General features: G+C 36.2%; 54 protein-coding genes, 2 tRNA genes, 2 pseudogenes and 1 other annotated feature. Of the genes and pseudogenes, 45 read left to right on the top strand and 13 right to left on the bottom strand.

Features of this window, described 5'->3' with window-relative positions; genetic code table 11:
* Window positions 1-17 precede the first annotated feature (17 nt).
* The 4 genes from KFD70_RS11445 (at window position 18) to KFD70_RS11430 (ending at window position 5,763) form a co-directional block, all read left to right on the top strand.
* Entirely contained in the window at window positions 18-707 is a 690-nt protein-coding gene (locus KFD70_RS11445) for a 23S rRNA pseudouridine(2604) synthase RluF (RefSeq protein WP_336450310.1), read from the top strand.
* Between the two features lie 121 nt (window positions 708-828).
* Window positions 829-1,080 (top strand) — a binding site (T-box leader).
* Window positions 1,081-1,201: 121 nt separating this feature from the next.
* Window positions 1,202-2,527 carry a branched-chain amino acid transport system II carrier protein BrnQ6 gene (gene brnQ6 / locus KFD70_RS11440; RefSeq protein ID WP_336450309.1) on the top strand — a complete coding sequence of 442 codons (1,326 nt, stop codon included), beginning with the start codon at window positions 1,202-1,204 and terminating at the stop codon, window positions 2,525-2,527.
* Window positions 2,528-2,679: 152 nt separating this feature from the next.
* Window positions 2,680-4,470 carry a cation:proton antiporter gene (locus tag KFD70_RS11435; RefSeq protein WP_336450308.1) on the top strand — a complete coding sequence of 597 codons (1,791 nt, stop codon included), beginning with the start codon at window positions 2,680-2,682 and terminating at the stop codon, window positions 4,468-4,470.
* A 93-nt stretch (window positions 4,471-4,563) separates the two neighbouring features.
* Complete coding sequence (locus KFD70_RS11430; protein WP_336450307.1) at window positions 4,564-5,763, top strand: class I SAM-dependent rRNA methyltransferase; 1,200 nt, start codon at window positions 4,564-4,566, stop codon at window positions 5,761-5,763.
* Window positions 5,764-5,833: 70 nt separating this feature from the next.
* On the opposite strand, the gene KFD70_RS11425 is transcribed toward KFD70_RS11430, so the two are convergent.
* Window positions 5,834-6,028 (bottom strand): YwbE family protein, encoded by a 195-nt coding sequence (locus tag KFD70_RS11425; protein WP_336450306.1) that lies wholly within the window; start codon window positions 6,026-6,028, stop codon window positions 5,834-5,836.
* Window positions 6,029-6,202: a hypothetical protein gene (locus KFD70_RS11420; protein WP_336450305.1), complete on the bottom strand. Its 174-nt coding sequence runs from the start codon at window positions 6,200-6,202 to the stop codon at window positions 6,029-6,031.
* A gap of 170 nt (window positions 6,203-6,372) precedes the next feature.
* Here KFD70_RS11420 and KFD70_RS11415 point away from each other — a divergent pair, with 170 nt between their 5' ends.
* From KFD70_RS11415 to KFD70_RS11380, 8 genes are all read left to right on the top strand, one after another.
* Window positions 6,373-7,065, top strand: coding sequence for a response regulator transcription factor (locus KFD70_RS11415; protein ID WP_336450304.1), 693 nt, complete (start codon window positions 6,373-6,375; stop codon window positions 7,063-7,065).
* A 1-nt stretch (window position 7,066) separates the two neighbouring features.
* Entirely contained in the window at window positions 7,067-8,002 is a 936-nt protein-coding gene (locus tag KFD70_RS11410) for an ATP-binding protein (RefSeq protein WP_336450303.1), read from the top strand.
* A gap of 122 nt (window positions 8,003-8,124) precedes the next feature.
* Window positions 8,125-9,048, top strand: a complete 924-nt coding sequence (locus tag KFD70_RS11405) for an ABC transporter ATP-binding protein (protein ID WP_336450302.1) — start codon at window positions 8,125-8,127, stop codon at window positions 9,046-9,048.
* Complete coding sequence (locus KFD70_RS11400; RefSeq protein WP_336450301.1) at window positions 9,041-9,721, top strand: ABC transporter permease; 681 nt, start codon at window positions 9,041-9,043, stop codon at window positions 9,719-9,721. Before KFD70_RS11405 ends, KFD70_RS11400 begins: the two co-directional genes overlap by 8 nt.
* Before the next feature lie 47 nt (window positions 9,722-9,768).
* On the top strand, window positions 9,769-10,473 hold the full coding sequence (locus KFD70_RS11395) for an ABC transporter permease (RefSeq protein WP_336450300.1): 705 nt from the start codon (window positions 9,769-9,771) through the stop codon (window positions 10,471-10,473).
* Between the two features lie 55 nt (window positions 10,474-10,528).
* The gene (locus tag KFD70_RS11390; protein WP_336450299.1) at window positions 10,529-11,398 is read left to right on the top strand and encodes a DUF4097 family beta strand repeat-containing protein; all 870 of its coding nucleotides are present in this window, start codon (window positions 10,529-10,531) and stop codon (window positions 11,396-11,398) included.
* Window positions 11,399-11,421: 23 nt separating this feature from the next.
* The gene (locus KFD70_RS11385) at window positions 11,422-11,778 is read left to right on the top strand and encodes a hypothetical protein (protein WP_336450298.1); all 357 of its coding nucleotides are present in this window, start codon (window positions 11,422-11,424) and stop codon (window positions 11,776-11,778) included.
* A gap of 52 nt (window positions 11,779-11,830) precedes the next feature.
* Window positions 11,831-12,523, top strand: a complete 693-nt coding sequence (locus KFD70_RS11380; RefSeq protein ID WP_336450297.1) for an ABC transporter permease — start codon at window positions 11,831-11,833, stop codon at window positions 12,521-12,523.
* A gap of 61 nt (window positions 12,524-12,584) precedes the next feature.
* On the opposite strand, the gene KFD70_RS11375 is transcribed toward KFD70_RS11380, so the two are convergent.
* The gene (locus tag KFD70_RS11375; protein ID WP_336450296.1) at window positions 12,585-13,088 is read right to left on the bottom strand and encodes a DinB family protein; all 504 of its coding nucleotides are present in this window, start codon (window positions 13,086-13,088) and stop codon (window positions 12,585-12,587) included.
* 124 nt (window positions 13,089-13,212) lie between these two features.
* Between KFD70_RS11375 and KFD70_RS11370 the strand changes: the two are divergent.
* Window positions 13,213-13,362 (top strand): annotated as a pseudogene (locus KFD70_RS11370) (sigma factor); the annotation flags it as partial.
* Window positions 13,363-13,624: 262 nt separating this feature from the next.
* Here the strand turns inward: KFD70_RS11370 and fhuB are convergent.
* Both fhuB and KFD70_RS11360 read right to left on the bottom strand, forming a co-directional pair.
* Window positions 13,625-15,661 carry a Fe(3+)-hydroxamate ABC transporter permease FhuB gene (gene fhuB, locus KFD70_RS11365; protein WP_336450295.1) on the bottom strand — a complete coding sequence of 679 codons (2,037 nt, stop codon included), beginning with the start codon at window positions 15,659-15,661 and terminating at the stop codon, window positions 13,625-13,627.
* A gap of 7 nt (window positions 15,662-15,668) precedes the next feature.
* A complete protein-coding gene (locus tag KFD70_RS11360) occupies window positions 15,669-16,643 on the bottom strand; it encodes an ABC transporter substrate-binding protein (protein WP_336450294.1) in 975 nt (324 codons plus the stop codon).
* Window positions 16,644-17,186: 543 nt separating this feature from the next.
* Between KFD70_RS11360 and KFD70_RS11355 the strand changes: the two genes are divergently transcribed.
* From KFD70_RS11355 to trxA, 6 genes are all read left to right on the top strand, one after another.
* Window positions 17,187-18,878 (top strand): long-chain-fatty-acid--CoA ligase, encoded by a 1,692-nt coding sequence (locus KFD70_RS11355; RefSeq protein ID WP_336450293.1) that lies wholly within the window; start codon window positions 17,187-17,189, stop codon window positions 18,876-18,878.
* Between the two features lie 114 nt (window positions 18,879-18,992).
* The gene (gene fadR, locus KFD70_RS11350) at window positions 18,993-19,580 is read left to right on the top strand and encodes a fatty acid metabolism transcriptional regulator FadR (protein ID WP_431613198.1); all 588 of its coding nucleotides are present in this window, start codon (window positions 18,993-18,995) and stop codon (window positions 19,578-19,580) included.
* Between the two features lie 11 nt (window positions 19,581-19,591).
* Window positions 19,592-20,368, top strand: coding sequence for an enoyl-CoA hydratase (locus KFD70_RS11345; protein ID WP_336450291.1), 777 nt, complete (start codon window positions 19,592-19,594; stop codon window positions 20,366-20,368).
* A 78-nt stretch (window positions 20,369-20,446) separates the two neighbouring features.
* On the top strand, window positions 20,447-21,220 hold the full coding sequence (gene etfB, locus KFD70_RS11340; RefSeq protein ID WP_174098805.1) for an electron transfer flavoprotein subunit beta: 774 nt from the start codon (window positions 20,447-20,449) through the stop codon (window positions 21,218-21,220).
* A gap of 36 nt (window positions 21,221-21,256) precedes the next feature.
* Window positions 21,257-22,234 (top strand): electron transfer flavoprotein subunit alpha, encoded by a 978-nt coding sequence (etfA, locus tag KFD70_RS11335; protein WP_336450290.1) that lies wholly within the window; start codon window positions 21,257-21,259, stop codon window positions 22,232-22,234.
* Window positions 22,235-22,626: 392 nt separating this feature from the next.
* Entirely contained in the window at window positions 22,627-22,941 is a 315-nt protein-coding gene (gene trxA / locus KFD70_RS11330; RefSeq protein WP_097898333.1) for a thioredoxin, read from the top strand.
* 45 nt (window positions 22,942-22,986) lie between these two features.
* Here trxA and KFD70_RS11325 read toward each other — a convergent pair whose 3' ends face one another.
* On the bottom strand, window positions 22,987-23,232 hold the full coding sequence (locus tag KFD70_RS11325) for a cytoplasmic protein (protein WP_336450627.1): 246 nt from the start codon (window positions 23,230-23,232) through the stop codon (window positions 22,987-22,989).
* 304 nt (window positions 23,233-23,536) lie between these two features.
* On the opposite strand from KFD70_RS11325, the gene uvrC reads away from it, so the two are divergent.
* Window positions 23,537-25,321: an excinuclease ABC subunit UvrC gene (gene uvrC / locus KFD70_RS11320; protein WP_336450289.1), complete on the top strand. Its 1,785-nt coding sequence runs from the start codon at window positions 23,537-23,539 to the stop codon at window positions 25,319-25,321.
* 306 nt (window positions 25,322-25,627) lie between these two features.
* Here the strand turns inward: uvrC and KFD70_RS11315 are convergent, their stop codons facing one another.
* The gene (locus tag KFD70_RS11315) at window positions 25,628-26,077 is read right to left on the bottom strand and encodes a YslB family protein (protein WP_017150595.1); all 450 of its coding nucleotides are present in this window, start codon (window positions 26,075-26,077) and stop codon (window positions 25,628-25,630) included.
* Between the two features lie 311 nt (window positions 26,078-26,388).
* Between KFD70_RS11315 and sdhC the strand changes: the two genes are divergently transcribed.
* The 5 genes from sdhC (at window position 26,389) to KFD70_RS11290 (ending at window position 30,722) form a co-directional block, all read left to right on the top strand.
* Window positions 26,389-27,015, top strand: a complete 627-nt coding sequence (gene sdhC / locus KFD70_RS11310; RefSeq protein ID WP_336450288.1) for a succinate dehydrogenase cytochrome B558 — start codon at window positions 26,389-26,391, stop codon at window positions 27,013-27,015.
* A gap of 13 nt (window positions 27,016-27,028) precedes the next feature.
* A complete protein-coding gene (gene sdhA, locus KFD70_RS11305; protein WP_336450287.1) occupies window positions 27,029-28,822 on the top strand; it encodes a succinate dehydrogenase flavoprotein subunit in 1,794 nt (597 codons plus the stop codon).
* Entirely contained in the window at window positions 28,815-29,576 is a 762-nt protein-coding gene (gene sdhB / locus KFD70_RS11300; RefSeq protein WP_016116528.1) for a succinate dehydrogenase iron-sulfur subunit, read from the top strand. The genes sdhA and sdhB overlap by 8 nt, the downstream gene beginning before the upstream one ends.
* Window positions 29,577-29,918: 342 nt before the next feature.
* Complete coding sequence (locus KFD70_RS11295) at window positions 29,919-30,365, top strand: acyl-CoA thioesterase (protein WP_336450286.1); 447 nt, start codon at window positions 29,919-29,921, stop codon at window positions 30,363-30,365.
* 57 nt (window positions 30,366-30,422) lie between these two features.
* On the top strand, window positions 30,423-30,722 hold the full coding sequence (locus KFD70_RS11290) for a hypothetical protein (RefSeq protein WP_336450285.1): 300 nt from the start codon (window positions 30,423-30,425) through the stop codon (window positions 30,720-30,722).
* 106 nt (window positions 30,723-30,828) lie between these two features.
* Here KFD70_RS11290 and KFD70_RS11285 read toward each other — a convergent pair whose 3' ends face one another.
* Both KFD70_RS11285 and KFD70_RS11280 read right to left on the bottom strand, forming a co-directional pair.
* Window positions 30,829-31,608, bottom strand: a complete 780-nt coding sequence (locus KFD70_RS11285; protein WP_336450284.1) for a M15 family metallopeptidase — start codon at window positions 31,606-31,608, stop codon at window positions 30,829-30,831.
* A 231-nt stretch (window positions 31,609-31,839) separates the two neighbouring features.
* Window positions 31,840-32,667: a 5'-nucleotidase, lipoprotein e(P4) family gene (locus tag KFD70_RS11280; RefSeq protein ID WP_336450283.1), complete on the bottom strand. Its 828-nt coding sequence runs from the start codon at window positions 32,665-32,667 to the stop codon at window positions 31,840-31,842.
* 371 nt (window positions 32,668-33,038) lie between these two features.
* Between KFD70_RS11280 and KFD70_RS11275 the strand changes: the two genes are divergently transcribed.
* The 3 genes from KFD70_RS11275 (at window position 33,039) to KFD70_RS11265 (ending at window position 35,694) form a co-directional block, all read left to right on the top strand.
* Window positions 33,039-33,923 (top strand): ABC transporter ATP-binding protein, encoded by an 885-nt coding sequence (locus KFD70_RS11275; protein ID WP_336450282.1) that lies wholly within the window; start codon window positions 33,039-33,041, stop codon window positions 33,921-33,923.
* A gap of 2 nt (window positions 33,924-33,925) precedes the next feature.
* Window positions 33,926-35,146 carry an ABC transporter permease gene (locus tag KFD70_RS11270; RefSeq protein WP_336450281.1) on the top strand — a complete coding sequence of 407 codons (1,221 nt, stop codon included), beginning with the start codon at window positions 33,926-33,928 and terminating at the stop codon, window positions 35,144-35,146.
* 116 nt (window positions 35,147-35,262) lie between these two features.
* Window positions 35,263-35,694: an Rrf2 family transcriptional regulator gene (locus KFD70_RS11265; RefSeq protein WP_000512994.1), complete on the top strand. Its 432-nt coding sequence runs from the start codon at window positions 35,263-35,265 to the stop codon at window positions 35,692-35,694.
* A 56-nt stretch (window positions 35,695-35,750) separates the two neighbouring features.
* On the opposite strand, the gene KFD70_RS11260 is transcribed toward KFD70_RS11265, so the two are convergent.
* Together KFD70_RS11260 and KFD70_RS11255 are read right to left on the bottom strand one after the other, a co-directional pair.
* Window positions 35,751-36,416: an aquaporin gene (locus KFD70_RS11260; protein ID WP_336450280.1), complete on the bottom strand. Its 666-nt coding sequence runs from the start codon at window positions 36,414-36,416 to the stop codon at window positions 35,751-35,753.
* A 177-nt stretch (window positions 36,417-36,593) separates the two neighbouring features.
* Window positions 36,594-37,559, bottom strand: coding sequence for a DMT family transporter (locus tag KFD70_RS11255; protein WP_336450279.1), 966 nt, complete (start codon window positions 37,557-37,559; stop codon window positions 36,594-36,596).
* 105 nt (window positions 37,560-37,664) lie between these two features.
* On the opposite strand from KFD70_RS11255, the gene KFD70_RS11250 reads away from it, so the two are divergent.
* From KFD70_RS11250 to KFD70_RS11215, 8 genes are all read left to right on the top strand, one after another.
* Window positions 37,665-38,237 (top strand): helix-turn-helix domain-containing protein, encoded by a 573-nt coding sequence (locus tag KFD70_RS11250; RefSeq protein WP_336450278.1) that lies wholly within the window; start codon window positions 37,665-37,667, stop codon window positions 38,235-38,237.
* A gap of 119 nt (window positions 38,238-38,356) precedes the next feature.
* Complete coding sequence (locus KFD70_RS11245) at window positions 38,357-40,075, top strand: sensor histidine kinase (RefSeq protein WP_336450277.1); 1,719 nt, start codon at window positions 38,357-38,359, stop codon at window positions 40,073-40,075.
* Window positions 40,062-41,228, top strand: coding sequence for a response regulator transcription factor (locus tag KFD70_RS11240; RefSeq protein WP_336450276.1), 1,167 nt, complete (start codon window positions 40,062-40,064; stop codon window positions 41,226-41,228). Before KFD70_RS11245 ends, KFD70_RS11240 begins: the two co-directional genes overlap by 14 nt.
* A gap of 187 nt (window positions 41,229-41,415) precedes the next feature.
* Entirely contained in the window at window positions 41,416-42,666 is a 1,251-nt protein-coding gene (locus KFD70_RS11235) for an ABC transporter substrate-binding protein (protein WP_336450626.1), read from the top strand.
* A gap of 22 nt (window positions 42,667-42,688) precedes the next feature.
* A complete protein-coding gene (locus KFD70_RS11230) occupies window positions 42,689-43,633 on the top strand; it encodes a carbohydrate ABC transporter permease (RefSeq protein ID WP_336450275.1) in 945 nt (314 codons plus the stop codon).
* Window positions 43,634-43,656: 23 nt separating this feature from the next.
* Complete coding sequence (locus tag KFD70_RS11225; protein ID WP_336450274.1) at window positions 43,657-44,484, top strand: carbohydrate ABC transporter permease; 828 nt, start codon at window positions 43,657-43,659, stop codon at window positions 44,482-44,484.
* Window positions 44,485-44,533: 49 nt separating this feature from the next.
* Window positions 44,534-47,620 carry a beta-galactosidase, LacZ type gene (gene lacZ, locus KFD70_RS11220; protein WP_336450273.1) on the top strand — a complete coding sequence of 1,029 codons (3,087 nt, stop codon included), beginning with the start codon at window positions 44,534-44,536 and terminating at the stop codon, window positions 47,618-47,620.
* A gap of 50 nt (window positions 47,621-47,670) precedes the next feature.
* Complete coding sequence (locus tag KFD70_RS11215) at window positions 47,671-49,392, top strand: amylo-alpha-1,6-glucosidase (protein ID WP_336450272.1); 1,722 nt, start codon at window positions 47,671-47,673, stop codon at window positions 49,390-49,392.
* Window positions 49,393-49,423: 31 nt separating this feature from the next.
* Here the strand turns inward: KFD70_RS11215 and KFD70_RS11210 are convergent, their stop codons facing one another.
* Window positions 49,424-49,609 carry a PspC domain-containing protein gene (locus KFD70_RS11210; RefSeq protein ID WP_026593550.1) on the bottom strand — a complete coding sequence of 62 codons (186 nt, stop codon included), beginning with the start codon at window positions 49,607-49,609 and terminating at the stop codon, window positions 49,424-49,426.
* Window positions 49,610-49,816: 207 nt separating this feature from the next.
* Window positions 49,817-51,640 carry an APC family permease gene (locus tag KFD70_RS11205; RefSeq protein WP_336450271.1) on the bottom strand — a complete coding sequence of 608 codons (1,824 nt, stop codon included), beginning with the start codon at window positions 51,638-51,640 and terminating at the stop codon, window positions 49,817-49,819.
* 459 nt (window positions 51,641-52,099) lie between these two features.
* Between KFD70_RS11205 and gerE the strand changes: the two genes are divergently transcribed.
* The 9 genes and pseudogenes from gerE to KFD70_RS11160 form a co-directional block, all read left to right on the top strand.
* Complete coding sequence (gene gerE / locus KFD70_RS11200) at window positions 52,100-52,324, top strand: spore germination transcription factor GerE (RefSeq protein ID WP_000659494.1); 225 nt, start codon at window positions 52,100-52,102, stop codon at window positions 52,322-52,324.
* Window positions 52,325-52,514: 190 nt separating this feature from the next.
* Window positions 52,515-53,330, top strand: coding sequence for a glutamate racemase (racE, locus tag KFD70_RS11195; protein WP_420792321.1), 816 nt, complete (start codon window positions 52,515-52,517; stop codon window positions 53,328-53,330).
* A 146-nt stretch (window positions 53,331-53,476) separates the two neighbouring features.
* The gene (locus KFD70_RS11190) at window positions 53,477-54,523 is read left to right on the top strand and encodes a GerMN domain-containing protein (protein ID WP_336450270.1); all 1,047 of its coding nucleotides are present in this window, start codon (window positions 53,477-53,479) and stop codon (window positions 54,521-54,523) included.
* A 129-nt stretch (window positions 54,524-54,652) separates the two neighbouring features.
* Window positions 54,653-55,390 carry a ribonuclease PH gene (rph, locus tag KFD70_RS11185; protein WP_336450269.1) on the top strand — a complete coding sequence of 246 codons (738 nt, stop codon included), beginning with the start codon at window positions 54,653-54,655 and terminating at the stop codon, window positions 55,388-55,390.
* 11 nt (window positions 55,391-55,401) lie between these two features.
* The gene (locus tag KFD70_RS11180; protein ID WP_336450268.1) at window positions 55,402-56,013 is read left to right on the top strand and encodes an XTP/dITP diphosphatase; all 612 of its coding nucleotides are present in this window, start codon (window positions 55,402-55,404) and stop codon (window positions 56,011-56,013) included.
* Between the two features lie 13 nt (window positions 56,014-56,026).
* A complete protein-coding gene (locus tag KFD70_RS11175) occupies window positions 56,027-56,533 on the top strand; it encodes a metallophosphoesterase (protein ID WP_336450267.1) in 507 nt (168 codons plus the stop codon).
* A 102-nt stretch (window positions 56,534-56,635) separates the two neighbouring features.
* Window positions 56,636-56,709, top strand: a tRNA-Gly gene (locus tag KFD70_RS11170).
* A gap of 1 nt (window position 56,710) precedes the next feature.
* A tRNA-Arg gene (locus KFD70_RS11165) sits at window positions 56,711-56,784 on the top strand.
* 122 nt (window positions 56,785-56,906) lie between these two features.
* Window positions 56,907-57,671 (top strand): annotated as a pseudogene (locus tag KFD70_RS11160) (IS200/IS605 family accessory protein TnpB-related protein); the annotation flags it as partial.

Genomic DNA, 57,671 nt, shown 5'->3' with positions numbered 1-57,671 from the left:
GAAAAAAGGAACAAACAATGAAAATTAACCAATTTATAAGCGAAGCACGTTCCTGCTCAAGGCGAGAAACAGATCGTCTCATTAAAGCAGGACGCGTGGCAATTAACGGTGAAATTTGTACGCATGGTGCGATTGTTACGACGGATGATATTGTATCGATTGATGGTAAAGCGATTGAAAAAGAGGATAAAGAAAAAATCTATATTGCCTTCCATAAACCTGTTGGGATTACTTGTACGGCTGCGGAACATATTGAAGGAAACATCATTGATTATATTAATCACCCGGAGAGAATCTTTCCAGTTGGTCGCTTAGATAAAGCGTCAGAGGGGCTAATTTTACTGACAAATGACGGGGCAATTGCCAATCAAATCTTACACGGTGACCATGAGCATGAAAAAGAATATATTGTAACAGTTGATAAGCCGTTTACAGATTGGTTTATTGATGGAATGAGCCGCGGTGTGAAGATTAAAGATGGGATGACAAAACCATGTGAAGTGACAAGAGTAGATCACTCGATATTTCGAATTGTTTTAACGCAAGGGATGAATAGACAGATTCGCCGAATGAGCCGTGCATTTGGATATACAGTAACGAAGCTACAACGGGTACGCATTATGAATATTAAGCTTGACAGGTTAGAGGTTGGAAAGTGGCGAAACCTCACAGAGAGGGAATTGCAAGAACTACTGAAGCAACTATGAAATCCTGGAGAAAGAGTATACTCTTTCTCTTTTTTTATTTTTTTGTCAGAAAAAATAAAACTGTTGATTTTTTTAAAAATAGCCCATATAATAAAAAACAACAAGATTCGACAATATATTTTGAAAAGTAATGATGAGGACACGAGTTATTTTTTACGATTCTCAGAGAGGGAAGCCTTAGGCTGTGAGCTTCCTAATACGAAAAGATACACTTACCACCTCTAAACTTCAAGAGTGAACTGCATGATGCATTGTAATTCTTGGCGGATAAAACCGTTATCAATTTACACGAGCTATAAAATGAGTTTATTTTGTTATAGATTCATTTTATTAGAATAAGGGTGGAACCACGATTTCAACACTCGTCCCTTTGTTAGGGACGGGTGTTTTTTGCGTTCTTTTATAGGGGAAGTAGGATTGAAAGAGGAAATGTAACGAGTTTATATTTCTGAATATTTCGTCTGTTTAATGATTTTTTAGGAGGTAGAGAAAAAATGAAATCATCTTTAAAATTATCTGAGATATTTGCGATAAGCTTAATGTTATTTGCGTTATTCTTCGGTGCAGGTAATATGATTTTCCCGCCAGCATTAGGACAAGGTGCTGGAACAGATGTATGGATTGCATTGTTTGGTTTTGTGATTACAGGTGTAGGGCTTCCTTTACTGGGAGTAATCGCCATTGCTTTAAAAGGAGATATCAACTCACTCGCAGGTCGCGTACATCCGTTATTTTCACTTGTTTTTATCGTAGCGATTTATTTATGCTTAGGTGTATTTGTTAGTGTACCCCGTACAGGAACTGTTGCTTATGAAATGGCAGTTGCTCCATTTTTACCAAATTCAGTCGCTGGTGCGGGTTATCCACTTGTTATGTTTACATTTATTTTCTTTGCAGTGACTTTTTATTTGGCACTAAATCCTTCGAAACTAGTAGGACGTATTGGAAAAGTATTAACACCAATTTTATTAGCTATAATTGCAGTTATTGTAGTAAAAGCACTTATTTCACCGATGGGTGAGTTTGGAGCACCAACAGAAACATATAAAGACCCACTTTTCAAAGGGTTTATTGATGGATATTTAACTTTAGATGGATTAGCAGCACTTGTTTTCGGAAATGTGGTGATCAATACTTTAAAAGGAAAAGGAATTACAAACAAGAAAAGTATTGCAAAAGTAACAATTGTTGCAGGGATTATTGCAGCGCTTGGTTTACTGATTATTTACTTAGCACTTGCTTATCTCGGAGCTTCTAGTGTATCCCTTGGTATGGGAGAAAACGGTGGCGTTATTTTAACAAACGTTGTTCATCATTTATTCGGAAGTTACGGGACACTACTACTTGGATTAGCAATTGCAGCTGCATGTTTAACAACTTCTGTTGGGATTGTCGCAGCTTGTGGAGAATATTTCTCAGCATTACTATCAAAGCTTTCTTATCAAAAAGTTGTGTTCATCTTCTGCGTATTAGCATTTATGGTAGCAAATCTAGGTTTAACACAATTAAATGCATTAGCGTTACCAATTTTAATTGCAATCTATCCAATTGGAATCGTGTTAATCGTATTATCGCTAATTGAAAATTACATTCGTATTCCGCTAGCGATGTTTGTGGGTGGTATTGTAGGAGCGTTTGTTATTAGCTTCTTTGATGGTTTAAATAATGCGCATATTCAAATTGCAGCATTAGCGCCGATTTTAGAAAAAGTTCCGCTTTATAGTGTAGGAATCGGGTGGCTCATTCCAGGAATGATTGGTATGTTTGTTGGATATGTCGTTTCTGTTTTTCAAAAGGGAGACATCGTTGTAGAGAAGTAAGTGAGAGGAGTTTTCCTGAAAGAGGAAAGCTCCTTTTTCATTTGACTAAATAGTTAATAAGGTTATATATTATTAAAACAAAACAAAAATGAACTATATGCAAAGTATGGATTAGGCTATGCTTTCGCAATACTATGAATAAGGAGGGCATTATGGTTGAATCATTGTTACTTAGTATCGTTATTATTGTTACATTAGGAATTGCATCACAGTGGACAGCGTGGCGTTATCAGCTTCCTGCTATTGTTGTAATGGCAATTGCAGGGTTATTAATTGGTCCTGTGTTTGGTATTATCAACCCAAAAGAGGTACTCGGTGATATTTTTAGCCCGCTCGTATCACTTTCAGTAGCAATTATATTATTTGAAGGAAGTTTAAGTTTAGATATTCGTGAACTTAGAGGATTATCGAAACCGGTGTTTCGCATTGTTACACTTGGAGCGTTTATCGCTTGGATTGCAGGGTCATTAGCCGCGCATTATGTTGCGGGGTTAGACTGGGCAGTTGCTTTTATTATTGGAGGACTGTTTATCGTAACAGGACCAACAGTAATTATTCCATTATTAAGGCAAGCAAAGTTAAAATCAAGAACCGCAGCCATTTTAAAATGGGAAGGTATTATTGTAGACCCATTTGGTGCATTGCTTGCTGTATTTGCTTTTCAAATTGTCAATTTCTTAACGAAAGAAAGTGTACATTTACAGACATTGCTGTACTTCTTTGCGGGTTCTATCTTTGCAACGGTATTAGGGTATATCTTTGGAATATTTATGAGTTATATGATTTTAAAAGGGAAAATACCAGAATATTTAAAGGCACCGATTCTGCTTGTGACAGTACTACTATGCTTTGGTATTACAGATGAAGTGATGCATGAAACGGGTATGTTAGCAGTAACAGTAATGGGAATTACGCTTGCCCGTATGAAAAAATATATTTCATCCATTGGTGATATTCGTCATTTCAATGAAAATATTTCAGTACTACTAACATCGACAGTCTTTATCATCTTAACGGCGTCACTTCCAAGAACGACAATTATGGAGATCTTTAGTTGGCCAATTATTAGTTTTGTACTCATGATGTTATTCGTTGTTCGTCCGTTATCCATTTGGGTATCGACGATTGGAACAGAATTAACAAAACCAGAACGTGCATTAGTTGGCTGGATTGCACCGAGAGGAATTGTAGCATTAACAGTATCAAGTTACTTTGCAACGGAGTTATTACAAGAAGGCTATCAAGATGCTTCTATATTAACAGCACTTACATTTGCACTAGTTATTACGACTGTTTGTGCTCATGGATTTTCTATCGGATTTCTAGCAAAAAAATTGGGGCTTGCTAATACACAGCCACCAGGAATCTTAATTTCAGGGGCTAGTAAATTTTCTGCGGCATTTGGTGTTCATTGTAAGGAGATGGGGATTCCAACGCTAATCGTTGATGTATCAGAAGAACATTTGCAATGTGCAAGGGAAAAAGGGCTTAAGACATATAATGGTCAAGTGCTCTCAGAACAACTGCAATTTGAAGTAGACATGAATCAGTATGAATACTTAATTGCCGTTACAGATACGGATTCGTATAACGTTTTAGTAGCAAACACGTATGTACCACAGTTTGGCCATCATAATACATTTTTGTTACCGATTCATGATGTGGAAAAGATTGCACAGGAACGTATTTCACTTTCGAAAAAGGCGCATTTATTATTTGGAGAAGATGAAATTTATGAAGAACTAAATAGAAAAATGGAATCAGGTTATAAGTTTAAAACGATTCAAGTAGAGCAAGAACAAAAAATTAACAAGGAAGAGAGGGAATCCGAAGACGTACTACTATTTATTCGTCATAGTGATGGTAGTCTTACTTTCTCAACATTATTTAAATATATAACAGTTATGCCGGGTGACGAGCTAGTTGTACTCGCAAAGCAATAATATGGTATAGTGAAACGAGGCTGTTTTTTCGGTCTCGTTTTTTAAATGCTTCCTACTTGATAGAAAGCATTCAAATGGAAAGGAAGACATTACATGCGATCAGAAGTAACTGTAAAGATAAAACCGAAATTTATAAAAGAAATCAAAAGTGGTTATCCACTTATTTTAAAAGATGCAATTCAAAACTTACATGATATACGTGAAGAGGGACAAATCATCAAAATTGTCGATGAGAAGAACCAATTTCTTGGAAAAGGATACTATGGAAAGCAAAATAAAGGATACGGTTGGATTTTAACGCGAAAAGAAAAAGAGAGCATTGACCAATCTTTTTTTGAAAGCAAAATAAAATCAGCGTTACATAAGAGAAAAAGCTTTTATAAATCAAATGATACAACAGCATTCCGTGTTGTAAATGGTGAAGGCGATGGTCTCGGTGGTTTAATCATTGATTATTATGATGGCTATTACGTAATAAGCTGGTATAGTGAAGGGATTTACACTTTTAGAAATGAAATTGTCGGTGCACTTCAAAAAGTAACAAACTTTAAAGGGATTTATGAGAAGAAGCGTTTTGATACAAAAGGAAAATATATTGAAGATGACGACTTTGTAGCTGGAGAGCGCGGTGAGTTCCCAATCATTGTGAAAGAGAACGGTGTAAACTTTGCGGTGTATTTAAATGACGGAGCAATGGTTGGCGTATTCTTAGATCAGCGTAACGTGCGAAAACAAATTCGTGATACATATGCGAAGGGAAAAACAGTATTAAATATGTTCTCTTATACAGGTGCATTCTCTGTATTTGCAGCGCTTGGCGGAGCAACAAAAACAACAAGTGTTGACCTTGCAAATCGTAGCTTAAGTAAAACAATTGAACAATTTAGCGTAAATGGCATCGATTACGAAGCACAAGATATTATCGTAGAAGATGTATTTCATTATTTTAAATACGCAGCGAAGAAACAAATGAAATTTGATATGGTCGTATTAGATCCTCCGAGCTTTGCACGTTCTAAAAAATATACATTTAGTGCAGCGAAAGATTATAAGAATTTATTAAAAGAAACAATCGCTATTACAGAAAATAACGGTATTATTGTTGCTTCTACAAACTGTAGTACGTTCGATATGAAAAAGTTTAAAGGTTTTATCGACACCGCTTTTAAAGAAATGAACGGGAAATACAAAATATTAGAAGAACATTCACTGCCAGAAGATTTCCGTACGATTGATCAATTTAAAGAAGGTAACTACTTAAAAGTAGTCTTTATCGAAAAAATGAAAGGCTAATGAAAATAGAATAGCGTCATATCGGTTCGAACAGAAAAAAGGAGCTCAATTTCAAAGTGAGCTCCTTTTCTTATTGAACAATATGCTGTACTCTGCCAACTTGTCCATCTTGCAATCGCACTTTAATGCCGTGCGGGTGAGATGGCGAGTTTGTCAAAATGTCTTTTACAATCCCTCGAGTGAGTGTACCAGTACGTTGATCTTTCTTTAAGACAATGTCAACTTCAAGGCCTGGTGAAATATTAGATCGTTTTTGTCCGTTCATTTACACACCTGTGCGTCTGCGTTGGTTATTTGGCTTTTTTGTTTGCTGGTTTTGTAGTTTTTTCGTTGCTTGACTTTTGTTTTTCGCATTTGCGCCATTTCCATTCCCTTGCTTTTTCTTTGCAAGTTGTTCACGCATTAAATCAGCTAAGCTTACTTTTTTATTTTCTGACATGGTAAGTCTCCTTTATATAAAGTGAAATTGTGCATATTAGTAGTGAATTTTATCATATCATTGTTGAGGAAGGAAGGAAAGTTGGATTGAATTTTCGAATAATTCTTTTCAGTTTTAGTTCCTTCAGTTACAATTAAATTGTTAATGTTTGTAAAAAAGGAGATAGAAACATGCCACATCATATTTTACTAGTAGAAGACGATCTATCCATTCGTGAGATGGTAGAAAACTATTTAACCAAAGAAGGATTTGTTATCATAACAGCTTGTGACGGAGAAGAAGCTGTTATTAAGTTTGCAAAAGAAAGGTTTGATTTAATCATTCTCGATATCATGATGCCAAAGCTAGATGGTTTAGAGGTTGTAAGAATCATTCGCGAAAAAAGCGCTGTGCCGATCTTAATGATGTCTGCAAAAGATACAGATGTGGATAAAGCAATCGGTTTAGGCCTCGGGGCAGACGATTACATCTGTAAACCATTCTCTATGATTGAACTGGCAGCACGGGTTAAGGCAAGCATTCGAAGATCGACAAAGTATTCAGCTGCAGAGCAGAAAGAAGAAATAATTAAGATTGGTGATTTGAAAATTGATCCGATCAACTTTATCGTGCAAAAAAGAGAAAAACAGTTAAAACTTACTTTGAAAGAGTTTGAGATTTTAAAATTATTTGTGAAGAATCAAAATCGTGTATTTACAAAAGCGCAAATCTATAATCTTATTTGGAATGAAGAATATTATGGTGATGATAATGTAATTAATGTTCATATGAGAAGATTGCGTGAAAAGATTGAAGATGATCCATCTAATCCAAAGTATATTAAAACACTATGGGGCATTGGCTACAAGCTGGAAGTGATATAGTATGGTCACTCTTTTGACAATCGTTATTTGCATTTTAGTAGGTGTGATTTACCTTCAATATAGAATGCAGAAAAGTAAAAGCGCAAATTTACGTTATACATATGAAAAGTTGCAAGAGATTGTAGCAAAACAAACAGGTGAGAAATTATTAGTGATGACGGATGAGAAAGAACTACAAAAATTATTAGTAGCGATTAATCATTTATTAGATGCAAAACAAAAAACGAATGCCGATCATGCGAAAGTAGAGATCTCCATGCGAAAAATGCTTTCTAATATCTCACATGATTTAAAAACACCACTCACTGTTATTCTTGGGTATATAGAAATGTTAAATACAGATAAAACGATGAACAAAGAAGAACAACAAGTATTATTAGAAAAGGTACATATAAAAACGTTAGAAGTTATGGAACTCATTCATAAGTTCTTTGATTTGACAAAATTAGAATCTGGAGATAAAGCAATTGAAATGACAAAGGTGAATATGAATGAAGTGTGCCGAGAGCGAATTTTATCGTTTTATGATTTATTGACGACGAAAGGATTTGAGGTGCATATCGATATACCGGAGAAAAATGTATACGCACTTGGAAATGCTGAAGTATTGGGACGGGTGCTAAATAATTTAATCTCCAATGCGATTGCGTACGGATATGATGGTAAAACACTTGGCATGGCATTAAGAGATGATGATAGGTATGTGTATGTTGATGTATGGGACCGCGGGAAGGGAATTGATGAATCTCATATTGATAAAGTATTTGAACGGATGTACACGTTAGAAGATTCGAGAAATAGGTTGTATCAAGGAAGCGGCCTTGGACTTACGATTACGAAAAGACTTGTGGAAGCGTTAGGTGGAGAAATTCATCTTTTTAGTAAGCCATATGAGAAAACAGTATTTACAATTGTGCTGAAGAAAATGAAATTTTAGCTTGTAGAAAAGAGGGTTCTACAAGCTTTTTTGAATTAAGGAATTTGTAAGGAATGGGTAAGAGAAAAGAGACATTCATTGACTATAATAGGAATATAAGATGATGCGAAAGGGGAAACAGTATGACATATATATTAAAAACAAACCAATTAACAAAAGTGTTTTACGGAAAAGAAGTAATTTCCGGGGTCAACATGCATGTGAAAAAAGGAGAAATTTACGGGTTTTTAGGACCAAATGGTGCTGGTAAAACAACGATTATGAAGATGATTACTAATTTAATAAAACCGACGAGTGGGGATATTGAAATCTTTGGTGAGAAGTTAACAGATACATCTTATGAAGTGTTAAAACGCATGGGAACGATTATAGAGTATCCTATTTTTTATGAAAAATTAACAGCTCAGGAAAATTTACATCTCCATTGCGAATATATGGGTTACTACGATAAGAAAGGAATTGAGCATGCATTAGATCTTGTCAATTTACACAACGTGGAGAATAAAAAGGTGAAAGACTTTTCACTAGGGATGAAACAAAGATTAGGAATTGCCAGAGCGATTTTGACGAAACCTGAGTTATTAATTTTAGATGAACCAATCAACGGTTTAGATCCAATCGGGATTAGAGAATTACGTGATTTATTTAAAATGCTTTGTAAAGAATATGGAATTACTCTATTAGTCTCTAGTCACATTTTAGGAGAAATGGAGCAAATGGCAGATACGATTGGTGTGATTCAAAATGGAAAATTGATAAAAGAAGTTTCGATGAAAAGTATTAATGGTAAGCAAACGGAGTATATTGAAATTCACGTTCAAGATGTAAAACGAGCAGCTTATATTTTAGAAAATAAACTTAGCATAACAAACTATAAAATTATGAGTGAGAGTATCATTCGCGTGTATGAAATGACAGAGACGCAACAAGCAATTTCTAAAACGCTGATCATGAATGATATAGAAATTGAAAGTATAAATAAAAAGCATAGCTCATTAGAAGAGTATTTCTTAAATCTTGTAAATGGAGAGGGAATCCATGCTTAATTTAATGAGGCTTGAGCTTATGAAATTTAAGTTGTGGCCGACTATTAGAGGGGCACTCATCGCAATATGTATTGTTTCTATATTTATTCCAGTAATTATTTTTGATGGGGAACTTGATACCTATGAAAGTGCCTTTCAATTTATTGATCGTTTTTCTCGAGCGGTATTTATGATTTTTGGAGCAAGTTTGATTGCAAAATTTATTATTCAAGAGTTTCAAAATAAAACGATGACAGTTATGTTTATGTATCCGATTAATCGAAAAAAAATGATGGCAGCAAAAATTCTTATCATTATTCTGTTTACGCTATGCGCAATGATAATTTCGGAAATTATTCTGTTTAGTTTCGTTTATGTTTTAAATGTATATCATCCAGTAATCATGGAACCGTTAACGGTGGCGATTCTAACTCAGAACGCAGCTACATTATTTTTGAATGCTTTAGCATCAACAGGAATCAGTTTAATCCCACTTTACTTTGGAATGAAAAAGTACTCAGTCCGGACAACATTTGTATCTGCAATTATTATTACGTGTTTATTTGCTTCTAGCTTGAATGGTGAAATTTCGTTATTCAGTTTTATTGTGATACCTATCATGATAGCGTGTATTGGTCTATTTATTGCTTACATGGCCATAAGAAAAATCGAACAAGTGGATTTGTTTAAATAAGGGTAAATAAGTATAGCAAAAAATGTAGTAGATGGGGGAGCAGCGCCATGCTTAAATTGATGAAATTAGAATGGAAAAAACATTGTTTATCTCGCTATTTTAAAGGAGTAACCATTTACAGTATAGCAATTTTTGTTGCGGTCGGTCTCATGGCATGGGGTTCTAATGCTGAGAGTGAGAGGATGTTTCCAGATTATATAGGGTTCATGTCTTTAACAAATATTTTTATTAGAACAACATTTATGATTTTTTCAGCTGTTATTTTATCACGTTTAGTTATTGATGAATACAAAAATAAAACGATGCAATTATTATTTTGCTATCCATTACAACGAAAAAAATTAATGCAAGCTAAGTTAGCGATTGTCTTTGGATTTTGTTTTGGGAGTATCGTTATCTCTACTTTTATTATTAGCATGTTAACATTCTTCTTAAATCCAATGATAGGATTCTTTGAAGCACGTGTTGCTATGGATGAAATGATTGCTACAATTCCAGCTACCTTTATTAGTGCATTTATGATGTCTGGAGTAAGTCTGATTCCTTTATATTTTGGTATGAGAAAAAAGTCAACTCCTACAACGATTACCTCGTCTATAATAATTGGATTATTGATTAACTCAACTGTTTCTAATGGGGAAGGACAGATTAGTTTGTTTGATTTCATTGTAGTGCCGATTGCGTTTTGTCTATTAGGTCTTGCAATTGGCTATCTCTCTTATCACAAAGTGGATAAAATGGATGTGGCTTAAATACAGATACAATCTTGAATAAGATGTGGATTTAAAATGAACTGGGGAGTAAAAAATGAAGAAAATAATGTTAGGTTCTATTTTAATAGTTCTAGTTGCAGGAGTAGTTTTTAGTCTCAAGGAAGTAGGGGCAAAGAGTTTTGAAACAGAAACTTCTTTTATGGTAGATAGCGTAGAAGAAATAGAAATAAATAACGAAAATTGGGATGTTGCGATCAAAAGTGCACAATCAAACAAAGTAGCAATCGCAGTTGAGGGAAAGCAGGAAGATAAGAAGAATGATCCTGTAACAATGAAAAAGGATGGAAAGAAAATTGTTGTGGATCAGAAAGGGCAAAAGGAAGGTTTTGCGGGAGGATTCAGTTTTGGAAAGAAAGGTATTATTTATATTTCCATCCCCAAAAATGGAGTAGATACGATTACATTGAATAATAGTTCTGGTGATATAAAAATGAATGATGTAACAACTAAGAATATTGTATTTTCAAACGAATCTGGTGCTGAAAAGATTGAGGGACTATTAGCAAAAAAAGGTAATTTTACATCAAAAGGTGGGGAACTAAGTTTGAAAAATAGTTCGTTACAGGAACTATCTGTAGCTTCTACTACCGGTGATAACTACCTTACAAATGTAAGGAGCCCTAAGATCAAGGTTACTTCAACAGATGGTGAAGTATTGATTAAAGAGACAATAGAAGGGAAGTCATTACTTATAGAAACAAAATCAGGAGATATTAGTGTGTCTTATAAAGAAGCTCCAACTTCATTACAGCTTGCTGCTAACAGCGACTCATCCGATATAGCAGTGAGTTTAAATGGGTTTAAGAAAAGAACGAATACGGAAAAAACAAAAGAAGGTGTAATTGGTGATGCATCAAATAAGGTGGAGATTTTAAGTAAAAAAGGCACTATATGTATCAAATAATATTCAGAAGAGGTGAATATATCATGCAGAAAAAATCAATTCGTTCCGTCAGTGGCATATTTGCTATGCTGTTTTTTTACTGTACGACGGGACTATTAAGCGTTATTGTTGTTCCAGTTTTGGCAACGATTGCGTACGGTTTCGGTTTTTGTACTGTACTTATATTAATTGCAGGTATTATTCGTTCCTTTGGAGTTACATGGGTACAAATGGATATGGGTCCTGGTTTATCAATTCCTCAGGAGTGGAGCATGGTTTATGCTCTGATCATAGGTGGAATCGTGGGAAGCATCGCCTATTTTAGTTGGAAGTATCTTCGTATTTATTTGAATTTTTTATCGAGAAATTATCGTAAAGTATTACCAATGAATAAACAATAAAATCAAACCGGTGGATTTTTAAAAATAAAATAGATGAACTAAGGGGGATAAAATGCTGCAACTTATAAAGCTAGAAATGAAGAAATCTAAGCTTGGATGGTATATAAAAGGTGCGATTATCGCAAATATAGTGATGATTGCGATGCTATTTTTTGTAAGCTATATGTCACAGATTGAAGGGGATGTAGAACTAGGAAATCCTCAAGGAATTCTTTTAATGGCAAGTGCAATGGTGCGAGGAACATTTATTGTCTTTGCGGGAGTATTAATTGCAAAATTAGTAATTGAAGAATATAAAAACAAAACAATATTACTCATGTTTTCGTATCCAATTAGTCGAAAAAAAATCATTGCTAGTAAGTTATTAATCATAGCAATGCTAACGTTTGTAACAGTTTTATTATCTAATATTTTTGTAATAGGTATCTTCTTTACATTGAATAGTTATATGTTAGTTATTCCGAATACAATAACGGTAGCTGAGTTGATTCAAGAAGGTATAAAAGTGATTCCTTTTGCTATGGCAGCTGCAGGATCAGGGGTAATTCCCTTATATTTTGGTATGCGTAAATACTCTGTTCCAACAACGATTGTTTCTTCCTTACTTGTTGTGATGATTGCATGTCAAAGTCAGCCAGAATTCTCATTAGCAACTTTTCTACCACTTCAATTAGCACTTGCGGCTATTGGTATTATGATTGCTTATTATGGAATTAGAAATATTGAGAAGGAAGATGCGTTATAAAGTTTCACATGAAACAAGTTACAGAAAAAGACAAGGTGCAGTTACCTTGTCTTTTTCGTTATTACATTTTCGGAGCTTCCATCCCGGCAGCTGCCCACTCTTCCTTAGCAGGTCCATAAATACCTGGAACCTGTAACCCAGCTTGACGCATTAAGACAGTCATTTGCCCACGGTGATGATTTTGATGATTAATGAGAGTCATCAAAAAGATAGAGTTTGGCATGGGGCGCCCAAAGAAATCATTAATTGTTGCTAAATCTTTATCAGTCCACTCTGTTTGAAGTGCTTCCACAAAATCCATATTTACTTTGCGATAGCCTTCCGCAATCGTCTTTGCGGAAGTGGGAACAGGATAATCTTTTGTTTCCCCTTCAAACTGTAAACCGGTTCCTGATAGTATCACAGGAATTGCAGTAACGATATGCCAAGCAACTCTGCCTAAAGTCCAATGACCAGGAGCAATCTCTTGTGCCAAAGATTCATCAGTTAATGCATCCAATACCTTTTGTGTAGATTCAGACTCGTATTTCCATGTTGTTAGAAAGCCCTCAATTGTTTGATACATGTTATCCCCCCAATGGTTATATTCATAGAGTAAATTCGTGAAGAGAGGGGTTTTTCCTGCTCTTTTTATCATTTTAACTGAGAAGACGCCTTCCTCTAAACGAAGTGAAGGTGGGGGTAGTTCAATAATTATTTGGTACAACATTGAGAGTTATGATCAAAAGCGAGGGAAATTTAGAAGTTGGCTTATATCTGTTGCGAAGTTTAAAGCGATTGATTTCAAAAGAAAGAGTAATCAAACGTATCGATTACAAGAGTTTCAGCAAGATATATATAGTAATGTATTCATGGGTAATATATTTTTTTTATAAAGCTTATATTAATTTTATCCCGCATTAACGGGCAGTAATACTCCCACCTCAAAATTTGGCGGGAGCAAAGAAGTTAGGTGGGAGATAAACTGCCCGTAAAAGCCCGATTGGTGAGGGCTAATAATCAGTGGGGGATGAAGAAAACCCCCCACTGATTAAAGTTTCACTTTATGCCACACTAATAAAAAACGAAGGCTTCTAAAATAACAGAGGCCTTCGTTTTTTATTAACTAACTTTCTTCCCACTCTTCCTCATTAACCAAAGAAAGTATGGTGCCCCAAGTACAGCAACAACAAGCCCCGAAGGAATTTCTTTCGGGTATGCAATCGTCCGTCCAAGTAAGTCAGCGATGCAGAGCAAAATCGCTCCAAATAGTGCTGAACAAACAAACAATCTTTGGTGATTCATCCCAACAACAATACGTGCTAGGTGTGGTGCAACGAGCCCTAAGAAAGCGATTGTGCCAACAGCGGCAATGTTCACTGAGGCGAGTAATGTTGCTAGGATAATAAGTGCAAAACGTGTTTTGTTTACGCGTTGCCCTAGTCCTGTTGCTAAGTCATCTCCAAGTACGAGAACATCAAGTTGTTTCATTAAGAAGAATATGATTGGTACGAGAATAAGAGATGGATATAAAAGTATATTTTCTAAGTGATTCCATCCTCTTGCGTAAGTACTACCTGATAACCAAGTTAAGGCAGCAGCTACGTTTAAGTTTGCCCTAACGATAAAGATTTGAATAATTGCTGAGCCTAGAGCTGATACACCAATTCCGATTAATGCCAGTGCTGTTGGGCTAAAGCCTGACTTCCATGAAAAGAAGAGGACAATTCCAACTGCAAGTAGTCCGCCAATGAATGCACCGATTGGTAAGAAGACTCCTGGAAGCGCCGGGAAGACATACATAATTGTTAAAGCACCGACACCTGCACCAGATGAAATACCAATGATAGATGGATCGGCAAGCGGATTGCGTAATATTCCTTGAAAGACCAGCCCACTTATTGCAAGACATGCCCCAGCGACAGCCGCAACGAGCATTCTTGGCAAGCGAAGGTTCATCATCATATTTTGATCAAATTGTGTAAGTTGTCCTGTTATTACATTTGTTATGCTTTCTATGTAAGCATTGCTACCGATTACAACGCCAAGAGCAATTGTTACAACGCCAAGTATCATAGATATGATGAGTACTTTTCTATAAGAGAAATAGCGTGAGCTAGCACCAGCTGTATTTGCTCCATTATCATTCATATATTGTTTTGATTTCATCATGCGATAAACTAAGTAAATGAGCCATGGCGAACCAATCATTGCAGTAACAGCACCAACCGGAAGTTCAGCGCCAGTTGGGTCTATTAATCTACCAACAACATCTGCTCCAAGTAACAAAATAGCCCCCCATAAGAAAGAGGAGAGAAGTAGTGGGAAATGTTGGCGATAGCCGATCAGGCGCATTAAATGTGGTGCAACTAAGCCAACAAAACCGATTGGTCCAACAACTGTTACAACGACTGCTGTTAAAAAAATCGCAGCAATAAAAGCAATAAAACGTGTTACTTCTGTTTTTTCTCCAAGTGAAACAGCAACATCATCACCTAAAAGAAGCACATTTAATTTACGTGACATAAACAATGCAGCAAGAAAGGCACAGACAACAAATGGAACCGCAAATTGAACACCATCCCAGTTATTTTGTACAAGTGACCCTGCGCCCCAAAGGAATAGTCCTGCGGTTTCGTTTTCATAAAAAAGTTGCATCGTTCCGGTAAAAGCAGAGAGCATTAAAGTGACAACCATACCTGCTAATGCCATACGTAGTGGTGTTCCCTTTCTGCCGCCGGAAATACGATATACGAACAAAGCGGTTACTGCTCCTCCAATAAATGTGAATAGAAGCGATTGGCCTTGTAAGTATTCCGGTAAAAAGATAGTAGCAGCAATTAAAAAGAAATATGCTCCTGAATGAATTCCCATTGTACTTGCCTCAGCAAGTGGATTTTTCGTTAAGGTTTGTAAAATAACGCCTGATGCAGCGAGCGCGCCACCAGCTAAAATAGCAATAGCGGCCCGTGGCAAACGCAGCATAATTAAGGTTTGATGTTCAAGAGATTGATTTGGCGAAAAGAGAGCATCCATAATCATGCTGTAAGAAATATTTGCTTGTCCTTGTCCGATATGAATAAAGAAAAGGAGAAGCAAGAGAGATGCTCCTCCTCCGAATACAAGACTTGCTCGAAGTGTATGTTGTAAGTTATTCATTATGCCATCACTTCTTCGCTGTCATTACATCTGCAACTTGTTTTGCTAATGATTTTGCAGATTCAGGGCCACCGAAGATCCAAGTGTCGCCTTTTAGTTTATACATTTTGTTTTCTTTTTTGAATTTTAATTCTTCCCATGCTGGGTTACCTTTTAGTTGGTTATCAAAGATGTTATCATCATCAGCTACGATGTATAAGAAGTTTGCATCTTGTACATTTTGCAATGCTTCTACAGTTGTTTGCTTGAAGCCGTCTGGCTCAGATTTACCAGGTTCAAATGCATTTGTTAAACCTAATTTTTTCGTAATTTGTATCGCTGTAGAGTTGTCCGTTAGCAGACGGAATGTTGGAACATTTTTTGCTGTAAATGATTGTGTTAAGACAATATTTTTATCTTTTAAGTTAGCTTTTTCAATTTTTGCTTTTGCATCAGCAAATGTCTTGTCCATATCTGCTAATACTTTTTTACCTTGCTCTTCTTTTCCAACTGCTTTTGCAATTTGTTTAAATGTTTCTGTCATTTCAGCGAAGTGGTCGTTATTGCTTGTTGATGGATCGAACATAATTGTTGGTGCAATTTGTTCTAATTCATTTTTAATTGCTTTACTACGGAATGAAGCTGTAATAATTAAGTCTGGTTTTAAGCGGTTAATTTCTTCTAAGTTTGGTTGTTGGCGTGTACCGACATCCACAACATCTTTATTTGGTTTTGTTTCTGTATTCACCCATTTATTATAATTTTTAATATCAGCCATCCCGACAGGTTGAACGCCAAGTGCTAATAAATCTTCTGCATATACCCACTCAAGTACAACAACTTTTTTCGCTGGTTTATCTAACTTTGTTTCACCTTCAGCGTGTTTAATTGTTATAGCTTGTTTTTTATCATCTGTTTTTACTTCTTTCTTCTCTTCTTTTTGTTGTCCACATCCCACAACGAATAGAAGGATGACCATAAAAATACTAAGAACCTTTTTCATCTTTTTCCCCCAAATGAATTATTTTGAAATGATATATAATCTTCCTTCAATTGAAAAAGATTATCAGTTTCAACACGGAAATCATACTATGAAGGCTTTTATAGTGTCAATCCTTTTCTTTCTATTCAGATAAAAAAATCTCTTTAGAATATGGAGGGATTTGTTTGCTACTATAACGCTTTCAAAATGGGATTTGTAAATGAGCCTTTAAGAAGAGTAGGAGAAGGGCGGAAAGTATAAAATAATTAGGATGTTATTATGTATAAATATAAATTTTAAAATGCACATCCTTTTTTCTATGTATCCGTGATTTGTATGTTGAACAACCGAAACGGAAGGAGAAACAAAAAATATAGAATAAGGAAATAAACCAAAATATTTTCATTTGACAATAATATAAACAGTTATAGAGTTACAATGGAATAGTTATATAAAAGTCAGAATATTATGATTGTAACGTGATTGTGACTATAATATAATGAAAACAATCATCATGAATGGACATTCATTTTATTCTTGTAAGAGCAGGAAGGGGGAATGGGGATGGAAAAACCTTGGTTACAAAGTTATCCTGAGGAAATTCCACATACAATTTCTTATGATATTCAGCCGCTTCACGTATATTTACAGCAGATGTCTACGCGGTATCCAGAAAAGAAAGCGCTTCACTTTTTAGGTAAGGATATTACATTTTCAGAGCTAAATAGTAAGGTGAAACAATTTGCCAATTATCTGCGTAAGCTTGGTGTGAGAAAAGGTGATCGAGTTGCAATTATGTTACCAAATTGTCCGCAAGCTGTAATTGGATATTATGGTACATTGCTCGCAGGTGGTATTGTTGTACAAACAAATCCTCTTTATACAGAGAGAGAACTACAATATCAGCTCCATGATTCTGGAGCGAAAGTTATTCTTTGTCTCGATTTAGTCTTTCCGAAAGTTATCGATGTCCAGTCTGCTACAAAGGTTGAGCACGTTATCGTAACCCGCATTGCAGATTTTTTACCATTTCCAAAAAACTTAATTTATCCATTTGTACAAAAAAAGCAAACAAACCTCGTTGTAAAAGTAACTGAAAGTGAAACGATTCATGTTTGGAAATCAGTAGAAAGAGAAAGTGATGCAAGTGTAGAAGTACCCTGTGATCCTGAAAATGATTTAGCACTCCTGCAATATACAGGAGGTACAACAGGATTTCCGAAAGGAGTCATGTTAACGCACAAAAATCTTGTATCGAATACATTGATGGGTGTGCATTGGCTATATAACTGTGAAGAAGGAGAAGAAGTAATTCTCGGTGTCCTTCCATTTTTCCATGTGTACGGGATGACAGCTGTGATGAATTTAACTGTTATGCAAGGATACAAAATGGTAATTGTTCCGAAGTTTGATATGAAAATGGTGTTTGAAGCGATTAAAAAGCATAAAGTGACACTATTTCCAGGAGCTCCAACGATTTATATTGCCCTTTTAAATAGTCCTTTGCTTCAGGAATATGATATTTCATCGATTCGTGCTTGTATTAGTGGTTCTGCTCCGCTTCCAGTAGAGGTACAAGAGAAGTTTGAAAAGATTACAGGCGGTAAGCTCGTAGAAGGATATGGACTGACAGAATCATCTCCAGTCACACATAGCAATTTCTTATGGGAAAAACGTGTGCCGGGAAGCATTGGCGTCCCGTGGCCAGATACAGATGCTCGCATTATGTCACTTGAAACTGGAGAATCGTTACCACCAGGAGAAATTGGTGAAATTGTTGTGAGAGGTCCGCAAATAATGAAGGGATACTGGAATAAGCCTGAGGAAACAGCGGCCGTATTACAGGATGGTTGGTTACACACGGGTGATGTCGGCTATATGGATGAAGATGGATTTTTCTATATAAAAGATCGTAAGAAAGACATGATTGTTGCTAGTGGATTCAATGTTTATCCGCGTGAAGTAGAAGAAGTATTATATGAGCATGAAAAGGTGCAGGAAGTGGTTGCGATTGGTGTCCCAGATCCATATCGTGGTGAGACTGTGAAAGTATTTGTTGTATTAAAAGAAGATGAAGTTTGTTCTGAAGAAGAGTTAGATCAGTTTGCTCGCAAATATTTGGCCGCTTATAAAGTGCCAAAAGTATATGAGTTTCGGAGCGAGTTGCCCAAAACAACAGTTGGGAAAATTTTACGACGTGTCCTTATAGATGAAGAGAAGAAAAAGAAAGAGAACGAGGATGAGCAAACGGGCTAAAGGCCCTTTCTTTTTGAAAATATAGGATATAGGATTGACAATTTTTAAAATAGTCAGTATTATTGGATTATGAATGATTATTCATTCAGTCATCTTCTTGAAGGGGACAGTAAAGTGAAAAAAAATCGACCAAAATATAACCAAATTATTGATGCGGCGGTTATTGTGATTGCAGAAAATGGATACCATCAAGCGCAGGTTTCTAAAATTGCGAAGCAAGCTGGCGTTGCTGATGGAACTATTTATTTATATTTTAAAAATAAAGAAGATATACTTATATCCTTATTCCAAGAGAAGATGGGAGAATTTATCGAAACAATTCGTCAAAAAACAGCAGGAATTGAAAGCGCTGTAGCGAAGTTATTTATGTTGGTAGAAACGCACTTCTTGCTGTTGTCGCAAAATGATCCTCTTGCTATCGTTACTCAACTAGAGCTTCGGCAATCCAACCAAGACCTGCGCTTCAAAATAAATGAAGTGTTAAAAGGATATTTACAAGTCATTGATGAAATTTTGGAAACAGGTGTAAGACAAGGAGAATTCAGGGCGGATTTAAATGTTCGCGTAGCAAGACAAATGATCTTCGGAACAGTAGATGAAGTTGTGACCAATTGGGTAATGAGCGATCATAAATATGATTTGGTCGCACTTTCAAAAACGGTACATGGGCTGCTTGTTTCAGCTTGTGGTTATCGTCAATAATGGGAGGGATCATGTTGAAATTCCTATCTGTAACAGTAGAAGACCATATCGCGGTGGCGACATTAAATCATCCGCCAGCTAATGCTATGTCTTCACAAGTTATGCATGACGTTACTGAGTTAATTGATCAAGTCGAAAAGGATGAAAATGTCCGCGTTGTTGTTCTTCATGGCGAAGGACGCTTCTTCTCAGCAGGAGCAGATATTAAAGAGTTTACTTCTGTTGAGGAAGCGAAACAAGCGACAGAGTTAGCACAGCTTGGACAAGTTACGTTTGAGCGTGTAGAAAAGTGTTCAAAACCAGTTATTGCGGCAATTCATGGAGCGGCACTTGGTGGTGGCCTTGAATTCGCTATGTCTTGCCACATGCGCTTTGTAACTGAAAGTGCAAAGCTTGGTTTACCAGAGTTAACGCTTGGATTGATTCCTGGCTTTGCAGGTACACAGCGTTTGCCACGCTACGTTGGTAAAGCGAAGGCTTGTGAAATGATGTTAACAAGTGCACCGATTACAGGGGCACAAGCGTTAGAATGGGGACTTGTTAATGATGTATTCCCTGAAGAGTCGCTTTTAGAGGATACTCTTCAAATTGCAAAACAAATTGCTAGTAAAAGCCCAGCGACAACTCGTGCTGTATTAGAGTTATTACAAACAACAAAATCATCTCATTATTATGAAGGTGTGCAGCGTGAGGCGCAAATATTTGGGGAAGTGTTTACGAGTGAAGATGGAAGAGAAGGTGTAGCGGCATTTTTAGAAAAACGCAAACCTTCATTTAGTGGTAGGTAGTTCGAATTATTTTTTAATATAAATTAACAGAATATTAAAATTGATGGAATCTTTCTGAAAAACAAGGGGGTAAATGGAATGAACATCTACGTACTCATGAAACGAACATTTGATACAGAAGAGAAAATCGCAATTAAAAACGGTGCAATTTATGATGGCGAAGCGGAATTCATCATCAACCCTTACGATGAATATGCGATTGAAGAAGCAATTCAAGTAAGAGACGCACAAGGCGGTGAAATTACAGTTGTAACAGTCGGCGGTGTAGACAGTGAAAAAGAACTTCGCACTGCGCTAGCGATGGGCTGTGATAAAGCGGTATTAATTAATATTGAAGATGATGTTGAGAATGGTGACCAATTTACAACAGCGAAAGTGCTTGTTGAGTACTTAAAAGATAAAGAAGCAGACTTAATTTTAGCTGGAAACGTAGCGATTGATGGCGCGTCTGGACAAGTTGGACCTCGTGTAGCTGAAGCGCTAAATATTCCATATGTAACAACAATTACGAAGCTTGAAATTAACGGTACAAGCGTGAAAATTGAGCGCGATGTTGAAGGTGATACTGAAGTCATTGAAACATCATTACCGCTTTTAGTAACAGCACAACAAGGGTTAAATGAACCTCGTTATCCATCGCTTCCAGGTATTATGAAAGCGAAGAAAAAACCACTTGAAGAACTAGAATTAGATGATTTAGATTTAGAGGAAGTTGATGTGGAAGCAAAGACAAAAACAATTGAAATCTATTTGCCTCCTAAGAAAGATGCAGGAAAAGTGTTACAAGGCGAGCTGCAAGATCAAGTAAAAGAACTTGTATCGTTGCTCCATACAGAAGCGAAAGTAATCTAATAAAATACGAAATTATATATGCAGGAGGGAAAATCTATGGCTCGTAAAGTATTAGTAATGGGTGAAGTTCGTGACGGATCACTACGCAACGTTTCATTTGAGGCAGTAGCAGCAGCAAAAACAATTGCAGAAGGCGGTGAAGTAGTTGGTCTTCTAGTTGGAGAGAGCGTTGCATCTTTTGCAAATGAATTGATTCATTACGGTGCAGATCGCGTTGTGACAGTTGAAAATGATAAATTAAAATCATATACATCCGATGGCTATGCACAAGCGTTTCTTGGTGTGTATGCTGAGGAAAAGCCTGAAGGAATCGTATTTGGGCACACGGCGCTTGGTAAAGATTTATCGCCAAAGCTAGCTGCAAAACTTGAAGCTGGCCTTGTTTCCGACGTCACTGCATTAGAAGTAGCGGGTGGTAATGTTGTATTTACACGCCCAATTTACTCTGGTAAAGCGTTTGAGAAGAAGATTGTCACAGATGGCATTTTATTTGCGACAGTACGTCCAAATAACATTACGCCACTAGAAAAGGATGAAGCGCGTACAGGTGATGTGTCTTCTATTACAGTTGATGTAAAAGATTTACGTACAATCATTCAAGACGTTGTGCGTAAAACGGCAGAAGGTGTAGATCTTTCAGAAGCGAAAGTTATTATTGCTGGTGGACGCGGCGTGAAAAGTGAAGATGGTTTTAAACCGTTAAAAGAATTAGCAGATGTATTAGGCGGTGCTGTTGGAGCATCACGTGGTGCGTGTGACGCAGAGTATTGCGATTACTCATTACAAATTGGACAAACAGGTAAAGTTGTTACGCCAGACTTATATATTGCATGCGGTATTTCCGGCGCAATTCAACATTTAGCAGGTATGTCTAACTCGAAAGTAATCGTTGCAATTAATAAAGATCCAGAAGCAAGTATCTTCAAAGTAGCTGACTATGGTATTGTGGGCGACTTATTTGAAGTGGTTCCTTTATTAACAGAAGAGTTTAAAAAGTTAAAAGTGCATTCTTAATTTGAGTAACCCTTGAGTTCCAAGTGAAATACCCCTATATATAGAAAAAACGAGAGGTCCCCTGCCTCTCGTTTTTTTACATGTATTTCTATCTGATATATAATTCGCGGCTATGAAAACAAAAGAAGATTTGTACTCATTTTCTCTTGTTGTTTTTACTTGGCGTGGGGCTAAAAAAGGATCTGACCGCTTCTATGCATGGTTGGATACTCTCTTCCATCTAAAAAAGAAAGGTTTTATGTCGTTTTTTTATTTGATATCTATATAGCTTGTATTTTTATATAGTATAAAGGAACCCTTTTTTGTTACAATACATAACGATACATAATATTCGCCACGTATATAACTTAATGATATACTTTTGGTAGAATACACTTGAAGGAGGAAATAAAATGGCAATTGTAAACGCAACTGACCAAAACTTCGCAGCTGAAACTAGCGAAGGTATTGTATTATTAGATTTCTGGGCACCATGGTGTGGACCTTGTAAAATGATCGCTCCTGTATTAGAGGAAATCGATGCAGAATTAGGCGAAAAAGTAAAAGTAGTAAAAGTAGACGTTGATGAAAACCAAGAAACTGCTCGCCAATTTGAAGTAATGAGCATTCCATCTCTTTTCGTATTAAAAGATGGTAAAGTGGTTGACCAAGCGTTAGGCTATAAACCAAAAGAAGCGTTAGTAGAATTAGTTTCTAAACACTTCTAATCGGAAAAGCTGCCGTAGGGCAGCTTTTTATTTTAATTTATCTAATTAAAACCATCTTTGATGCATTTCTTTTAGAAAGCTTTCTGTGACTTTATATCCAGAATTTTCTCCGATAACAGAGTCAATACCACAGTAGGGACAAACTGCTGTATTATCATCATCCCACCATTCATTAATCCTACTTGGGTGAAAAATTTTTAAACAATAAAAACAACCACATATAGTATCCTTCTCCAAGTAAGTTCTATTATGAGAACAGAAACGGTGTGCGTCTTCAAAATATTTTTCTATTTTTATCCTCCTGTTTACGCTGTTCTTTGATTTTCATATTTGAATGAATTTTTTTGTATTTTATGACCCAATCATTTGCATTGTGTATTAGGAAAGTTTAAAAGGAAAAATTCCAAATTCTATCTTGTTAGTTTAACATGAAAATCAATAGTAAAATACGATATGAAAAGATAAAAATATGTATAATATTTTCATTTTTTTGCGCTTTCCGTTACAATTAAAGAACATATGTTGGGGATTTAACGATTGTATGTTTTTGCTTGGAAACAACAATGATAACCATGTAAGAAACGGAGGTTTACGAGTGCACGAGCATTTAAAAGAAAAATTAGCGATTTTACCAGATCAACCAGGTTGTTATTTAATGAAAGACAAACAAGGAACAGTTATATATGTCGGGAAGGCCAAGGTGTTAAAAAATCGTGTGCGCTCGTATTTTACTGGTTCACATGATGGGAAGACACTCCGTCTTGTTGGAGAAATTGTTGATTTTGAATACATTGTTACCTCCTCAAATCTAGAGGCACTTATTTTAGAATTAAATTTAATTAAAAAGTATGACCCTCGATATAACATTAAATTAAAAGATGATAAAACATATCCATTTATTAAAATTACGGCAGAAAAGCAGCCACGGTTACTTATTACAAGAAATGTAAAAAAAGATAAAGGTAAATATTTTGGGCCTTATCCGAATTCACAGTCAGCGCATGAAACGAAAAAGCTACTGGATCGTATGTATCCGCTGCGTAAGTGCACAAACATGCCAGATAAAGTGTGCTTGTATTATCATATGGGGCAATGTCTAGCGCCTTGTGTTAAAGAGGTAACCGATGAACAAAATAAAGAAATCGTTGATGGAATTACAAAATTTTTAAATGGTGGACATAAGGAGATCCGTTCGGAACTTGAAAAGAAAATGTATGAAGCATCCGAGAAATTAGAATTTGAGCGAGCGAAAGAGTTGCGCGATCAAATCGCCCATATGGATGCAATTATGGAAAAACAGAAGATGATTATGAATGATATTGTTGACCGTGATGTATTTGGGTATGCGGTTGATAAAGGCTGGATGTGCGTGCAAGTTTTCTTTGTTCGGAAAGGTAAGTTAATTGAGCGCGATGTCTCTTTGTTTCCAATTTATGATGAGCCTGAAGAAGGATTTTTAACATTTATCGGTCAATTTTATGAACAAAACAACCATTTTAAACCAAAGGAAATTGTAGTGCCAGGAAGTATTGATCCTGAGTTAGTAGAGCGCTTCTTAGAAGTCGATGTAACGCAGCCGAAACGAGGAAAGAAAAAAGACCTCGTTGAATTGGCAAATAAAAATGCGAAAATCGCTTTAGAAGAGAAGTTTTATTTAATTGAACGTGATGAAGAGCGTACAGTTAAAGCTGTTGAAAATTTAGGTAAGCAGCTTGACATTGAAACACCATATCGTATTGAAGCATTTGATAACTCAAATATCCAAGGTACGAATCCAGTTTCCGCCATGATTGTTTTTATTGATGGAAAGCCAGCGAAAAAAGAGTATCGAAAATATAAGATAAAAACGGTTCAAGGGCCGGACGATTATGAATCGATGCGAGAGGTTGTACGTAGGCGTTATACGCGCGCTTTAAAAGAAAACTTGCCACTACCTGATTTAATTGTGATTGATGGAGGGAAAGGACATCTTGCAGCTGCTAGTGATGTGCTTGAAAATGAACTTGGGCTATATATTCCGATGGCTGGACTTGTTAAAGATGATAAGCACCGTACATCGCATTTAATGATCGGTGATCCTCCTGAGCCTGTTATGCTTGAAAGAAATAGCCAAGAGTTTTATTTACTACAGCGTATCCAAGATGAAGTACATCGATTTGCGATTACGTTCCATCGTCAGCTTCACGGGAAATCAATTATTCAATCTGCTTTAGATGGGATTCCTGGAGTTGGAGAGAAGCGAAAAAAAGTATTGTTAAAACACTTTGGATCACTAAAAAAGATGAAAGAAGCCTCGGTGACAGAATTTGTCGAAGCGGGGATGCCGCAAAATGTTGCAGAAACTATTTATTCCTATTTAACAGATAAGAAGACGTTGTAGTTTACAATGTCTTCTATTTTTTGATATAATTTCAGAAGATTAAAAATCATTAGAAGTGAATGAATATACAATATAAATCCATTTTGATTTTTCGACATATAATCTGTGGCTATGAAAACAAAAATAGTTTTCCATTCATTTCTTCTTTTTGTTTTCACACGGCATGGGGAAAAAGGAGCTGACCCCTTCTATGCATGGTCAAATGCTCTCTCCCACTTAAAAAGAAAAGGTTTATGTCGTTTTTAATTGGATTTATATAGAAAAGTCAACTAAACCTATATGTCTAGTTGACTGTTAATGTGGATTCTACACTTCGACAGGATCTTTTACGTCCCATTTTACAAGAAATGTGATAGAATCCGAACGTTTTTTTTGCTCTTCATATGACTCTGCAACAACATTTCGCTGCTTTTGAATTTGCTCTGCAACAAATCCAGTTTCTAATTGGTAAGAAGAATGTCTATTTTGCTTTTGGCGCTCTGTAATGAGCGGGCTTGTTAGCTGAAAATGCATTTCACGGCGTTTATGCTCGATGATGTTCAAACGGCCCCAACCAGCTTTTTCAAAAAAATGAATGACTTCTTCAATCGTCTCTAGCGGATATTTTCGTGCTAAGTTTCTGCCAGCCCAGTATAAGATGTCATCTAGTTCTTTTCCAATTAGGTCAGGTAATACTTCTTCACGCAGCAGTTCATAAGCGAAGGCGTTCAATGAAACATCTTCAAAAGATGCGATATCAATTGTATTTTTGCTCACAATATTCCCCTCTTTCTATAGGAATTATTATATAACATTTCCCATTTATAAAAACAGAACTTTCTTTGGGAAAATCTGAATATAGGGGAAGAAAAAAGGAATTGGCAAATTATATGCAAATTATGTACAAATTATGTATACGTTTTCTTGACGCTTCGACAAAAATAGGAGTAAAATGAACTTGGTATCAAATTATGCTGAAATATTTCGAATAATTTTTTCAGTTTTTCTTATAGCAATAGTGAAAAAACATTATTGTTATAAACTAATCTGAAAGCAGCAGTCAAACATTCAAGGGGGGTAATGGGGACATGAAAGGCCGCGAGTATACGTTTCGCAAGTGGCACTCATTAATGGGAGTCATCCCGGTTGGTGTCTTTTTGACGCAACATTTAGTAGTAAACAATTTTGCAACAAGAGGGGCAGAGGCTTTTAACAAAGCTGCACATTTTATGGAGCTCCTTCCATTCCGGTATGCGCTAGAAATTTTCGTTATCTTTTTACCGATACTGTACCATGCTATATATGGATTATATATTGCATTTACAGCTAAGAACAATGCGACATCTTATAGTTATTTCCGTAACTGGATGTTTGTCTTCCAACGAATCTCAGGTATCGTTACGTTGATTTTCATAGCTTGGCATGTTTGGGAAACTCGTATTCAAGCATTGTTAGGTAAACAGGTAAATTATGACATGATGGCAGATATTTTAAGCAATCCAGCTATGTTTGGCTTCTACTTAGTTGGGGTTGTATCAACAATTTTCCACTTTGCAAATGGACTATGGACATTCTGCATTAGCTGGGGAATTACAGTATCGCCACGTTCACAACGTATCTCTACTTATGTAACATTAGCTATTTTCTTAGGTTTATCTTATGTAGGTGTGAGTGCATTATTAGCGTTCATCGATCCACAGCTAGCAAATCAGTAAGGAGTGGGAGAGCATGAAAGGGAAACTTATAGTAGTCGGCGGTGGCTTAGCCGGCTTAATGGCAACGATTAAGGCAGCAGAAGCAGGAGTAAATGTGGAACTGTTCTCTTTAGTACCAGTAAAACGTTCGCATTCTGTATGTGCACAAGGTGGTATTAACGGTGCCGTAAATACGAAAGGTGAAGGGGATTCTCCATGGATTCACTTTGACGATACAATTTATGGTGGGGACTTCTTAGCGAACCAACCGCCAGTTAAAGCAATGTGTGAAGCAGCACCTGGTATTATTCATTTAATGGACCGCATGGGTGTTATGTTCAATCGTACGGAAGAAGGACTTCTTGACTTCCGACGTTTTGGTGGAACACAACATCACCGTACAGCATTTGCTGGTGCAACAACAGGACAACAGCTATTGTACGCTTTAGATGAGCAAGTGCGTCGTCATGAAGTAGCAGGGCTTGTAACGAAATATGAAGGTTGGGATTTCTTACGCGCTGTTGTGGATGACGAAGGTGTATGCCGCGGAATCGTTGCACAAGACTTACAATCTATGGAGATTAAGAGTTTCCGAGCTGATGCCGTGATTATGGCAACAGGGGGCCCTGGTATCATCTTCGGAAAATCAACAAACTCTATTATCAATACAGGTACGGCAGCATCTGCTGTATATCAACAAGGCGCATATTATGCAAATGGTGAATTCATTCAAATTCATCCAACTGCAATTCCAGGGGACGATAAATTACGTCTAATGAGTGAATCTGCACGTGGTGAAGGTGGACGCGTTTGGACATATAAAGATGGTAAACCATGGTACTTCTTAGAAGAGAAATACCCTGCATACGGAAACCTTGTACCTCGTGATATTGCAACGCGTGAAATCTTTGACGTGTGTGTAGAACAAAAACTAGGTATTAATGGTGAAAACATGGTGTATCTAGATCTTTCTCATAAAGATCCGAAAGAGTTAGATATTAAACTTGGTGGAATCATTGAAATCTATGAAAAATTCACAGGTGATGATCCTCGTAAACTACCGATGAAAATCTTCCCAGCTGTTCACTACTCAATGGGCGGACTATGGGTTGATTATAAGCAAATGACAAGTATTCCAGGATTATTTGCAGCAGGTGAGTGTGATTACTCTATGCACGGTGGTAACCGATTAGGGGCGAACTCATTATTATCAGCGATTTACGGTGGTATGGTAGCGGGACCAAATGCGATTGAATATATGAAAGGTCTTTCAAAATCATCTGATGCTGTTTCATCTGCTTTATATGAGCAAAATGAATTAATCGAAACAGAGAAATTTAACAATATTTTAACGTTAGATGGTAATGAAAATGCATATGTTCTTCATAAAGAGCTTGGAGAATGGATGACAGATAATGTAACAGTAGTTCGTGAAAATAAAAAGTTATTAGAAACAGATGCAAAAATTCAAGAGTTAATGGAGCGTTATAAACGCATTAACATTAACGATACAGCAAAATGGAGTAACCAAGGTGCTTCATTTACACGTCAACTGGCAAATATGTTTGAATTGGCACGTGTTATTACAATTGGTGCATATAACCGTAATGAAAGCCGCGGTGCGCACTATAAACCAGAATTCCCAAATCGTGATGATGCGAACTTCTTAAAAACGACAATGGCGAAGTTTGAGGGAGAAGGAAATGCACCAGCATTCCATTACGAAGACGTTGATATTTCATTAATCAAGCCACGTAAACGTGATTATTCTTCAAAACATGATGTAGCTGCTAAGGGTGAAGAGAAGGGGGATAAACAACATGTCTGAGAAAACAATCCGCCTCATCATTACGAGACAAGATGGACCAGATGCACAATCGTTTGATCAGGAATTTGAAATTCCGTATCGCCCAAATATGAATATTATTTCGGCTCTTATGGAAATTCGTCGTAATCCTGTTGATGCAAAAGGAAACCATACAACTCCTGTTGCATGGGATATGAACTGTTTAGAAGAAGTATGTGGTGCTTGTTCTATGGTGATTAATGGTAAACCACGTCAATCATGTACAGCACTTATCGATAAATTAGAACAACCAGTTCGTATAAAACCGATGAAGACATTCCCGGTTGTACGTGATTTACAAGTTGACCGTAGTCGTATGTTTGATGCGTTAAAACGTGTTAAAGCTTGGGTTCCAATTGATGGTACGTATGATCTAGGACCAGGACCAAGAATGCCAGAGAAAAAACGCCAATGGGCATATGAACTTTCAAAATGTATGACATGTGGTGTTTGCTTAGAGTCATGTCCGAACGTAAATAGTAAATCTGACTTTATCGGACCAGCACCGCTTTCACAAGCTCGTTTGTTTAACTCACATCCAACTGGTGAAATGCATAAAGCAGAGCGCTTACGTGCAATTATGGGTGATGGTGGACTTGCAAACTGTGGTAACTCACAAAACTGCGTGCAATCATGTCCAAAAGGTATTCCATTAACAACATCAATTGCAGCATTAAACCGTGATACAACAATTCAGTCGTTTAAAGATTTCTTTGGTAGCGACAATAACTATTAATAAATATTGCCTCTTCGATTTGAAGAGGCAATATTTATATAGGTTTCTATCATTTGAATTTTTGCTCTATTCTGAAATAAATTGTGTTACTTATTATATAAATACAGATTGAAAAACTGATATAAAATCATTCCTTTTAGGTGGAAGAGGGGATCCATTCATGGCTAGAAGCGGTCAGTGCCTATTTTATAGTCCCATGCCAAGTGAGGACAAAAGGAGAAAGCGAGTGGAGATCTTCTTTTGTTTTCATAGCCGTGACTTAGGTGCTTGAAGATCAAAATGGATATATATGTCGGAAAATTAAAATAAATATATAGGATAAAAGAAAAAGGAGAGAAGAACATGAAGAAGATTTCCTACATTGAAGACTTTGAGAGATGGGAAAAAGGTTTTTCCTTTTATATTCCTGTGAAAGTTCGTTTTTGTGAAACGGATATGTTTGGACACATGAATAATGGTGTTGCTTTTACATATTTTGAAGAGGCACGTATTGAATTTTTTAAAGAGCTTGGTTTTATGCAAGAATGGACACATGAAGCATCCGAAACAATGATCGTTGTTGCTGACTTACAGTGTAACTTTTTGAAGCAGATTTTCTTTGATGAAAACTTAAAAGTTTATGTGAAAGCGGAATCAATTGGAAATTCTTCTTTAGATTTACACTACATGGTGAAGAATGAAGCTGGAGAGATTTGCTTAGTCGGGCGCGGGGCAATGGTGCAAGCGTCCAAGAAAACGGGAAAAGGAGAACCGTGGCTGGAAGAATGGAAGCAAAAGTTACTGCAATAAAGTGAGATATGAATAGGGTAGACGCATATAAAAATAATAATGTTGACGGAGGATCCAATGACCATCTATTATTTTTGTTTTGAGGCTATACCGTGTTCCGATAATCCAGAAAAGAATGACTGTACAGGAGCGTTTATTAATTTTTGGATAGGTTCAAGTGATACGAACGTAGCATTGACTGAAGCAAATCACTACATTGAGAATGAAGGATGGAAAGTAATAAATGTTAAGGAGCAATTTATCGCAGATCGAAAGCAGTACGAGACGGATTATGAATTAAAGGAAGAACTTGAGTGTTTTGATCGAGCCAAAAAGGATGGGATTGCCGCTATCTTTTACACGTGGTCTGAAGAATGATGAAATATAGTATGTTAAGTGGAAAAAAATAAAAGTAGAAAACATATTATATATGGTTAATATGTTTTCTACTTTATTTTTTATATCTGGATAAGAGAGGAGCCTCTTATTTTTTTGCACCCATTGCTTCTTCCAATGTTAAGTGATGTTTATGTAAGTATGTAGCATATGGATTACCGACGTATCTAAGGTGCCATGGTTCATATGAGTATTCTGTTGTATCTGTTTTATCTTCTAAATAGCGAATAACAAAGCCGAATTCATGAGCATGTTTGGCTACCCATTTTCCTTCGTTTGTTTCGCCAAAAATAGGTTCTAACTGATATTTTGCAGATTTAGAGCTAATATCCATTGCAAGGCCTGTTTGATGTTCACTTGTTCCAGGGATTGCGCTTACCGAATCTGCTTCAGTTTGTCCTTGTCTTTTTATGTACATATTATGCAACGATTGTTGTCGTTTATAAGAGCGGTATCCTGATACTGCAGTAAGTTCTAGCCCTTGCTCTTTTGCTGCATGGAACATCTTTTCAAGCGCTGCCGCAGCATCTTTACGAAGTAATGTTTTTTCTTTATCTTTTGGATATGCAAATGGAACGTCTGGTTTTATAAGGCCATCTGGTGTATAGCCATCTGGTAGTTTACGATGTTTATTTACTAATACAAGAGGTGAATCCGGATTTGTAACAAGGGAGAAGTTCTCATCTATTTTTTTTGCTGTATGAGCTGCTTTTGGAAATACAGGAATCTCTTCTTTTGGGTGTTCAATATGTTTCTTTGTTTCGACAGCTTTCGCTTCATTTTGTAGTGGAGATTTAGAGCCGAAGTAAGCGAAGGATGTGATACCGATTACAATCGCAGTGGCAGAAATAATAATTACTTTTTTCATAACGCTGTGTAATCTCAGTCCTTTCATATAGTTTGTCTAACAGTCTTTATTATAAGTCTAGTTATTATAAAAAGAAATATAAGAGTCATAACGTAATAGAATTGCAAAGAAAATGTCAAAAAATGTGTGATTTTGTTGAATTATATATAACGTTCGGATATATATATAATTGGATTTATGGAATTGGGAGAGAAAATAGCAAAAAAGGATGGCCTAGGCCATCCTTTTTTGCTATTTTACTTCAAATGATTTTAAGTTATCACGACGAATTTTATCTTTTTCTGCATCAGATTTTTTGAAGTTGTAATCATATAGTGCACCTTCCCAATCACCATACATTGGGTTAGGGAAAATGATAAATTTTTCGCCAAACTGTTCTTTTGTTTCTTCAACTGTTTGATTGCGATCTTTTACAGATTTTCCATCGAATCCAGTGAAGTCAGATAAGTTGTCACCAAAGAATAGGACAATATCATGCGATTGTGAAACAAGTTCACGGCGCTTTTCTTTCCCTTTTTCTTTCGGATCTTGTAGTAAAATGTGTTCTTTCGTTGCTTGCGGAGCACCAACGCGCTCAAGGTTTTTAATTGTTGCATCTAGTTGGTTTGTTTTGCGATTTGAAATGTAATAAATGTCTACACCTTTAGATTCCGTATATTTTAAGAAGTCAATTGCACCAGGAAGAGCCTCAGCTTCTGCTTTATTGATCCACTCATCCCATTTATAAGGATAGCCCTTTCCTTCTTTCACAGTCATTGCTTGGTGAGGACTGTTATCTAAAACAGTCTCATCTAAATCTAGTACAATTGCTGGCTTTTTGCTTGTACCTTTTGCAAGAGCTGCATCAAGTTTCAATTGTCCAATGTTATACCCTTGATAATACAATGCTTTCGTTTCACCAGCTGTTTGGAACCATAAATCAGCCATGAGTTGCTGGTCTGTTAATTTTACTTTTTCTTCTTTTGCCACAGTTTTCTCTGCTGTTCCTGAACATCCTACAAGTGATGTAGAGAGAACGGCTACAGATAATAATGTGGTAATTCCCCTTTTCATCTTCATATGTATCCTCCTTGATGTAAATAAATCATTTAATATTATATATTAAAATATAATATTTTACGTAATCTTTTTTATGAACTTTTGCATATTGTCCTTTGTATATACAGTAGTATGTCCTATTTAAGTATAATAAGTAAGGAATTAGATGATGATAAATGACAATGTTTTTTGTCATAATGACAATTATAATTGACAAATGCTAGATTTTTATTTACAATTTTAACTAAATGAAACAAATGGTGGATGGATATATGAGGGATCTTAAATTTGATTATAAAAATTAAAAGATTTATATATGTTACAATATTTCTCCTGTATTCAACATACCATTTAGAAGATTGGAAGAATGCTGAAAAAGGGGAGGGCTATATTTGAGCTTACAAATAAAAAACTTAACGAAAATATTTGGAGAATCAAAAGCGGTCAATCAATTGAAAATTTCATTACCAAAAGGTGAAGTGTTAGGACTACTTGGAAGAAATGGTGCAGGAAAAACGACAACGATTAAAATGCTTCTTGGTTTATTAACTCCTAATGAAGGATCCATTACATGGAATGGGAAAGCAATTTCTCAAAGTGGTGTAACAATTGGTTATCTTCCGGAAGAAAGAGGATTATATACGAAAAGTAGAGTGATAGACCAGCTTCGCTATTTTGGTAGATTAGAAGGAATGACAAAAAAAGAAGTAGACCGTGCGATTGATCGATGGTTAGAAAAATTGGCAATCCCGGAATATAAATACAAAACGGCAGGGGAGCTTTCAAAAGGAAATCAGCAAAAAATCCAATTAATTGCTGCGCTTATTCACGATCCAGAGCTCCTTATTTTAGATGAGCCGTTTAGCGGACTAGATCCAGTGAATGCTGGTATGTTAGCAAACATTATTGAAGAACAAGTGCAAAGTGGAAAAACAATTATCTTATCTAGCCATCGTATGGAACAAGTAGAAGCGTTTTGCCAACATGTGTGTATTTTGAAAAAAGGGGAAGCGGTTGTAGAAGGAAAACTAAGCGATATTAAGCAAGAATACGGTTTTCGAAATTTAACAATTGAAGATGCGGTGGAAAATGAACAAGCATTACAAGCCTTGCATATTTCGTATGAAAAACAACAAGGACTGCTATATGTGAAAGTCCACGATGATGCAGAAGCTTTAATGATTTTAAAGAAATTGCAGGAACAAGGTATAAGCTTAAGACAATTTAAAATGTTAGAGCCGACGCTAAACGAAATATTTGTAGAAAGGGCGAAATAACAATGCGTAAATTTTCTCATGTATTTTCATTTTATTTTAGAGAATCATTTTTATCTAAAAAATCTTTGATTACGAGTGCTATTTTATTTTTAATTGTGTTTGGGATTGTAGCATTTACCCACTTTACTTCTGATACAGATAAAGGGAAAGATAAAATTGCGGTGGTAACAGAAAGTGCTACATATAAAGTAAAAGAAAGTGATTTAAATAAATTACTTCCTTCAGCAAAAGTAACTGTAGCCTCAAAGGAAGAGTTTGATAAACTGCATAAGAGAGTGGAAGAAGGAGATTTAGACGGTTTATTTCATATCACAGAAAAAAATGGTATTCCAGAAGTTACGTATATGTATAGTGGATTTCCAAGTCAGTCAACTTCTACGCTCATGGCAAGTTATTTGAAGGAGCAATACACAGCTGTAATGATTAAGAAGAATAATGTTTCACCAGAAGTAGCGAAACAATTACAAATAGAAATTCCCATGAAGCAAGAGGCAATAAAAGATCGCGCATCTTCTTTTGGTATCGGTTATGCATTTTCGTTTGCGCTGTATATGTTTATTATCTCATTTGGAAATGCAATTGGGACAACAATTGCATCTGAAAAAGCATCACGTGTTATGGAACTTATGCTTCCAAAAGTAAAACCGCTTACGATGATGTATGCGAAAATTTTAGCTGTTGTAGCTACAGCTTTATTACAAATTGCTGTACTTGCTTGTGGATTTATCATTCCGTATTTATTAGGATGGATTGATTTAGATAATGCTTCAATATTTGGACTTTCTTTAGATTTTTCAACTTTAGATACATTAGTGGTCAGTATGTTTATTATCTACTTTATTACAGGATATTTACTATATGCAATGTTATATGCAGCGGCTGGAGCAGTTGTATCTAAGTTAGAAGATTTACAATCAGTTGCATTGCCGATTACATTTTTAGGTATGGGAGCATTCTTCATTAGTATGAAGTCGCTATTTGATCCAAATAGTACACTTGTTTTAATTAGTTCATATATTCCGTTCTTTACACCGATGGTTACGTTCTCACGCGTTGTAGCTGGGGAAGCAGGAGTGTTAGAGATTAGCGTTACATTAGCAATTTTAGTTGTAACAATTTTAATTATTAATTGGATTGCCAGCCGCATTTTCGTCAATGGTGTGATGAATTACTCTGATAAAGTGAAATTCAAAGATTTAGCTAAATTTATTAAGCGTCAATAATCATGAAAGCATGATTTTCTAAGGGAATCATGCTTTTTCTTTATGTATAAATGAAATATAGTATATAATAATAGGTATCAGCTTTTGATAGAATGAACGTAAAGGAGGGTGTGCAGATGGGAATTAGTAGCCGTTTTACAGTAGGTGTTCATATGTTAACGTTACTTGCGATAGATCGAAACTCTCGCTGTACCTCTGAATGGATTGCCGGTAGTGTGAATACAAATCCAGTTGTGATTCGCCGCATTACAGGAATGTTGAAGAGAGCGGGGCTTGTTGATGTTCAGGCCGGAAAAGGTGGTACATCACTTGCTCGTGATTTAGATGAGATTACATTACTTGATGTATATAAAGCAGTAGAAGTAGTGGAAGAAGGGCATCTATTTTCTTTCCATGAGAATCCTAACATTGAATGTCCAGTAGGAGCGAATATTCAATCGGTATTGGAGATTATATTAATGCAAGCACAAGAAGCGATGGAAAATGTACTTGCAAATGTAACTGTTCAGCAGCTTGTGACAAACTTACAATCGAAAATTCGGAATTAAGAAGCGAGCCTCATATAAAAGGCTCGCTTCTTTCAATCTTAAAAAGATTGAAAATTCTATCTTTCAGTATTTAATACAAATTTCCCTATAATGGCAGCAACAACACCACCAAGAATCGGAGCGACAATAAATACCCATAATTGAGATACAGCTTCTCCTCCAGCAAATAAAGCTGGTGCTAGGCTACGGGCAGGGTTAACTGAAGTTCCTGTTAATGGGATGCCTAGTAAGTGAACTAATACTAACGTGAAACCAATTACTAATCCAGCGAATTGTGCATTACCCCTTTTACCTGTTACAGCAATAATAACTAAAATAAAGACGAATGTTAAAATAAATTCAACTAAGAAAGAGCCTGATAATTCAAGTTTCCCAAAACCATTTTGTCCTAAGTTATCTAAAGACATATTAGCAGATTTTAAAATTGTTACTAATGTTGTAGTTCCTAATAAACCACCTAAAACTTGAGCTAATAAGTAACACCCAAGCTCTTTAGCATTCATTCGTTCGTTTATGAACATGGCAATTGATACTGCTGGGTTTATGTGACATCCAGAAATTGTTCCAATGCTATATGCCATAGCAACAATTGATAAACCAAAAGCCATGGCGATTCCTAAAATACCAATTCCTTCAATTCCGCCGCCTAAAACAGCAGTTCCAGTTCCGAATAATACAAGTACAAAAGTTCCAATAAATTCAGAAATTCCTTTTTTTAGCATAATTTCCCTCCTTAAAATACGCATGAGAACGTATTATAACATAGAATGATGCTGTTCTAATTATAAACAAGGAATGAAAAAATATTCCGATTAAATAAATGATTAAGATTTATACAATTTTAATTACATAAAAAAACATGGTTCTCCAAAGAAGAATCATGTTTTTTTAACGCCCTGTTATGCTGTTTTCTTTTGCCCAGCGACTGGAACAGAACGATTCAAAATACTATTTGTGACCATTCCAGCCATAATGATAATCATCCCAATAAGTGAGAGTCCGATAGGGAATGAACCATTTAAGAAAATGATTTCACCAAGAACAGTAAATATCATCGTTCCGGCTTGTGTTGCTTCTACAGCACCTAGTAAGGAAAGGTTATCTTTTGCTAAATCTGTGGCAAAGAAAAATGTCATTGTCGCAATAACACCTGAACATAGTGCTAATAAAAATCCTTGAAGCATTTGTCCTGATGTTGGTATACCCGTTTCCCAAAAACCATATATTCCAAGAATCACTGCTATAGGAAGACTACCAATCGCCATTCCTAATACACGCTGGAATGTATCAAGGCGTCCCCCTACAACTTCCATCATTTTTCGATTACCAAATGGATATAGGAAAGCTGCAAGAACAACAGGAAGAAAACCAGATATAAATTGAGTTGCTGTAATATGCCCAGCTTCTGTTGCTTGCATGCAAATGACACCGATTAAAATGAAAAGTGATACGTATAAACTACGAAGTGGGATTTTGCCTCGTACACGTTTTGTCCCTGTTTTTGTTTCAGTCGTAATAAAAAATAATGGCGATAGTAGCAAGCCAGCTAGTATTGTAACTTGCCAAGTTCCCGCAACAAGCCAAGCTGGAGAAAAGACAGCTGCAAAGCTTAATAAAGAATAGAAACCGATACCTGCTAAAGACCCCCAGCCTAGCCATGCAAAAGGATGTTTTCGCATTTCTGACCAGAGTCCCCCGAGGTTTTTGCGAAATAAAACGATAAGGAATAAAATAGGAAGAGCGAATAAAAAGCGGAAAGAAGCAGTCCAAGCCCAGCTTGTTCCGGATACATTCATCGCTCTATTAATAATAAATGTTGCAGAGAAAAAAGCTGATGATAAAATACCTAATAATATTGCACGCATGATGCGTAAGCACTCCTTTCGAGATTTGAAACATTTATGTATAGTATAATATACTAAAATTATACAAAAGTAAACTATTTTATACTTCGAGGTGATTTTGTTATTATGAAAGAAAAAGAGGATATGCAAACAAAAGAAGTTATTCAGCAAGTTGGTCAGTTATTACGACAAATTCGTAATGAACAAAAATTAAGTTTAGAAGAATTGGCACAAAAAACGGGAGTTAGTAAATTAACATTAGGAAAAATTGAAAGAGGTGAAACGAATCCAACATTAGCCGTCATCTGGAAAATTACGAAGGGGTTGTCAATCCCGTTGTCGAGATTAATGGTAGTTGGAGAACCAGTAGCTATTTCACGATCAGGGGAAGGGTTTGCGGTAGATGCAGGACAAGCATGGCGATTAGAAACTATATTTCGATATACGAAAGAAACCGGCATGGAGATGCATCGTGCTTGTTTAAGGCCCCGGAGTATATACGAGCCAGAGTCTCACCATGAAGGGGCAATTGAACTCGTTACAGTTATGAAGGGACAAGTTGCGATTCAAGTTGAAAATGATGTGTATGAATTAAATGAATTTGATTCGATTCAGTTTGAAGCGAATAAGAAGCATAGTTATAAAAATGCTGGAGATGAAATAGCTGTTTTGCATTTAACGATGAAGTATTCTTCTTAGCTAAAAAAAGAGCGCTTGTAATAAAGCGCTTTTTTTTTATAGATTTTAACGTTATTTTTGATAAAATATATTTAAGTTGGAATATTCTGAAAAAATAAGATGGATAAGTAGGATAAGGGATGGAGCTAATGAAGAAATTTAGATTATGGAGAATGGTGCAACAAATTCGAAAAAGCCTTCGTTTAAAGTTATTAACATGTTTTTTAGTTGTCGCACTTATTCCGCTTATACTGTTTAGCTGGATGTCATATGAAAAGTCATCCAATCTTGTAAATGAACAGTTTGGGGATTATGGAAAGTTTGCTATATCGCAGCTTCAAACTCAGATTGAATTAACATTAAGCCATATGCATTTAATTGCTAGTGATATTCAAGAGTATTTATCAGACCCGACATTAATTGTTTTGAAAAAAGAAGCACCGAAATCGTATTCGGAATTTATTACTGAGAAAAATTTTGAAAGGTTTTTAGAAGCGCATAAAACAGCACAAACGAAGGGAATCTTTTTAATTACACCTAGCGGTTATTATTATGGAGATCGGTATTTAGATGTGCAGAAACTAAAACAAGAAAAATTTTGGGAAGAACAAGGAGATTTATCACAAGGGTATTGGAATGGGATCTATGTTCCGAACCATTACTCTGTAACTGATAAAAACAAAGTAATTGGATTACTTGTTCCAGTCAAAACATCATTTGGTAGCTTGAAAGATAGCCGGATATTAGTAGAAACAGATGCGACGGATTTATTTAAGTTTGTTGATTCATTAGAAACAGATTTGCATGCGCTGATTACGATTCGGGATGAAAAAAAACAGGTGATTTATACGACGGATGAAAATTATAAAAAAAACAAGGGTGATATCATTTGGGAAAAGCCAATTCCATCAAATAAATGGAGTCTAGAAATTATTATCCCAGAAAAAGAATTTTATCAATCTTCTACAATCATTTTGTTTGTTACATTGATTGGAATTGTTGTATCGCTATGCTTAGCTTTTATGTTGGCATTTTTAATCTCGGCTAAGTTAACGGAAAATGTAACGAATTTGGATTATGCAATATCTCAAGTAAGTAAAGGAGATTTTTATACAAATATACCAGTAAATTCACAAGATGAAGTAGGGAGTTTAACTGTGAATTTTAATAAAATGGTTGTCAAAATTAAATCATTAGTAGAGGAAATATATGAGAAGGAAAAGTTGAAAAAAGAAGCTGAGCTCAAAGCAATTCATTATCAAATTAATCCGCACTTGCTATTTAATACGTTAAATTCGATTCAATGGAAAGCAAAGCTTCAGGGGGCAAATGATGTAAGTGAAATGATTTATCATCTTGTTGCTGTGCTAGAAGGAAATTTAAACTTTGCGAATGACCTTGTTACACTCCAAAGTGAATTAACGATTATTGAGCATTATTTAAAAGTACAGGAAATTCGATTTGGGAATCATTTTTCTTATACACAAAATGTCTCGGTTTCTATGAAAGGGGAGCAAATTCCAAGAATGTCGCTTCAGCCTATATTTGAAAATATATTTTTTCATGCTTTCGATGATGGACACGGAATCATTACATTATCGGCATTTGAAAAGGATAATGGTGACTTATGCATACAGATTACCGATGATGGTCGTGGTATTTTTGATAGGCGGAAACAAAATTTATTACAAGAGCCGTCTGCAGAACAAAGAGGTGGACTTGGATTATATAACATCGATCAAAAATTTAAATTGCATTTTGGGATAGAGTATGGATTAACGATTCAATCAGAAGAAAAGAAAGGGACTATAGTTCAGATTCTTTGGCCAAAGGGGGGAGACAGAAATGAAACGCATTAAAGTGCTCATTGCGGATGACGAGACGATTGTTCGAAGGGGCTTGAAAATGGCGGTAGACTGGTCAGCGTATAATATGGAAGTAGTAGCGGATGTGCCAAATGGTGAGAGAGGATGGGAGGAGTTTGTACAGCATGAGCCAGAAGTAGTTATTACGGATATTGTTATGCCTGTTGTAAATGGAATTGAGTTTGTGAAAATGATTAAACAATATGCGCCGAAAACAAAGGTATTATTATTAAGTTGTCATCGTGATTTTGAATATGCGCAAGAAGGAATTAAACTAGGGGTTTCAGGTTATTTATTGAAAACATCGTTTCATGATGAGGAGCTGGATCAATATTTACGAGCATTTCAAAAAGAGTTAATGATTCATAGGGAAGTAGAAGGGATTGAACAGCAAAAATCTCTCTTTTACGAAGATTTTTTTCAATGGTTATGTGGTTTTCAAAATCAGTTTCAAGAAGTACTTGTGGATTTATTTCGTAATGAATGGAAATGGATGAACGATGGGTATTATGCTTGTTTTATAAGATCGGAATCGAGATTACATCTCATATTACAAGAGGTTGATCAAAAGATACCAAATCCACATGTGAAGATATTATGTGGAAAGGAGCAATGTTTCTTATTTCTTAATGAAAACTATAAGGAAATGATGGAGCAAATGTTTATGGATGTAAAGAGTAACTACGAAGAGCTATATTGGATTACATCAGGGGAGCTGTTCAGCACCGAGCAATGGATGGATTCGGTTAAATCGATGAAGCAATTTGCAGAACTTGAGATTAAGTATAAAGTAACGATTAACAATTGGCCAAAAACAATTAAAGAGGCTATTTTGTATACAATGAATCATTTATCAGAGCCAATTGTTGTTTCAGAAGTGGCAGAGATGGTGGGGCTAAGCAGGAGTCATTTTAGTATGCTTTTTAAAAAGATAATAGGTGAAAGTTTCCATTCTTTTACAGAACGAAGAAAACTTGAACTTGCCATGCAAATGCTTCAAACAACCGCACTTACGATTCAAGAGGTAGCGGAACATATTGGTATTTCAAATAGTAAATATTTTAGTAAATGGTTTAAAAAGTGTACAGGAACAACGCCATCAGAATATCGAGAAAAACAATGTGAAACTTTATTTAAAACAAATTGACACCTTACTTTTGTTAAACGAACAATTTGATAACAAAAATCGAACAAAACGATGTTTTTAACCGCTTTCATAAAAGGTAAAATGAAAGCGGTTAAATTATTTATTCTGAAAAATCAGAAATAATAAAGCTTTTTGGAGAAGGGGAGTGTGTGTAGTGAGAAAAATGGTACATGTATGTCTTAGTTTTATGCTCGTACTTATTGTTTTTTTAGCTGGTTGTAGCTCAAATGAGACTGCAAGTAAAAAATCATCAAAGGATGATGAAAAGGAACAAACATCAAATGATGGAAAAGTATTGCGATTTGCAACTTGGGATGCTGGGAAAAATTTAAAGATCCAGCAGCAAATTGCAAAGAAGTTTGAAGAGAAGAATCCGGGAGTAAAAGTACAGGTGGAGGCTTATGGTGATGGTTTTGATCAAAAGCTCGCAGCATCTTTCGGAGCGAAAAACCCACCGGATGTTATGTATATGTGGAATTTCCCAGCTTACTATAAATCTCTTGAGCCTTTAGATGAACTAGCAAAGAAGGATCCAGATATGAAATTAGATGACTTTTATCAAGGGTTATTTAACTACTCTAGTATTGAAGGGAAATTATATGGTATGCCAGCAGGTTTTACAACGCGGGTTATATATTACAATAAAAAGTTATTTGATAAAGCAAATATTCCATACCCGAAAGATGGATGGACTTGGGATGAGTTTGTAGACACTGCGAAAAAGTTAACAGATGCAAGTAATAAACAATATGGCTTTGCTTTACGACCTGAGCCAGATACGTATGATTTACAAGGGTTTATTTGGAGTAACGGTAGTAGTTTTGTAAGTGAAGATGGGAAACAAATAAAAGGACATATGAATAGTCCAGAAACAATTGAGGTTATGAAATCTTTTCAAAGTATGCTAAAGGATAAAACGGCTGTATTAGTAGGTGGAAAGAATCAACAGAGTGGTGACGATATTTTTAAAGCGAATAAGCTAGCGATGTGGGAGAGTGGAATTTGGCCATTAGAAGGATTTAAAGATGCAAAAATTGATTTTGGTACAGTAGAACCTCCTACATTTAAAGGGAAACCGGTAAAGGGACTTGTTGGTACATCAGCTGTTTCAATTGCAAAGGATGCAAAACAGAAAGAGTTAGCTTGGGAATTTGTTAAATTTTACTCTTCATCAGAAGCGATTAAAATGCGAACTTCTGATTTACCAGTTCGAATCAGTGTTGTGAAAGAACTGAAGAAAGAAGAAGATGCGAATATTAAACCGTTTTACACAATGCTAGAACGTTCAACAAATACACCAGCATTTTTACTTAACCCAAAATGGGATGAAGTAAATCGGAATTTATCAGCGGCAATTAATGCAATTATGCTTGGACAAGATCCAGAGAAATTATTAAATAAAGCGGTTCAAGATTCAGAGAAGTATATGGATAAATAATTGTAAAAGCAAAGAGGTGTGGATGTTGAAATATGGAGTGTCTATAGAGGGTGAAACGAATATAGCCGTCAGAAAAAAGAAAATGAAATGGGAGAAACTCGTTCCTTACGCATTTATATTTCCATGGGTATTTGGCTTTGTAGCCTTTACCCTTGGTCCCCTTTTATTCTCATTGTTTATTAGTTTTTTTGACTGGCCGCTTATTGGAGAAGTTCAATTTATTGGATTAAAAAACTACCAAGATATGTTTCTGAATGATCCGATGTTTTGGGATTCTCTATGGATTACGGTGAAATTTGCAGCATTATTTGTTCCGTTTAATTTAATTATTGCTCTATTTTTAGCGATTTTGCTAAATCAAAAAGTAAAAGGACATGCGTTTTTTCGAACATTTTTCTATTTGCCAAGCGTTATTTCTGGTGTGGCTTTAGCAATGATTTGGGCATGGGTGTATAACGGAGAGTATGGCATTTTGAATTATTTTCTATCGCTTGTTGGTATACAAGGACCCAATTGGTTAAGTGATCCGAACTGGTCGCTCATTGCGATGGTAATTGCAAGTTTATGGGGACAAGGTACGCTTATGCTCATTTTTTTAGCAGGATTAAAAAATATTCCGCAAAACTTGTATGAAGCAGCTTCCATTGATGGAGCTAGCAAAGTACAACAATTTTTCAAAATCACATTGCCAATGTTAACGCCGACAATTTTATTTAATTTAATTACAACAATTATCGGTGCGTTTCAACAATTAACATTAGCGCTTGTATTAACGGGTGGAGGACCATTAAAGTCTACCTATTTTTACGCGATGTATGTATATGAAAATGCATTTAAGTATTTTAAAATGGGCTATTCATCAGCGAATGCTTGGTTTATGTTTTTAATCATTTTAGGGTTAACATTACTTGTTTTTAAATCATCAGCAGCGTGGGTTTATTACGAAAATGAGATGAAGTCGAAGTAGAAAATGAATAAGGAGGATGCGGTGTGAAAACGAAGAAGCGCATACATCGAATTGTAGTGTACGCACTATTAATAGGTTTTTCCATTTTATTTTTATTGCCCTTCTTTTGGATGATTACAACATCTGTGAAATCACCAGAAGAATTATATGTATATCCACCAAAGTGGATTCCATCGGAGTTTAAATTTAGTAATTTTGCAAAGGCGTGGACGAGTCAACCATTTAATACTTTTTTATGGAATTCAATTGTTGTAACAGTATTTTCAACAATCGGACAGTTAATCTCATCATCTTTAGTAGCGTATGGTTTTGCACGCTTTAAATTTAAAGGACGCGATATTTTGTTCATGATTGTGCTAGCGACGATGATGATTCCGTGGGAAGTAACAATGATTCCGCTGTATATGGAATTTAATGCTCTTGGCTGGATTAATACGTTAAAACCGTTAATTATTCCATCTTGGTTTGGCGGTGCGTTTTTTATCTTTTTAATGAGACAATTTATTATGTCTGTTCCAAAGGAGCTTGATGAGGCTGCAAGGATGGATGGTGCGAACGCTTTTCAAGTTTACTACCGTATTTATTTACCGATTATGAAACCGATTTTAATTCTTGTTGCTGTTTTTAATATTTTAGGTTGTTGGAACGATTACCTAGGACCGCTTATTTTCTTAAATGACCAAAGTAAATATACATTAACGCTAGGCTTAGCACAGTTTAAAGGTATGTTTGGCGTTGATATGGAAGGGATTATGGCGGTGACATTGTTAATTAGTATTGTACCTCTTGCCCTCTTCTTTTTCGCACAACGCTATATTGTGGAAGAGTCGGGACATACGGGCCTTAAATAATAGAGTGTAGAAATGATGTGACAAAGTGAATGCAAAAAGGAGGATCGATATGGGACGTAACATGTTAGAAGACTTAGAAAATGTTCAAGTAACAGGGCGGAATCGCATGGAAGGAAGAGCGCATTTTATTCCATTTCAAACTGAACAAGCGGCTCTATCTTTTACGCGTGAAAGCTCTTCTTATTACAAATTGCTGAATGGAATGTGGAAGTTTTTGTACTTAGAATCCCCAAAGCAACTTCCGGAGAAGTTTTTCTTAAGTGAATTTGATTGTAGTGAATGGGATACGATTCATGTACCTGGGCATTGGCAATTGCAAGGATACGGAAAGCCACATTATACCGATTTATATTATCCGTTTCCAGTTCAGCCACCTCATGTTCCATTTGAAAATCAAGTGGGTTGTTATAAGAATGAATTTTATATACCAGAAGGTTGGAACGGTGGATGTATTCGAATTCGATTTGAAGGTGTGGATAGTGCCTTTCATTTATGGATAAATGGAGAAGAAGTGGGATATAGTCAAGGAAGTCGTTTGACGGCAGAGTATGATATTACATCGTTTGTTCATGCCGGAAAGAATACGATGACAGTATGTGTATATAGATGGTGTGATGGATCGTATATAGAAGATCAAGATATGTGGTGGTTAAGTGGTATTTTTCGTGATGTGTACATTGTGCATGAACCTGCTGTACATATTTATGATATGACTTTCTGTACAACACTTGATGAAAATTATGAAAATGGTGTGTTACAACTAAGTACAAAGATTTGTAACGAACAATTACTGCAAACAAATTATGTAATAGAGTATAAGTTTTGTAATAAGAATGGGGAAGTATTGGATAAACATATATCCTATCTGGACTTACAAGGGGAGAAGGTTATAGAGGACACACATTCATTTTTTGTTAAAAGGCCACAGAAATGGTCTGCAGAAGAACCATATTTGTATATTGTATTGTGTACGATTCGAAATGAAAATGGTGAAGTTGTAGAAGTGATTTCACAGAAAATTGGTTTCCGTATGATTGAGATGAAAGATAGGAATCTTCTTGTCAATGGTATTCCTATTATATTTAAAGGGGTGAATCGTCACGATCACGACCCGGATACAGGGAGATATGTCACATATGAAACGATGAAGCAAGATGTAATGCTTATGAAACAGCATAATATTAATGCGGTGCGAACAGCACATTATCCAAATGATCCACGTTTTTATGATCTATGTGATGAGTATGGTTTATATGTAATTGATGAGGCTGATCTAGAATGTCATGGATTTGAGTTAATTGGTAATGCAAACATATTAAGTGATGATCCTGAATGGGAAAATGCTTATGTAGATCGTGTAGAACGTATGGTGCGTCGGGATCGTAATCATCCTTCTATTATTATGTGGTCACTCGGAAATGAATCTGGGTTCGGTTGTAATTTTATTGCAATGGCGAATAAGTGTAGGGAATTGGACCAATCAAGAATCATTCATTACGAAGGGGATCGAGAAACGAAAGTTGCTGATATTTTTAGTACAATGTATTCTTCAGTCGAAAAGATTATTGGTTATGCAGAAGAAGAAAAGTGGGAAAAACCTCATATTTTATGTGAGTATGCTCATGCGATGGGGAATGGACCAGGTGGATTAAAAGAATATTGGGAAGCGATTTATAGTCATAAAAGATTACAAGGTGGCTTTGTTTGGGAATGGATTGATCATGGATTACGTCAAGTGAATGAAAAGGGAGAAGAGTACTTTGCATATGGAGGTAACTTTGGGGATACTCCGCATAATGGTAATTTCTGCATTGATGGACTACTCTTGCCAGATCGAACGCCATCGCCAGCGTTGTTGCAATATAAGAAAATAATCGAACCTATTAAAGTAGGAGAGATAGAGATACGAAGTGGTAGGATTTCGATACAAAATATATACGATTTTCGCTCATTGAAAGGCTATCGTGTGCAGTGGACTGTCAAAAAAGAAGGCAAAGTGATTGTGAGTGATTCTATAGATGCCCCGCCTTTGTTACCGAAAGAGAGTTGTGAAATTCAGCTGCCTTTTATAGATGATATAGCCCTTCATACAGAAGAGGATTGCTATGTAACAGTATCTATTGTATTAGGAGCAGATACAAATTGGGGCGTAGCAGGACATGAAGTAGCTTGGGAACAATTTTGTATTCCAGCTCTGAAAAAGATAAGAAGAAAAAGAGATTCGAAGTTATATGAGCCAGTAACTTTACAAGAAACAACGGAAGAAATTCGAGTTACTGGTGAGAATTTTGCTATTTCTTTTCATCCTGTAACAGGGCGTATGAAAAATTGGACCTTTAAAGGACAAACGCTTATGGAGGAAGGGCCTGAATTAAATATTTGGCGGGCGACAATTGATAATGATATGTATGTAGTTGAAAAATGGAAAGAACAATATGTACATCTCGTAAAGCATGACGTAGCGAGTGTAGAAGCTATGCAACTTGAAAATGGGAGTATAGAAGTTGTTGTAAAAGGAAATCTTTCTCCGCTTGTTGTGAACTGGAAAATTGCCTTTACTTACACGTATGAAATTGAAAGAAGCGGGGCGATGAAAATAGAGATAAAGCTTAATCCAAGCGGTACTTTACCAGAGATGCTTCCGCGAATTGGGCTTGAGATGCGTCTGCCAAAACAATATCAAAATGTAAGTTGGTTTGGACGTGGACCAGGAGAATCATATGTGGATAGTAAAGAAGCTAACAAAATAGATTTGTATGAAATGACTGTAAAAGATTTATTTTTCCCATATGTTTTTCCGCAAGAGACGGGAAATCGAACAGATGTAAAGTGGGTTTCGTTATATGATCAATATCAGGTTGGATTTGTTGCCTATAGTACGCAAGATTTTAATTTTAGTGCCTTGCCTTACACGACAGAAGATTTAGAGAAAGCAGAGCATTTATATGAATTACAAGAAAAAGAGTTTGTTACATTCCATCTAGATTATAAGCAAAATGGTTTAGGAAGCGCAAGTTGTGGGCCGGCTCAGCTTCTGGAGTATCAGTTGAAGCCGGAGTCATGCCAGTTTGAAGTGTACATTGTCCCTTTTAATGGGGATCATAAGCGAGCTTTTGAGATCGTAAAAGAATCTTAAATTACAAGAGAGCCCTTCTATTGCTAGGGCTCTTTCCTAGGGGGATATAAATGTTAGATTTACAACAAGTTCCATTTAGTCGATACGGTTCTTTTTTAGTTATTTCTTTAAACTATGATAACGGATTACTGATTCGAAACATTCGTGGTGGTGACGATGATTTTGGTGAAGTGTTTAAAATAGAGGTATTAAATCGGAAAGGAGAGGTTTTACCATGTGAAGCAAAGATGTCGCCATCTTTACTAACGCTCCAAACTGTAGAAGGAGATGTGAAGATTTGTTTTTCTCATTCTGATACAATTCGTTTTTATTCGGATCAATTGCATCTACGTTTTATTGGGATTACTAGTTCGTATGATTACTGTATTCCAAATGCACAAGGTGGATGGGAAATTAATAGCTTTTCAAAAGAAATGAGATTTCATTTGTCTGCTATAGAAGGGGTTATGCATATGGATGCCCCGTTTGAAGAACTTCGTTGTAAACATATTATTGTTGATATTTATGCGCAAGATGAAGAATCAGGGATTGATGTAGAACTAACGGAATACAAAACAGTATTGCAAAAGCCGAAGGAGGCAAAGACATTCGTGGAGGCGGTGGATGCTGCTGAAGCGGATTTTGTAAATTGGTTACATCATACATTGGCTGTCCCGAAAGATTTATGGAAAGGAAAAGAGTTGGCAGCTTATATTACATGGTCTTGTATGGTGGAAGCGGAAGGGTATTTGCCGCGAAAAGCGATGTATATGTCAAAAAACTGGATGACGAATATATGGAGTTGGGATCATTGTTTTAATGCGATGGCACTAGCGATGCATCAGCCGACAGTGGCGTGGGATCAATTTATGATTTTCTTTGATAAGCAAGATGAGTGTGGTGTATTACCGGATTATATTAACGATAAAAGTGGGCTATGGAATTGCTGTAAACCACCTATTCATGGGTGGACGCTGAAATGGATGATGGAACATACAAACTTTATAACAGAAGAGCATTTACAAGAAGTGTATGAACCATTATGCAAATGGACGGATTGGTGGTTTACATATCGAGATGATGATGGGGATGGGGTTCCTCAATATAATCATGGGAATGATAGTGGTTGGGATAATAGTACGATTTTTCGCCGTGGTGCTCCTATTGAGAGCCCAGACTTAAGTTCATTTCTCATTTTGCAAATGGAAGTATTAGCGGAAGTCGCAGAAAAACTTGGGTTTGAAGAGGAGGCGAAAAGATGGGAAGAGCGAGCAAATACAACGCTTACTCGTATGATTCAACATTGTTGGAGAGAAAACCGTTTTATTGCCCCGCAATCTGGGAATCATTCATATGAAGTATCAGATAGTCTTGTGTTATATATTCCCCTCATTTTAGGGAAAAGGTTGCCGAAAGAAATCATTGAAAACTTACTTACGGAATTGAAAAAAGAAAATCACTTTCTGACAAAACATGGATTTGCTACAGAGAGTGTAAGAAGCCCCTACTATCGAGACGATGGATATTGGCGCGGACCAATTTGGGCACCGACAACATTTATTATGACTGAGGCTTTACAAGCAGTGGATCAAAATGAGTTCGCGAAGGATATTGCCTCTCGTTTTTGCGCGATGGCAAATAAAAGTGGGATGGCTGAAAATTTTCATGCGCAAACTGGGCAAGGATTGCGTGATTTAGCATTTACATGGACTTCTAGTGTATTTCTTATTTTAGCGAATAAGTATTTGTTAACACAAAAAGAAAGTATGCTCCATCAAAAAGTGACAAGATGAAAGAAAGGCACCGATTGGGCACCGGTGCCTTTTAGTAAGAACGCGGCATAAGCAATAAACAAACGAGGTAAGCTAAAAAACCTGTTCCGAAGCATAGAATCGCAATAACCCAAAGGATACGAATCATACTAGCGCTTATATCGAAATATTCTCCTAAACCACCGCATACACCAAATAACATTTTATCAGTTTCGGATCTACGTAACTTTTTTTCCATTATAAAATCCTCTCCTTTTTAATATCACCATGTTTTTTATTTTATGTATTGATGATACCTTATACTTTTATCTTACATGGAAAAGAATATGGAAACTATCGAATTATATTACATTTTTCTGAAAAAAGATTGCAGTTGTGTAAGGGGTTTTTAGGAATATGCACCTAAATAGAAATGAAAAATGTTCTTTTTAAGTGCATATTGTTGTTATTTTCGAAAGCGATAGGGCGCAGTCGTAACAATAACGTTTTGTTTATATAAAAGATATACGCGTAATAATACACTCGATTGATTGTGTAAAACGTTATGCCAGCTCTTTTTAGTGATGAACTGTGGAATAAGAACTGTAACAAAATGATTCTTTTCCTCTGCCTTATGCTGAATCATTGTAATTAATTTTGCAATAGGTCCCATTAAGCTTCGATAAGATGAGACAAATGTAACAAGGCGAATATTTGGCTGCCACTCTTTCCATTTTTCCTGCATACGTATTTCGCTTTCTCTATCAAAAGCTACATATACAGCGATAACGTGATCACCAATTGTTTCCGCGTAATTGATAGATTGTGCGACTACTTTTGTAATACCGGCGATGGGTACGATGACGACATTACCAGTCATTTTTTTAGGGAGTTTCGTGCAATCAATACGTAACTGTTCCCCCACCGCAACGTAATGATTATGAATACGATGAAAGATGAAAACAATGATAGGTAGGAAAATAAGAACGGACCATACGTGTGTAAATTTAGTAATGAAAAAAATGAGAAGTACAGTTAACGAGATGAGGGCACCTAGTAAGTTTGTTAATAATTTGGGCACCCAGCCTTGTGGTTTTTCGCGTATCCACTTTATAATCATCCCTGTTTGTGACAATGTAAAAGGAATAAAAACTCCCACTGCATATAGTGGAATTAATTGTTCGGTTTTGCCTTGAAAGGCCATAATTAAAAAGATGGAACCGATGCCTAGCGTAATAATTCCGTTTGAATATCCTAAGCGATCTCCACGCATTAAATACATACGCGGCATATATTTATCGGATGCTAAATTAAATGCTAAAAGTGGAAATGCTGAAAAACCTGTGTTGGCAGCTAGCACTAAAATAAGAGCAGTTGTTCCTTGAATAAAGTAATATACAAAATTTCTTCCAAATATATTTGAAGCAATTTGGGACACGACAGTTTCATTATGTTTAGGTGCGATTCCATACCAATATGCTAAAAACGTAATACCGGTAAATAAAACGGCAAGAATCATGCCCATGATAACTAGTGTTTTTGCTGCATTTTTTGCAGCCGGTTCTTTAAAGTTTGGAATTGCATTTGAAATGGCCTCTACTCCTGTTAAAGCGGAACAACCAGATGAAAATGCCTTTAACAAAAGGAAGAGTGTAATTCCAGGCACGACAGTTCCCATTGGTGCATGTAAATTGGCGGGAGCTTGTCCGGAAGAAATCTTAAAAATACCTACAATTATTAAAATAACAAGTGCTAATACAAAGAGATAGACCGGATATGCCAATATCGAAGCGGATTCAGTTACGCCTCGTAGGTTTAAAATTGTAATGAACATTACAAGGATGACTGCGATAGGAACAGTATAGGTGTGCAGTGTTGGAAAGGCTGACGTAATAGCATCAGTTCCAGCAGAAACACTTACGGCTACAGTAAGTATGTAATCAACAAGTAGGGATCCTCCCGCAATGAGCCCGGCATTTGTGCCTAAATTTTCTTTTGAAACAACATAAGCACCGCCTCCGTGTGGATAAGAAAAAATGATTTGCCTATATGATAAAAGGAGTGCTGTTAATAAAATAAGAACCCCAATTGCGATGGGAATGGAATACCAAAAAGCAATTGCTCCAAATGCAGCCAGTACAATTAAAATTTGTTCTGTTCCATAAGCAACAGAAGAAAGGGCGTCAGAAGATAGAATAGCGAGTGCTTTTAGTTTATTTAATTTTTGTTCTCCTAGTGCTGTTGATTTAAGGGGTCTACCGATTAGAAATCGTTTAAAGGTCGAAAACATAATGACACCACCAATACATAAAATTTTGTGCGCAAAGCGGATTGTTATGGACACATATATTCCTAGTTGGTAGTATTGGCGTCTTTTTGGTGAATCTTTCTGGAAAGAAGAAGGTAATAACTGGAGTGAAGGGTCTTAGGTGAGAAAGGAATCTTCCCTTCTGTTCATGAAAAATAAAAAATTGCTCGAGTATTAGGACCTAATGAGAAAAAATCGGATAATTATATGTATTATAAGCATTTTTGAGTCTATTATTTAATAATTTTTTTGATGAATAGCAAATATTGTTTGAAAAAGATTTTTTGGAAGTTCTTACATACATATAGGGCATAAATAACATGCCGAAATTCGCCCATTTTCATTCACCTCCTGCACATATTGTTCATACAATATCTTGACTAAATAAACACCCAACTTACACATATACAGCTCTGGCTTAAGCAAGGAGGGTTATACCAGTTGAAGGAAAAAGCATATCAATCTAAACCTTTATTGACAAAGAGAGAGAGAGAAGTGTTTGAATTATTGGTTCAAGATAAAACAACGAAAGAAATTGCAAGTGAACTTTTTATTAGTGAGAAGACAGTACGCAACCATATATCAAATGCAATGCAAAAGCTAGGGGTTAAAGGACGTTCACAAGCGGTTGTTGAGCTTCTTCGTATGGGAGAACTCGAATTATAAACAGATGAAGTCGACTTTTTTATAAAAGGTCGGCTATTTTTCTGTCTTGCAAATTATGAAGAAAAGGAGCAAAATAAAAAAGTCCCTGGTCTATACAGGTACATATTTAAAAATCTACTAAAAAAGGATGCTTTAGTTTATATGATCTAAAGTATGTAAGATATATTCGTATGCAAAAATAAGATGATGAATGAGAAAATGGGTGATTATGTTGAATAGAGCAATTGGTGTTATTGATTCGGGAGTAGGAGGATTAACAGTAGCGAAAGAGTTAATTCGTCAGCTGCCCAAAGAGCGTATTATATATTTAGGAGATACAGCACGTTGTCCTTATGGTCCACGTTCTCGCGAGGAAGTGCGTCAATTCACATGGGAAATGACAGAGCATTTATTGGCACTTGATATTAAGATGTTAGTCATTGCTTGTAATACGGCAACTGCGGTTGTACTAGAAGAGATGCAAAAGCAATTACCAATCCCGGTAGTGGGTGTCATTCATCCGGGTTCGCGTACAGCCTTGAAAGTGACGAATACGTACCATGTTGGTATTATTGGAACAATTGGAACGGTAAAAAGTGGCGCGTATGAAGAGGCGCTAAAATCTATTAATAATCGTGTTATGGTAGAGAGTTTAGCGTGTCCGCCGTTTGTTGAACTTGTAGAAAGTGGAAACTTTGAGAGTGAGATGGCGTATGAGGTTGTTAGAGAAACGTTGCAACCATTAAAAAATACTGAAATCGATACGCTGATTTTAGGGTGTACACATTATCCGATTCTAGGTCCAGTTATTAAGCGGGTAATGGGGGATAAGGTGCAGTTAATTAGTTCTGGAGATGAAACGGCTCGTGAAGTGAGCACAATCTTATATCATAGTAAGATGTTAAATGAAGGAGAAGAGCAAAGCGATCATCTCTTCTTAACAACAGGGAAAATTGATTTATTCAAAGAAATTGCATCTAAATGGTTTGGACAACCGATTGAAAATGTAAAGCATATTAATTTATAAGTAAAATAGTATATTCGTATGAAAACTCCTAAGAAATTAGGAGTTTTTTATTTTGTAAATTGTAAGATAAGTTTTCATTGCTTGTTCTAAAATGATAAAAAGCTCGTATACATGTAGTACAAACTTAGATTTTAGGGGGAAATGGTATGCCTAAATCCACTTTTAAATGGCTTGTTTGTACGGCAGTAAGCGCAGCTTTACTAACAGGGTGCGGTTTGTTAAATAAGGAGAAAGAGACGGAACAAATTGATCCGCCGAAAAAAGTTTCGTATACAGAAGGTGAGAAGAAAGATACTGCCAAGAAAGGTAAGCAAGAGCAAACGACACAAAGGGAATTATATCTTGTTGATAAAAATGGTTATGTGGTGCCACAAACGTTAGCATTGCCTACTCCAAAACAAAATGAAGTTGTGAAACAAACATTAGAATACTTAGTGAAGGATGGTCCAGTAGAGAACTTACTACCAAATGGGTTTAGGGCAGTTCTTCCAGCAGGTACAACAATGACTATGGATTTGAAAAAGGATGGTACGGCAGTCATTGATTTTTCAAAGGAAATGAAGAGTTATAAAAAAGAAGAAGAACGTCAAATTATTGAGTCAGTTGCTTGGACATTAACACAATTTAAAGAGATTAAACAAGTGAAGTTTCAAATAAATGGTGAAAAATTAGCGAAGATGCCAGTTGCTGGTACACCAATTGGTGAAGGTGTGAGCCGTGCTGATGGCATTAATTTTGATGATGAACAAGTAGCAGATGTCACGAATACGAAGCCAGTGACACTTTATTTCTTAGCGCAAAATAATAAAAAACAGTACTATGTGCCCGTGACGCGCCGTGTAGCAGAGGGGAAAGAACATGAGGTTACGACGGTTATAAATGAGCTTGTGAAAGGGCCGTCTGGTTCATCGTTACTTAATGATTTTAATCCGGATGTTAAGTTGGTTAGTGAGCCAAAACTACAAGATGGAAAGTTAACATTGAACTTTAACGAAAATATATATGCAAACAAAGATAAAAACATGATTTCAAATCATGTGTTACAATCAATCGTTTTATCTTTGACAGAAAAGCAAGGAGTGAAAAACGTTTCTATTGAAGTGAATGGTAAAGCAAATCTTATGAACGAGAAAGGTGAGAAACTAACAAAACCTGTTGATCGTCCACAAAACGTGAATACAGGTAGTTTTTAATCGTAAATAATTTGATATAATTATGTAAGAAAGGGGAATTTCTTTTTGAATTCCCCTTCTTATTGTTATACATATCAGCAATTGAAAATGGGCTATACTAACAGTTAGTAGTTACTAGGGGGTTATTTTATGCGAGTAGATGGTAGACAAGCGGCAGAACTGCGTCATATACGTCTTCATACAAATTATTTAAAACATCCAGAAGGGTCTGTTCTGATTGAAGTTGGAGATACGAAGGTTATTTGTTCGGCAACAATTGAAGAACGTGTGCCGCCATTTATGAGAGGCGAAGGAAAAGGCTGGGTAACAGCAGAATACGCGATGATTCCACGCGCAACAGAGCAGCGTACAATTCGTGAGTCCAGTAAAGGGAAAGTAACTGGTCGTACGATGGAAATTCAACGTTTAATTGGACGAGCATTACGTGCGGTTGTTGATTTGGAAGCGCTTGGAGAAAGAACAGTTTGGATTGACTGTGACGTTATTCAAGCAGATGGTGGAACAAGAACTGCTTCGATTACAGGCGCTTATGTCGCAATGGTATTAGCATTTGAAAAGTTATTACAAGCAGAAAAAGTATCTAAAATTCCAGTGAAAGATTATTTAGCTGCAACGTCTGTTGGAATTGTTGAAGATCAAGGTGTAGTATTAGATTTAAACTATGCTGAAGATTCTAAAGCTGATGTTGATATGAACGTCATTATGACAGGAAAAGGCCAGTTTGTTGAAGTACAAGGAACTGGAGAAGAAGCGACATTTAGCCGTGCGGAGTTAAATGAATTACTTGATGCAGCTGAACAGGGAATTCTACAACTCGTTGAAAAACAAAAAGAAGCATTAGGCAACATCGTATCTCACATAGAGTAGAGGTGGAAAATATGAAACAAGTTGTTGTTGCAACGAAAAACGCGGGGAAAGTGCGTGAATTTGCAGAGTTATTCGAGAGATTTGATTTAGAAGTAAAATCTCTTCATGACTTCCCTCATATAGAAGAAGTCGAGGAGACTGGTGAAACGTTTGAAGAAAATGCAATTTTGAAAGCGGACAGTTTATGTAAACAGTTAAATTCAATCGTTATTGCAGATGATTCCGGTTTAATTGTTGATGCATTGAATGGAAATCCTGGTGTGCGCTCTGCTCGCTATGCTGGTGAACAAAAAGATGACCAGGCGAATATTGATAAAGTTTTAACAGAATTAGATGGCGTTTCGATGGAAAAGCGTACAGCACGTTTTTATTGTGCGTTAGCAGTTGCTTTTCCAGAAGAGGATAAAGAACCAGTTATTGTAAATGGCACGTGTGAAGGGAAGATTTTAGAACAGCCTCGTGGTGAAAATGGTTTCGGATATGATCCAATCTTTTATGTAGAAGAATATAAACGAGCAATGGCTGAGTTAACTTCAGACGAGAAAAATGAAATTAGTCACCGCGGGCGTGCTCTTCGTAAGTTAGAAGAGAAATTTCAAGCGTGGTTTTTAGACGAAGAATAAGGGAGAGAGACCGATGAGGGCTTTGATTGTAAGCGATAGTCACGGTTCTACGAAAGAATTACAGCAATTAAAGGATACATATGAGGGAAATGTAGATGTTATGATTCATTGCGGTGATTCAGAGTTAACACCAGAGCATCCAGATTTACAAGGGTTCCAAGTAGTAAAAGGAAATTGCGATTTCTATAATGGTTTTGACGAAGAAATCATTACTGATGTAGAGGGGATACGTTTTTTTGCTACGCATGGTCATCGGTACAATGTTAAAATGAGTTTGCAAACACTTTTATACCGTGCAAAAGAAGTGGAAGCGAATATTGTTTGTTTTGGACATTCTCATATGTTGGGAGCGGAATTTATTGATGATATTTTATTCATCAATCCTGGAAGTATTTTATTACCGCGTTCCCGTAAAGAAAAAACATTTACTTTGTTAGAAATAAATGAAAATGACATTGAAATTCGATTTGAAACATTAGGTGGAAAAGTTGTCGCACATAAAACTTTTCAAAGAGGATAAGAAAAATTATCCTCTTTGAAAAAAAGTGTTGACTTTATCCTCGTGTGCAAATATAATAAAAATTGTCGATAAGACATCGGCAAAAAAATAAAAACAATATATGCGGGTGTAGTTTAGTGGTAAAACAAGAGCCTTCCAAGCTCTGGTCGAGAGTTCGATTCTCTTCACCCGCTCCATGTCCCAGTAGCTCAGCAGGATAGAGCAACGGCCTTCTAAGCCGTCGGTCGGGAGTTCGAATCTCTCCTGGGACGCTAAAAAAACCTTGTTATTTTTTAATAACAAGGTTTTTTCTTTTTAAAGAAAACGTCTTTTTTAGAACTAACGTTCTATTTGATGTATAATGATCTTATCAAATAAAAAGAGGTGAGAACAGGTGAAGAAAGCGCATTTTTCGAAACGGATCTACAAGATAGATGTACCGCATGAAATGGTAGATGCATTGGCAGAGACAGTCGAAACATTTAATCGAGCGAAACGATTTGCATTTCAAACGATTGTTCGTGAAAAACGTTGGAGCCGTAAGTTGTATACAGACAGTCTTCATCTCGTTCTCAAGCGGAAATATCAATTGAATGATTATTATGCAAACAGTGTAGCGCAAGAAGCAAAGGCATTGTTTACAGGTTTAATGGCGTTACAAAAACGATATGAGAAGCAAACGCAAGAGAAGCTTAAGAAGCTCAAGAAAAAGTTGAAACAAGAACGGACAAAACTAACAAATCTTCGCAAAATCAAACAAAGTTGTGTGAAAGGAACGCTGACGTTTCCGAAAAACACCCGCTTCGCGAAGCACAACAACCTCATCTCCTTATCCCGTAAAAAAGACACCTTAATTTGGCTAAATGAATATCTGTTTGAACACCAATACTTAGATGTGCAAATCAAAAGAATTCAGGCAAAAATTGGTCATCTCACCCACAGACAATCCCGTTTAACCCAAAAACTTTCATCCGATCAAACGCATATTCCAAGCGCAGTATTTGGAAGTAAAAAACTGTTTTGCTCGCAATTTACCATCCGCGAGTTTGTACGTAACCATGACAAATGGAAAACATTATTTTCTCGTGCTCTAAATAAACAACTGATCCTATCTGGTCGGAAAGATGCCAAACATGGCAATTTTGTATTTCAGTATGTG

This window comes from Bacillus pfraonensis, assembly GCF_050768835.1.
GTDB lineage: Bacteria > Bacillota > Bacilli > Bacillales > Bacillaceae_G > Bacillus_A > Bacillus_A pfraonensis.
This window is presented reverse-complemented; position numbering and strand designations above follow the sequence as displayed.

Excerpts from the sequence above, each read along its gene's own strand:
- KFD70_RS11180 (WP_336450268.1), top strand. The coding sequence starts at position 55,402 with ATGAAACAAGTTGTTGTTGCAACGAAAAACGCGGGGAAAGTGCGTGAA.
- KFD70_RS11405 (WP_336450302.1), top strand. The coding sequence starts at position 8,125 with ATGACATATATATTAAAAACAAACCAATTAACAAAAGTGTTTTACGGA.
- etfB (WP_174098805.1), top strand. The coding sequence starts at position 20,447 with ATGAACATCTACGTACTCATGAAACGAACATTTGATACAGAAGAGAAA.
- KFD70_RS11290 (WP_336450285.1), top strand. The coding sequence starts at position 30,423 with ATGACCATCTATTATTTTTGTTTTGAGGCTATACCGTGTTCCGATAAT.
- KFD70_RS11355 (WP_336450293.1), top strand. The coding sequence starts at position 17,187 with ATGGAAAAACCTTGGTTACAAAGTTATCCTGAGGAAATTCCACATACA.
- sdhC (WP_336450288.1), top strand. The coding sequence starts at position 26,389 with ATGAAAGGCCGCGAGTATACGTTTCGCAAGTGGCACTCATTAATGGGA.
- KFD70_RS11250 (WP_336450278.1), top strand. The coding sequence starts at position 37,665 with ATGAAAGAAAAAGAGGATATGCAAACAAAAGAAGTTATTCAGCAAGTT.
- KFD70_RS11235 (WP_336450626.1), top strand. The coding sequence starts at position 41,416 with ATGCTCGTACTTATTGTTTTTTTAGCTGGTTGTAGCTCAAATGAGACT.
- KFD70_RS11285 (WP_336450284.1), bottom strand. The coding sequence starts at position 31,608 with ATGAAAAAAGTAATTATTATTTCTGCCACTGCGATTGTAATCGGTATC.
- KFD70_RS11385 (WP_336450298.1), top strand. The coding sequence starts at position 11,422 with ATGCAGAAAAAATCAATTCGTTCCGTCAGTGGCATATTTGCTATGCTG.
- KFD70_RS11295 (WP_336450286.1), top strand. The coding sequence starts at position 29,919 with ATGAAGAAGATTTCCTACATTGAAGACTTTGAGAGATGGGAAAAAGGT.
- KFD70_RS11390 (WP_336450299.1), top strand. The coding sequence starts at position 10,529 with ATGAAGAAAATAATGTTAGGTTCTATTTTAATAGTTCTAGTTGCAGGA.
- sdhB (WP_016116528.1), top strand. The coding sequence starts at position 28,815 with ATGTCTGAGAAAACAATCCGCCTCATCATTACGAGACAAGATGGACCA.
- KFD70_RS11415 (WP_336450304.1), top strand. The coding sequence starts at position 6,373 with ATGCCACATCATATTTTACTAGTAGAAGACGATCTATCCATTCGTGAG.
- KFD70_RS11425 (WP_336450306.1), bottom strand. The coding sequence starts at position 6,028 with ATGAACGGACAAAAACGATCTAATATTTCACCAGGCCTTGAAGTTGAC.
- KFD70_RS11240 (WP_336450276.1), top strand. The coding sequence starts at position 40,062 with ATGAAACGCATTAAAGTGCTCATTGCGGATGACGAGACGATTGTTCGA.
- KFD70_RS11380 (WP_336450297.1), top strand. The coding sequence starts at position 11,831 with ATGCTGCAACTTATAAAGCTAGAAATGAAGAAATCTAAGCTTGGATGG.
- KFD70_RS11345 (WP_336450291.1), top strand. The coding sequence starts at position 19,592 with ATGTTGAAATTCCTATCTGTAACAGTAGAAGACCATATCGCGGTGGCG.
- trxA (WP_097898333.1), top strand. The coding sequence starts at position 22,627 with ATGGCAATTGTAAACGCAACTGACCAAAACTTCGCAGCTGAAACTAGC.
- KFD70_RS11190 (WP_336450270.1), top strand. The coding sequence starts at position 53,477 with ATGCCTAAATCCACTTTTAAATGGCTTGTTTGTACGGCAGTAAGCGCA.
- KFD70_RS11205 (WP_336450271.1), bottom strand. The coding sequence starts at position 51,640 with ATGTTTTCGACCTTTAAACGATTTCTAATCGGTAGACCCCTTAAATCA.
- KFD70_RS11375 (WP_336450296.1), bottom strand. The coding sequence starts at position 13,088 with ATGTATCAAACAATTGAGGGCTTTCTAACAACATGGAAATACGAGTCT.
- KFD70_RS11360 (WP_336450294.1), bottom strand. The coding sequence starts at position 16,643 with ATGAAAAAGGTTCTTAGTATTTTTATGGTCATCCTTCTATTCGTTGTG.
- KFD70_RS11435 (WP_336450308.1), top strand. The coding sequence starts at position 2,680 with ATGGTTGAATCATTGTTACTTAGTATCGTTATTATTGTTACATTAGGA.
- KFD70_RS11270 (WP_336450281.1), top strand. The coding sequence starts at position 33,926 with ATGCGTAAATTTTCTCATGTATTTTCATTTTATTTTAGAGAATCATTT.
- rph (WP_336450269.1), top strand. The coding sequence starts at position 54,653 with ATGCGAGTAGATGGTAGACAAGCGGCAGAACTGCGTCATATACGTCTT.
- KFD70_RS11420 (WP_336450305.1), bottom strand. The coding sequence starts at position 6,202 with ATGTCAGAAAATAAAAAAGTAAGCTTAGCTGATTTAATGCGTGAACAA.
- fhuB (WP_336450295.1), bottom strand. The coding sequence starts at position 15,661 with ATGAATAACTTACAACATACACTTCGAGCAAGTCTTGTATTCGGAGGA.
- sdhA (WP_336450287.1), top strand. The coding sequence starts at position 27,029 with ATGAAAGGGAAACTTATAGTAGTCGGCGGTGGCTTAGCCGGCTTAATG.
- KFD70_RS11215 (WP_336450272.1), top strand. The coding sequence starts at position 47,671 with ATGTTAGATTTACAACAAGTTCCATTTAGTCGATACGGTTCTTTTTTA.
- KFD70_RS11245 (WP_336450277.1), top strand. The coding sequence starts at position 38,357 with ATGGAGCTAATGAAGAAATTTAGATTATGGAGAATGGTGCAACAAATT.
- KFD70_RS11210 (WP_026593550.1), bottom strand. The coding sequence starts at position 49,609 with ATGGAAAAAAAGTTACGTAGATCCGAAACTGATAAAATGTTATTTGGT.
- etfA (WP_336450290.1), top strand. The coding sequence starts at position 21,257 with ATGGCTCGTAAAGTATTAGTAATGGGTGAAGTTCGTGACGGATCACTA.
- KFD70_RS11395 (WP_336450300.1), top strand. The coding sequence starts at position 9,769 with ATGCTTAAATTGATGAAATTAGAATGGAAAAAACATTGTTTATCTCGC.
- brnQ6 (WP_336450309.1), top strand. The coding sequence starts at position 1,202 with ATGAAATCATCTTTAAAATTATCTGAGATATTTGCGATAAGCTTAATG.
- KFD70_RS11410 (WP_336450303.1), top strand. The coding sequence starts at position 7,067 with ATGGTCACTCTTTTGACAATCGTTATTTGCATTTTAGTAGGTGTGATT.
- lacZ (WP_336450273.1), top strand. The coding sequence starts at position 44,534 with ATGGGACGTAACATGTTAGAAGACTTAGAAAATGTTCAAGTAACAGGG.
- KFD70_RS11430 (WP_336450307.1), top strand. The coding sequence starts at position 4,564 with ATGCGATCAGAAGTAACTGTAAAGATAAAACCGAAATTTATAAAAGAA.
- KFD70_RS11260 (WP_336450280.1), bottom strand. The coding sequence starts at position 36,416 with ATGCTAAAAAAAGGAATTTCTGAATTTATTGGAACTTTTGTACTTGTA.
- racE (WP_420792321.1), top strand. The coding sequence starts at position 52,515 with ATGAGAAAATGGGTGATTATGTTGAATAGAGCAATTGGTGTTATTGAT.
- KFD70_RS11400 (WP_336450301.1), top strand. The coding sequence starts at position 9,041 with ATGCTTAATTTAATGAGGCTTGAGCTTATGAAATTTAAGTTGTGGCCG.
- KFD70_RS11280 (WP_336450283.1), bottom strand. The coding sequence starts at position 32,667 with ATGAAGATGAAAAGGGGAATTACCACATTATTATCTGTAGCCGTTCTC.
- KFD70_RS11175 (WP_336450267.1), top strand. The coding sequence starts at position 56,027 with ATGAGGGCTTTGATTGTAAGCGATAGTCACGGTTCTACGAAAGAATTA.
- KFD70_RS11445 (WP_336450310.1), top strand. The coding sequence starts at position 18 with ATGAAAATTAACCAATTTATAAGCGAAGCACGTTCCTGCTCAAGGCGA.
- KFD70_RS11265 (WP_000512994.1), top strand. The coding sequence starts at position 35,263 with ATGGGAATTAGTAGCCGTTTTACAGTAGGTGTTCATATGTTAACGTTA.
- KFD70_RS11230 (WP_336450275.1), top strand. The coding sequence starts at position 42,689 with ATGTTGAAATATGGAGTGTCTATAGAGGGTGAAACGAATATAGCCGTC.
- KFD70_RS11255 (WP_336450279.1), bottom strand. The coding sequence starts at position 37,559 with ATGCGTGCAATATTATTAGGTATTTTATCATCAGCTTTTTTCTCTGCA.